Annotated in this window: 49 protein-coding genes and 1 tRNA gene (1 of these 50 cut by a window edge); 4 read left to right on the top strand and 46 right to left on the bottom strand. The window is 40.1% G+C overall.

Going from position 1 to position 55686, the window contains the following annotated elements; translation table 11 throughout:
- Positions 1–126: 126 nt before the first annotated feature.
- The 17 genes from WDB87_RS02005 to WDB87_RS01925 form a co-directional block, all read right to left on the bottom strand.
- Positions 127–2061: a polysaccharide biosynthesis protein gene (locus tag WDB87_RS02005; protein WP_337848863.1), complete on the bottom strand. Its 1935-nt coding sequence runs from the start codon at positions 2059–2061 to the stop codon at positions 127–129.
- Positions 2062–2224: 163 nt separating this feature from the next.
- Positions 2225–2773 carry a sugar transferase gene (locus tag WDB87_RS02000; RefSeq protein WP_337848862.1) on the bottom strand — a complete coding sequence of 183 codons (549 nt, stop codon included), beginning with the start codon at positions 2771–2773 and terminating at the stop codon, positions 2225–2227.
- The gene (locus tag WDB87_RS01995) at positions 2773–3660 is read right to left on the bottom strand and encodes an NAD-dependent epimerase/dehydratase family protein (RefSeq protein ID WP_337848861.1); all 888 of its coding nucleotides are present in this window, start codon (positions 3658–3660) and stop codon (positions 2773–2775) included. Before WDB87_RS01995 ends, WDB87_RS02000 begins: the two co-directional genes overlap by 1 nt.
- 8 nt (positions 3661–3668) lie before the next feature.
- The gene (locus WDB87_RS01990) at positions 3669–4673 is read right to left on the bottom strand and encodes an acyltransferase family protein (protein ID WP_337848860.1); all 1005 of its coding nucleotides are present in this window, start codon (positions 4671–4673) and stop codon (positions 3669–3671) included.
- A gap of 7 nt (positions 4674–4680) precedes the next feature.
- Positions 4681–5787: a glycosyltransferase gene (locus WDB87_RS01985; RefSeq protein WP_337848859.1), complete on the bottom strand. Its 1107-nt coding sequence runs from the start codon at positions 5785–5787 to the stop codon at positions 4681–4683.
- Positions 5774–7114 (bottom strand): hypothetical protein, encoded by a 1341-nt coding sequence (locus WDB87_RS01980; RefSeq protein ID WP_337848858.1) that lies wholly within the window; start codon positions 7112–7114, stop codon positions 5774–5776. The genes WDB87_RS01985 and WDB87_RS01980 overlap by 14 nt, the downstream gene beginning before the upstream one ends.
- Positions 7107–7694: an acyltransferase gene (locus tag WDB87_RS01975; RefSeq protein WP_337848857.1), complete on the bottom strand. Its 588-nt coding sequence runs from the start codon at positions 7692–7694 to the stop codon at positions 7107–7109. The genes WDB87_RS01980 and WDB87_RS01975 overlap by 8 nt, the downstream gene beginning before the upstream one ends.
- Positions 7691–8929, bottom strand: coding sequence for a hypothetical protein (locus tag WDB87_RS01970; RefSeq protein WP_337848856.1), 1239 nt, complete (start codon positions 8927–8929; stop codon positions 7691–7693). The genes WDB87_RS01975 and WDB87_RS01970 overlap by 4 nt, the downstream gene beginning before the upstream one ends.
- Positions 8923–9900 carry a hypothetical protein gene (locus WDB87_RS01965; protein WP_337848855.1) on the bottom strand — a complete coding sequence of 326 codons (978 nt, stop codon included), beginning with the start codon at positions 9898–9900 and terminating at the stop codon, positions 8923–8925. Before WDB87_RS01965 ends, WDB87_RS01970 begins: the two co-directional genes overlap by 7 nt.
- Positions 9881–10714: an NAD-dependent epimerase/dehydratase family protein gene (locus tag WDB87_RS01960; RefSeq protein WP_337848854.1), complete on the bottom strand. Its 834-nt coding sequence runs from the start codon at positions 10712–10714 to the stop codon at positions 9881–9883. Before WDB87_RS01960 ends, WDB87_RS01965 begins: the two co-directional genes overlap by 20 nt.
- On the bottom strand, positions 10711–11775 hold the full coding sequence (gene rfbB, locus WDB87_RS01955; protein WP_337848853.1) for a dTDP-glucose 4,6-dehydratase: 1065 nt from the start codon (positions 11773–11775) through the stop codon (positions 10711–10713). The genes WDB87_RS01960 and rfbB overlap by 4 nt, the downstream gene beginning before the upstream one ends.
- Before the next feature lie 11 nt (positions 11776–11786).
- Complete coding sequence (rfbC, locus tag WDB87_RS01950) at positions 11787–12332, bottom strand: dTDP-4-dehydrorhamnose 3,5-epimerase (protein ID WP_337848852.1); 546 nt, start codon at positions 12330–12332, stop codon at positions 11787–11789.
- Complete coding sequence (gene rfbA / locus WDB87_RS01945; RefSeq protein ID WP_337848851.1) at positions 12329–13210, bottom strand: glucose-1-phosphate thymidylyltransferase RfbA; 882 nt, start codon at positions 13208–13210, stop codon at positions 12329–12331. The genes rfbC and rfbA overlap by 4 nt, the downstream gene beginning before the upstream one ends.
- 86 nt (positions 13211–13296) lie before the next feature.
- Entirely contained in the window at positions 13297–14259 is a 963-nt protein-coding gene (locus WDB87_RS01940; RefSeq protein ID WP_337848850.1) for a Wzz/FepE/Etk N-terminal domain-containing protein, read from the bottom strand.
- A gap of 58 nt (positions 14260–14317) precedes the next feature.
- Positions 14318–16951 (bottom strand): SLBB domain-containing protein, encoded by a 2634-nt coding sequence (locus WDB87_RS01935; RefSeq protein ID WP_443197900.1) that lies wholly within the window; start codon positions 16949–16951, stop codon positions 14318–14320.
- A gap of 122 nt (positions 16952–17073) precedes the next feature.
- The gene (locus tag WDB87_RS01930; protein WP_337848848.1) at positions 17074–17856 is read right to left on the bottom strand and encodes a DUF481 domain-containing protein; all 783 of its coding nucleotides are present in this window, start codon (positions 17854–17856) and stop codon (positions 17074–17076) included.
- Between the two features lie 27 nt (positions 17857–17883).
- Complete coding sequence (locus WDB87_RS01925) at positions 17884–18702, bottom strand: mechanosensitive ion channel family protein (RefSeq protein ID WP_286246032.1); 819 nt, start codon at positions 18700–18702, stop codon at positions 17884–17886.
- A gap of 262 nt (positions 18703–18964) precedes the next feature.
- Here WDB87_RS01925 and WDB87_RS01920 point away from each other — a divergent pair.
- Positions 18965–19040 (top strand) — tRNA-His (locus tag WDB87_RS01920).
- A 699-nt stretch (positions 19041–19739) separates the two neighbouring features.
- Here the strand turns inward: WDB87_RS01920 and WDB87_RS01915 are convergent.
- The 13 genes from WDB87_RS01915 to WDB87_RS01855 form a co-directional block, all read right to left on the bottom strand.
- A complete protein-coding gene (locus tag WDB87_RS01915; protein WP_337848847.1) occupies positions 19740–21167 on the bottom strand; it encodes an NAD-dependent succinate-semialdehyde dehydrogenase in 1428 nt (475 codons plus the stop codon).
- Positions 21168–21371: 204 nt separating this feature from the next.
- Entirely contained in the window at positions 21372–21710 is a 339-nt protein-coding gene (gene fdx / locus WDB87_RS01910) for an ISC system 2Fe-2S type ferredoxin (RefSeq protein WP_004585776.1), read from the bottom strand.
- Between the two features lie 10 nt (positions 21711–21720).
- The gene (gene hscA, locus WDB87_RS01905) at positions 21721–23583 is read right to left on the bottom strand and encodes a Fe-S protein assembly chaperone HscA (RefSeq protein ID WP_337848846.1); all 1863 of its coding nucleotides are present in this window, start codon (positions 23581–23583) and stop codon (positions 21721–21723) included.
- 41 nt (positions 23584–23624) lie between these two features.
- Positions 23625–24152 carry a co-chaperone HscB gene (gene hscB, locus WDB87_RS01900; protein ID WP_286246024.1) on the bottom strand — a complete coding sequence of 176 codons (528 nt, stop codon included), beginning with the start codon at positions 24150–24152 and terminating at the stop codon, positions 23625–23627.
- Positions 24153–24232: 80 nt separating this feature from the next.
- Positions 24233–24556 (bottom strand): iron-sulfur cluster assembly protein IscA, encoded by a 324-nt coding sequence (gene iscA / locus WDB87_RS01895; protein WP_004585773.1) that lies wholly within the window; start codon positions 24554–24556, stop codon positions 24233–24235.
- Positions 24557–24565: 9 nt separating this feature from the next.
- A complete protein-coding gene (gene iscU / locus WDB87_RS01890) occupies positions 24566–24949 on the bottom strand; it encodes a Fe-S cluster assembly scaffold IscU (RefSeq protein ID WP_055016627.1) in 384 nt (127 codons plus the stop codon).
- Positions 24950–24991: 42 nt separating this feature from the next.
- A complete protein-coding gene (locus tag WDB87_RS01885) occupies positions 24992–26209 on the bottom strand; it encodes an IscS subfamily cysteine desulfurase (protein WP_286246023.1) in 1218 nt (405 codons plus the stop codon).
- 24 nt (positions 26210–26233) lie between these two features.
- On the bottom strand, positions 26234–26725 hold the full coding sequence (gene iscR, locus WDB87_RS01880; RefSeq protein WP_004585770.1) for a Fe-S cluster assembly transcriptional regulator IscR: 492 nt from the start codon (positions 26723–26725) through the stop codon (positions 26234–26236).
- A gap of 220 nt (positions 26726–26945) precedes the next feature.
- Entirely contained in the window at positions 26946–27674 is a 729-nt protein-coding gene (gene trmJ / locus WDB87_RS01875) for a tRNA (cytosine(32)/uridine(32)-2'-O)-methyltransferase TrmJ (RefSeq protein ID WP_138541307.1), read from the bottom strand.
- A gap of 103 nt (positions 27675–27777) precedes the next feature.
- Positions 27778–28533 (bottom strand): class I SAM-dependent methyltransferase, encoded by a 756-nt coding sequence (locus WDB87_RS01870; RefSeq protein ID WP_286245995.1) that lies wholly within the window; start codon positions 28531–28533, stop codon positions 27778–27780.
- A gap of 50 nt (positions 28534–28583) precedes the next feature.
- The gene (locus tag WDB87_RS01865; RefSeq protein ID WP_337848845.1) at positions 28584–29765 is read right to left on the bottom strand and encodes a response regulator; all 1182 of its coding nucleotides are present in this window, start codon (positions 29763–29765) and stop codon (positions 28584–28586) included.
- Positions 29766–29896: 131 nt separating this feature from the next.
- Positions 29897–31936 carry an oligopeptidase A gene (gene prlC / locus WDB87_RS01860; RefSeq protein ID WP_337848844.1) on the bottom strand — a complete coding sequence of 680 codons (2040 nt, stop codon included), beginning with the start codon at positions 31934–31936 and terminating at the stop codon, positions 29897–29899.
- A gap of 87 nt (positions 31937–32023) precedes the next feature.
- Positions 32024–32698: a DUF2461 domain-containing protein gene (locus WDB87_RS01855; RefSeq protein ID WP_286245992.1), complete on the bottom strand. Its 675-nt coding sequence runs from the start codon at positions 32696–32698 to the stop codon at positions 32024–32026.
- Between the two features lie 78 nt (positions 32699–32776).
- Here WDB87_RS01855 and gorA point away from each other — a divergent pair, with 78 nt between their 5' ends.
- The 3 genes from gorA to WDB87_RS01840 all read left to right on the top strand — a co-directional run bounded on the left by gorA (position 32777) and on the right by WDB87_RS01840 (position 35967).
- Positions 32777–34138: a glutathione-disulfide reductase gene (gene gorA / locus WDB87_RS01850; RefSeq protein WP_286245991.1), complete on the top strand. Its 1362-nt coding sequence runs from the start codon at positions 32777–32779 to the stop codon at positions 34136–34138.
- Positions 34139–34406: 268 nt separating this feature from the next.
- The gene (locus tag WDB87_RS01845) at positions 34407–35036 is read left to right on the top strand and encodes a hypothetical protein (protein WP_337848843.1); all 630 of its coding nucleotides are present in this window, start codon (positions 34407–34409) and stop codon (positions 35034–35036) included.
- A 94-nt stretch (positions 35037–35130) separates the two neighbouring features.
- Positions 35131–35967, top strand: coding sequence for a mechanosensitive ion channel family protein (locus tag WDB87_RS01840; RefSeq protein WP_286245989.1), 837 nt, complete (start codon positions 35131–35133; stop codon positions 35965–35967).
- Positions 35968–35999: 32 nt separating this feature from the next.
- Here the strand turns inward: WDB87_RS01840 and tldD are convergent, their stop codons facing one another.
- The 16 genes from tldD to WDB87_RS01760 form a co-directional block, all read right to left on the bottom strand.
- On the bottom strand, positions 36000–37439 hold the full coding sequence (gene tldD, locus WDB87_RS01835) for a metalloprotease TldD (protein ID WP_337848842.1): 1440 nt from the start codon (positions 37437–37439) through the stop codon (positions 36000–36002).
- The gene (locus WDB87_RS01830) at positions 37436–38263 is read right to left on the bottom strand and encodes a carbon-nitrogen hydrolase family protein (protein WP_337848841.1); all 828 of its coding nucleotides are present in this window, start codon (positions 38261–38263) and stop codon (positions 37436–37438) included. Before WDB87_RS01830 ends, tldD begins: the two co-directional genes overlap by 4 nt.
- Positions 38260–42117: a YhdP family protein gene (locus tag WDB87_RS01825; protein WP_337848840.1), complete on the bottom strand. Its 3858-nt coding sequence runs from the start codon at positions 42115–42117 to the stop codon at positions 38260–38262. Before WDB87_RS01825 ends, WDB87_RS01830 begins: the two co-directional genes overlap by 4 nt.
- The gene (rng, locus tag WDB87_RS01820; protein ID WP_286245985.1) at positions 42117–43589 is read right to left on the bottom strand and encodes a ribonuclease G; all 1473 of its coding nucleotides are present in this window, start codon (positions 43587–43589) and stop codon (positions 42117–42119) included. The genes WDB87_RS01825 and rng overlap by 1 nt, the downstream gene beginning before the upstream one ends.
- A 1-nt stretch (position 43590) precedes the next feature.
- Complete coding sequence (locus tag WDB87_RS01815; protein WP_337848839.1) at positions 43591–44160, bottom strand: Maf family protein; 570 nt, start codon at positions 44158–44160, stop codon at positions 43591–43593.
- Complete coding sequence (gene mreD, locus WDB87_RS01810) at positions 44160–44639, bottom strand: rod shape-determining protein MreD (protein ID WP_004585757.1); 480 nt, start codon at positions 44637–44639, stop codon at positions 44160–44162. Before mreD ends, WDB87_RS01815 begins: the two co-directional genes overlap by 1 nt.
- Positions 44632–45474 (bottom strand): rod shape-determining protein MreC, encoded by an 843-nt coding sequence (gene mreC / locus WDB87_RS01805; protein WP_024032490.1) that lies wholly within the window; start codon positions 45472–45474, stop codon positions 44632–44634. The genes mreD and mreC overlap by 8 nt, the downstream gene beginning before the upstream one ends.
- A complete protein-coding gene (locus WDB87_RS01800; protein ID WP_002958401.1) occupies positions 45474–46517 on the bottom strand; it encodes a rod shape-determining protein in 1044 nt (347 codons plus the stop codon). The genes mreC and WDB87_RS01800 overlap by 1 nt, the downstream gene beginning before the upstream one ends.
- Positions 46518–46653: 136 nt before the next feature.
- On the bottom strand, positions 46654–48693 hold the full coding sequence (locus WDB87_RS01795; protein ID WP_286245983.1) for an SUMF1/EgtB/PvdO family nonheme iron enzyme: 2040 nt from the start codon (positions 48691–48693) through the stop codon (positions 46654–46656).
- A 176-nt stretch (positions 48694–48869) separates the two neighbouring features.
- On the bottom strand, positions 48870–52613 hold the full coding sequence (locus WDB87_RS01790; RefSeq protein ID WP_337848838.1) for an H-type lectin domain-containing protein: 3744 nt from the start codon (positions 52611–52613) through the stop codon (positions 48870–48872).
- Complete coding sequence (locus tag WDB87_RS01785) at positions 52610–53095, bottom strand: agglutinin biogenesis protein MshP (RefSeq protein WP_286245981.1); 486 nt, start codon at positions 53093–53095, stop codon at positions 52610–52612. Before WDB87_RS01785 ends, WDB87_RS01790 begins: the two co-directional genes overlap by 4 nt.
- Entirely contained in the window at positions 53085–53924 is an 840-nt protein-coding gene (locus WDB87_RS01780; protein WP_337848837.1) for a type II secretion system protein, read from the bottom strand. The genes WDB87_RS01785 and WDB87_RS01780 overlap by 11 nt, the downstream gene beginning before the upstream one ends.
- Positions 53924–54466, bottom strand: a complete 543-nt coding sequence (locus WDB87_RS01775) for a type II secretion system protein (RefSeq protein ID WP_337848836.1) — start codon at positions 54464–54466, stop codon at positions 53924–53926. The genes WDB87_RS01780 and WDB87_RS01775 overlap by 1 nt, the downstream gene beginning before the upstream one ends.
- Positions 54453–54944, bottom strand: a complete 492-nt coding sequence (locus WDB87_RS01770; RefSeq protein ID WP_337848835.1) for a prepilin-type N-terminal cleavage/methylation domain-containing protein — start codon at positions 54942–54944, stop codon at positions 54453–54455. The genes WDB87_RS01775 and WDB87_RS01770 overlap by 14 nt, the downstream gene beginning before the upstream one ends.
- A gap of 9 nt (positions 54945–54953) precedes the next feature.
- Positions 54954–55514 carry a prepilin-type N-terminal cleavage/methylation domain-containing protein gene (locus WDB87_RS01765; RefSeq protein ID WP_337848834.1) on the bottom strand — a complete coding sequence of 187 codons (561 nt, stop codon included), beginning with the start codon at positions 55512–55514 and terminating at the stop codon, positions 54954–54956.
- A gap of 19 nt (positions 55515–55533) precedes the next feature.
- Positions 55534–55686, bottom strand: partial view of an agglutinin biogenesis protein MshB gene (locus WDB87_RS01760; protein WP_337848833.1) — the 3' end only. It continues 432 nt past the right edge of the window; the window shows 153 of its 585 coding nt (coding positions 433–585); its start codon lies beyond the right edge, outside the window; its stop codon occupies positions 55534–55536.

Genomic DNA, 55686 nt, shown 5'->3' with positions numbered 1-55686 from the left:
TGCTTTTAGTGCGCCAGCAAGCAAGGCGCCTACACCACAATAATCACCGAGTATAAACCCAACGTAGGCGTGAAGCTTGCTCAAACAAATCGGCTGCAAATTATCAAACTTTGCAGCCTAACCATTTTATGTGCCACTTACGTTAGGCAAAGCGGTTACATTGGTTTGGCTATTTTGTTTTTCTTGCCAGCTAAGGTCACATATACCGTCTGTAGGAGAAAATGCAGTAGGGGCTTGAAGTAATAGCTTACGTATTTGAATATGATCTGACTCATCACATGCGTTTTTGAGTTTTCCTAAGAATGGCTCAAGCTCATCCCATGGCATTTTTATTTCTTGCGCACTTAAAATTCTTGGGTGATCAGTGCCAGTAACATTATCACCAATAAGTAGCTCTTCAAAAAGCTTTTCGCCAGGGCGAAGGCCTGTACATTTTATTTCTATATCGCCATTAGGTCGCTTATCGTGCTTAACTTCCAGCCCTGATAAGTGAACCATTTTAGTTGCCAAGTCTTTAATTTTAACAGGCTCACCCATATCAAGCACAAATACATCGCTACCTATACCCATAGCGCCGGCTTGAATAACAAGTTGAGCAGCTTCAGGTATGGTCATAAAGTAGCGTGTAATATCTTGGTGAGTTAACGTTATAGGACCACCTGCTTTAATTTGTTTTCTGAATAAAGGCACAACAGAACCCGATGACCCCAGTACATTACCAAAACGTACCATTGTAAAACGTGTGGTATTTTGAATCTCAGACAACCCTTGAAGCACAAGTTCAGCCATGCGCTTTGTAGTACCCATTACATTTGTTGGTCGTACTGCTTTATCGGTTGATATTAAAACAAACGTGTCTACCTTTGCGTTTATTGCTGCCGTGGCTACATTGTAAGTGCCGTAAATATTATTGCGAACACCTTCAACTACGTTGTGCTCAACTAATGGCACATGCTTATAGGCAGCTGCATGGTAAACAGTTTGCACATTAAAGGTAGAAAACGTTGATTCAACCAGTTTTTTATTTTGTATTGAGCCTAGTATAGGCAGTACTTCTATATTTAAATTATTTGTGTTGCAGTACTCAGTTAGCTCTTTTTCTATCGCGTATAAAGCAAACTCAGAAAGTTCAAACAGCACTATTTTTGTAGGGTTATTTTTAACTATTTGTCTGCACAGTTCAGAGCCGATTGAGCCACCCGCCCCTGTCACCATGACTACTTTGTGTTCTATGTTTGCCGACATTAGCTCTTGGCGAGGCTGTACAGAATCTCTGCCTAATAAGTCGTCTATTTCTACATCTTTAACTTCATCTAGGTTAGTAGTGCCCGAAACAATATCTGCCATGCCAGGTATGGTCATTACTTGTAGTTTGAACTTTTCTATTGCGTTAAGCACCTCTTTGCGACGGCTTCTTGACGTGCTTGGCAGGGCAAGTAAAATTTTATTGGCACACTTTTGCTTGGCTATTTCGGCTATTTGCGAAGGTGCATGCACACATATACCCTGAATTAACGATAAATGCTTTTTAGGGTCATCGTCTATAAATGCAACAGGTGAATACTCTGGGCCATTAGCTAAGGCGGTTGCAAGTTGGCGCCCTGCCGAACCCGCGCCATATATAATAACCCCTTCTTTACGGCGCATTGTTATTTGCCCCACCACTGCGCGAACGGTAAGCCTTGCACCGCCTACAAATAAAATACAAAAGCTTGCATATATAAATGGCACTGTACGAGGAACTGTCGCGCTTAAAAAGAAAGACAAAACGGTTAGGTAAACGGTAGAAAGCACTACACCTGCAATAATGGCCCACATGGCTTGTGTATTCATATAACGCAACACGGCCCTGTACAAACCAAGCTTTACAAAGCTAAACAAGCTCAGTGGAAGTACTGTTGCTAGCAATACCCATGTGTGAGTATTTTTTAAAACAGCGGTGCTGTCGAGCCTAAGTAAAAAGGCTAGCCAAAAAGCAACAATAATAAAAATGCTATCTACAACAAGTGATACAACTCTTTTTTGAGGGCGAGGTAAGTTAACTAATAATTTTAAAAACACAATACATTTCCCTGAAGCTAGCAGTAATACTGCTATTCTATTGGTTACAATTTTACTACAAGATGAATAACTATTGCACTTAATAGTTAAAGACTATATGCAGTATATTATATAATCTTTATGTATTTGGTTACTATTTGTAAATTTGTGTGTGTTAATTTATCTATTTTACTCTATCGCCACTACCGCTTCCAGTGACGGTTTGTAGTATATAAGTAAAGTAGTGTTTTAAACTAAGTGTGGCAATCATTCTTGCATCGGTTTCCGCCAATAGCTCTGGAGTAGACATGTCTATTTCGTTTACTTGCGCTAAACCTGTAATTCCAGGGCGTACATCGTAGATACCTTTAGCATCGCGAGCTTGAGTAAGTTCTTCTTGATTAAATAATCCTGGGCGTGGCCCAACTAAGCTCATCTCACCTTTAAGTACGTTCCAAAGTTGTGGTAGTTCATCTAACTTTGTTTTACGTAAAAAACCGCCAAACCGAGTTATAGATGCACTGCTTGCTAAGTGACTTGCTACTGAGGCTGTATCTACGGTCATTGTTCTGAACTTTACTAAAGTAAACGGTTTTTTATTGCGGCCAACGCGCTCTTGCATAAAAAGTGGCGAGCCGGTATCAAATAGACCAATAATAAAAAGTAAAATCAAAAAAGGAAAAGCAAATACTAATCCAAACAATGCAATAAAAAAATCTAAAATACGTAACATTAATGTCTACCCATATCTATTTCTGTTAAAAGTTTGTCTGCTTTCGAAGAGTCGACAACAAAGTTATCAAGCAAGACTTTTTCGCGTTCTTTTTGGCCTAGAGATCTTAACACCAAACGAAGCAATACTTCAGGAAAGTAAAAGTGTTTAATATTTACTTTTTCTTTACTTGCAAGATAATTCAATACTTGCTGGAGTGATAGAGCTTTATTATCAGCTAATAGGTAGGTTTCACCATTAGCTTTGTCGCTCATTAAGCAAAATTTGATGAAACTAAGTAGTTTCTCTACTGATAAGTATGAACGCTGGTTTTTAATTGCTTTGAAAGGAAAAGCGTGAACTTTAGAGACTAATCTAGCTAAGGTTCTTATATTTCCTGGCGCGTCATGGCTAAGAATAAGTGCGGGGCGAATTATAATATAATCAATACCTGAATCGGAACAAAAAGTTTTTACTAAATTTTCTGCAATGATTCTCGTTTGAAGTTGTGGCTCCCCTTTGATTAACGATGAGTTTTCATTAACATCTAAGTCAGCGCATTTACCATGGACATATGCTGTACTAAAGTAAATAAACTTTTTTATATTATTGTTTTTACACGCTACTAATAACTCTTTTAGAGCTTTAATATTTGTTTGCTCAAGCTCTTGAATAGTTGGTGTATGTTTATGAGCGAACGATGCCAAATGAACAACTTGGGAGCATCTTTTGAGCGCACTATCCCATTCTAAAAACTCAGATAAGTCACCTGTTACTACCGATTCCACTGCGGCTTGAGGGAGCACTTCTCTCGTTCTTTGTGTTATAGATATCGAAAAATTTTTTGTCAGATACTCAACAAGTTTTTTACCAATAAAGCCATTTCCACCCGTAATTAAGACTCCCATATTAACTCCTAAAAGAACCTATTTTTAAGTTTTAAGCTAGGAGCTTCAACTAGTTTCCACGAGACTGTAGAAACAACAAAAATAGTCGTAAATAGCAAAAAGTAAGATGAAACCGTATTAAATTCAAAACCGTTTGCTATAAATAACTGAATGATTGGGAAATGAAAGATATATACGCCATATGAAATATCGCCTAATTTTTTAAATGAAAGTACATTAGGTAATGAAATAAATACCAATGTAATAAAAACCGCAATTACAAATGGTTGTAAGTAATAGAAATTCAACCACATTAATATAACTGATGTAATTAACAAGACTGAAAATTGCCTTTTCAAAACATCAAAGTATTTAAAGCAGAATATACCTGCAATAAAATACATCATTTGGCCTGGCAGCTGAGATGCCAGTGTTTCAGCCATTGGGATTGTATCTTTATGCAATAAGATAAAGTCTTTATAAATGAATGAAAATACATAGATTGCCAACATGTATAAATAACTATATTTGCGTTCTAAGAGCATGTAGAAAATAGGTACCATGCAATAGAACATAACTTCTATTTTTAAAGTCCATAATGAGCCATTAATAAAGGGCTCTGGATTTGTTAAAAATACACCATCAATAGTAGGTGCTAAAAAATTCAAAAAAGCAGCATTTGCTATAAAGTACTTAATTTCAGATGTATAGCTTCCAAAAGAACTCCCGTCTCCGACCATAAGATATAAACAGCTAGAAAACAAAATTAGCAAAATATATGCAGGGTAAAGGCGAAGAAAGCGCCCCCAAAAATAATTAATAATAGTTTTTTTTCTGTCATAGCTCATATAAATCAAAAAGCCACTAACGATGAAGAAGGTAGACACAGCACTACCAGATAGCCAATGTAATGACTCACTCACTGACTCTGTTAGTGGTGTTTTAGCTAGAAAAGCTAAGTGTAAAAACACTACTGCCGTAGCCAGTACCAATCTTAAAAAGTCTAGATTATTGCTCTTATAAACATACTTCATTTATGTGCTACCTCAAAAGCGCCATGTAAGTTTTAAACCATGACTCTGAATCAGGAAATAACTGCGCTCTCGTGTGTGAAGCTAGCCGCGTATCGTTATACGTTTCAAGATCAAATAACTTACTTATTTGGTTTACGCAATCATGCACATCATCTTCTTTATAAATCACACCTGCTTGATCTAAAACTGAGTGAGCATAATCAAGATCTGGGGCAATAACTGGGAGATCGTAAAACATAGCCTCTATTAGTGGGTTACCAAAAGTTTCAGATTTTGATGGAAAAATAGCCGCAAATGCAAAATTTTGATAATACTGCTTTAGCTCAGCCTGAGGTAACTCCCCTAAGTTATTGATCGGTAGATGTTGCTCTTTTATAGCAGCTATAAACTCTGCAGCTTCAGGTATTGATTCATCAACTGTAATATTAATAACAACAGGTAATTCCTTATCTTTTATTTCAGTAGCAAGCTTCAATAAAAATACATGATTTTTATGCGCATAAAAGCGACTAACATAAAGTAGCTCTTTTACTTTAGGCAACTCTTGCTTAGCTTGAAAGCTTGTAATGCTCTCTTGTTTGAAGTTATCGCTAATTGGGTTAAAAATAATTTCAGAATCAATTGTTACTTTTTCATTGAGCAACTTTTGCATGTAGCTACTTTGAACAACAACTGTGTCTACAGCTTTAACTGTTTTACCAAAAAGGTGACGCTTTATTTTCTCAGCTATTTTTGCAACTCCACTCAAACTACCATATAAACGATCATCGACGATGTATGGGTGATGAAGTAAGACCACTTTTTTATGATTACTTTTAATACCGAACAAAAAATTACCGAAAGCAAGAATTGCTTTAGGCTCATATTTTTTTGCTAATGAATTCATCAGCGAAAAGTTGACTTTAAATACATTCAATAAGGCTTTAATACTTCCTGGTACTACATCAACAACTACAAACTTGCAATTTTCTGTCTCTGAATATGCCAGAAACTCAGGCAAATTTGGCACAATAAATACGAACTTCTCACCGCTATGCAGTGCATTTCGGATAAAATTATTAGCAATATTTTTGGGGCCTGCAGCAATCTGATTTGAAAAGTTAACGAGATACATTCTTCTTGCCCTCAAATAAGTAAATAAATAAAGTAAATAACATTAATAAAACGAATATGGTTAACGTATTAAAAATAAAAGCGTTTGAAATACCAAACCCTGTCAACATCATGAAGGCATAAAAAGAAACCCATAAAGGTGCAAATTTTGAGCTAATCATGACTTGGTAGAAATATTTTAAAATCATACCAGTCAAAATTGCATACAAAACAACCCCAACAGGCCCGAAGTGCACGTAACCTGCAGTTACACGACTAAGAGGCCAACCTACAGGGATCATGTACTTAAATGGTGAGTTAATTGCAACATTATTTCCCTGCGCGAAATTATAGATATAAACACCTTCATCTAGTGGTGGTTTAGCCTCATAAAATGAGCTTGGGATAAACCCTGTAAAGAAGTCCATAAACGTACTACCAAACCAAAGCTTATTGATAGAGTCAAAATATGGAAATATAAATAGCGAAATATCAATATCACTGAATCGCTTAAATAACTCGCCCATATATGGAAGGGCGTCAGGTATCAGTGAACTGGGATCTGACATATAGTAATCAAGTGCTCCATCAACCCTTAAAACAGGTGCAAGAGAAGCAAAGAAAACCAAAAAGAACAATAAGAGTAAGTTTTTAAGGGAAAAAACATTTACATTTTTTATTTTATAGTTCCACATTAGAACTAAGAAAACTAAAAGTAGTAGTGGATTTTTCCTTTCACCGTAAGATGCCAGCATGGCAAAGAAAAACACTGATATAAAAAATAGAAAGACATAATCTTTAATCTTTATTTTTTTCAATGACAAGTAAGTTATGTAGTAACCTATAGAGAGCATTGCAGATATAAAAAAGATATTTCTATACATTGCAGTACCTTGAACTACCAAGGTTTTATTATCCATATTACTTATCAGAAAGAAGAAACCACCGACTTTATAAAGAAACAAAGCAAACATTATTATCGTGAGGGCAATAAAAAAATAGCTCGCATACTTAAATTTTACAACCTTCATACCTACGCCAATACTAGCTACGCCAAAAAGTTTACCTCTAGGCTCAAAGAAAGCCATGGTAAAAATGCATACTATTGCAAATATTAGCTTGTACATAACATGCTGAAAAAAAGCAAAGCTAAAGTCATCTAAATGATAGGTAACTTTCGGATGAAGTTCTTGTGGATTATGAGCGATAAAATATAGATACGGCACCTCAGCCATAGAAAACAAAATAAAAAAAGGAATAACATGAAAAAAATCTTTCTTCCCTTTTTTCAAATAAAGAAGTAACAATAATAGAATAATAAAATAAAAGGTTATAAATGAATCAATCATTGTACTGTTTTATTCTTTTTGCAGGTACACCACCGAAGATACATTGCTCTTCTGTAATAGACTTAGATACAACCGCAGCACTTGCAACGATCGTCTTTGCAGCGATACTTTCAGCAGTTTCTAATAAAATTGCACGCGTACCTAACCAGCAATTTGCTGCAATTTCCTTTTTAATGCTAACAGGCTTACTTTTAGGGTCGTAGCCATGGCTATGGCTGTAAATTACAACACCTTCTGATAACAGGGTATTATTTCCAATAGTTAATCCACCGGTGTGATCTATATGGCAATTTCGGCATATATGTACTTTATCTTCGATAATACATTCACCTGTGCTGTTCTCTGATACAAGCAATGTTTCTTTTCCAATGAAAACTCCATCACCTATGGTTACAAGCTTAGGTGACTCAATTCTAGCACCGAACTCGATACGAACATTTTTACCTACCTTTTTACATACAGCCTTATAAAATAGAGTATTTAAAATATCGAAAAAAACTTTTAGAAAGCGCAAAGGAATTCGTACACAGAAAAGCAGTAAGCCACTGTCTTGATAAAGTTTAGTAATGCGATTAATCATTTGATAAGCCTATATTTAAAAATATATAAATAAACAACACATGAGGTTAGATAATAAACACTGAATGATATTGCTAAATTCTCTGCATTTGCAGTTACTGTTAAAATATATGCGCCCATGACTATCGCAGAAGTTAAGGCAACATAAAAAAGTTGATATGTTTTATTCATAACAACCATTACTCTATTGAATGCTAAAGCAACAGAGTAAAATAAACAGATTAAAGTTACCTCTAAAAATAAATCCGCAGTGTATTTATCACCATATAAAAGTAAAAAGTAATCGTAAAGGAAATAGCTAATACCAACGAATAGTAGGCATGATAACGACATACACTTCATAGCGTAGCTGAGAAGTTGCTTTACATTGCTTCCTGACTCATGGAGCTTTGTTAAATTTCGTAAAACAATATTACAGATGATATTTAAAAGGATTGAACAAATCATAAACATCTGAAATGAAACATCGAACTCAGCGAGTGCTACAAAGCCATTATCACTATTAGCTGTTATATACCTTACAAACCAAAAGACAAAAGCATTAATTGCAGAGCCGATAATTACTGGCTTTATAGTATTGAATACTCCTTTAGCTTTCTGAAAAAGAACATCGTACTCAATATTTTTTAAAATATTTTTGCTATTAGCCAATATATTAAATACTTTCACGGTTAAATCAGTAAGCTGATAAATAAGCATATAAAATAAAGCTATTACTACAGTAATATCTTCATATGTATTGAAAATAACAACGGCTGATAAAACAATACTAATTACTGTTGAGAAAAAAATTACTTTATAAATGCCTTTCCCTATGTACACAGAGATCAAATACCCATTTAACAGAGTCAGTGAGATTAATAATACTACTGTGAAAACTATTTGGAACGTCAAAAAATCAAAGGAAGATATACTTCCTATAAGTGAACTGCTTGCCCATAATAGCAAGCATAAAGTTGAAATGATCAATGCAGTAAATGCAAAAAATACCCCATATGCAAGCACTGAAACTTTACTAAAGTTCTTTTTAGAGCTTTCTTTAACAGCGAAAGGGTTAACTGCTGAGCTAAATGTAGTCTCAAATAAGTTAATTGTACTTCGCAAAAACACAAAAGATCCATAAGTATCTTTCGATGTGTAACGAGCAATTAAAATATTAAGAGCTAATATAAAGCCTTTAGCTATTAAAGTACTAAGCATTAATAAAAATGCACTAGAAAAGAGTTTTTTTAGCATTGAATTAAACGCTCAACCCAGTTTTCTATAGCGTAACTTTGATAAACTTCATTACTAACTGGAACATATGGAGAGGTTAGAAACTCTGCTAGTTCTTGCTCATCCTGCTGGCCAATTACAAAAATATTTTCAGTTTCATAAAAAGGTTCTTCCATAACGAGTTTATTGTTAGTAATTAGCTTTTTGTTTATTCCTAAGGTCTCAATGGTTCTCATTGTTAAACCTGTTTGATCAGGGTGCCCATAATCAATAATTACCTCAGAATCGCACATTACATCAGAAACGGCTTGAACACTGAGTTTTTCAAACGAAACTTCTTCGATTGGTATCTTTCGAAATGTTTTGTTAATAACTTTAAGTACTTTAAAAACAGGTTTACTAGGATAGTAAAAAAATGTGAAAGCAGGTTTATTTAGATTTTTTTCAACTAAAGAAGCCATCCCTAATACATCGCGAAAGCGATTAGAGTGCAATGTCCCAACAAAAGCAGCCGAATACTTATTATTTGCATCTCCACTTACCTTTCTGCTGTATTCTCTGCTATAGAAAAGAGGTAAGTACTCAAGGTTTTCTACATTCTGGCAATCAATCCTATCGAATGACTTTATAGCATCGAAATACTTAAACTTTCCTTTAGCACCCTTTACATTAGACAGTGAGTCCCATGAGTAATACACAAACTTAGCTTTGCTAAAGCTTTGCTTCATTTTTTCAAGTAAACACTCAGAAAGGCCTTCACCTTTAATGACAATAATTAATTCATAGTCACCTTGCCAGTTGATTTCATTTATGAAATATTTTTCTGTTAACTTGCTTGTTAGGCTTGGCATTAACCTTGATTTTACTCGATCAAAGTTACTCTTGACATAAATGTGGTTAATCCAGTCAACTGAATGACCTTTTAACTCCATTACATTTATAATTTTTTTATAATAGCCAAACGTATCTGGACTAAAGAGTAAAACTTTCATGCTTGCTGTAAAATTCCGTAAATGAATTAATCATTGATTCTAGATCGTCTTCGATTGTGGCAGGATTAAAATCAACCACACTTTGCAGTTTGCTAATATCAACTTTAGAAAAGGCTTCATTTACGTTACTTTCAAACCAATTTACTTTACAGCCTGTTTTATCAGCTATTACCTTTGCAATTGTATCCGCTCGAGTATTTCTTCCCGAAGCAATATTGAATATCTCATTACTTTGTATATCAGCTTTAGCTAACTTGTAAATAGCATTAGCCACATCAATCACTGAAACATAATCTTTTTGATAATCCTCGCGAATATACATGTTAATTTCTTTTTTAGCGATCGAGTCTCTAACAATTGAAGGTAAAAATAGAGGGCTATTTACTGCTAAACCGTATACATTACTAGGCCGAACAATAATTGCTTTATCTACTAAGTTTAAAACTAGATTTTCAGCCGTAAGCTTTGTTAAGTTAAATAACGCTCGGTTATCTTTTGCGCAAACTGTCAGGTCAGCACTTTCATAACTAGCTTGCTGATTCATGTAGACACGCGTAGATGAAATATAAATAAATCTATCGAACTGGCTACTTTCTAGCATTTTTACTAGATAACTGACGTTTGAATCGAATACTTTCGTTGGATTATTAGCGCAGTCCCCATGTCCTGCAGCATAAATTACTGTGCCTAATGGTTTACTGAAAACACCTTTATCTAGCTTTTCAGGTACATATACTTGCTCACCAGCATCGCTAAACTGTTTTACAATTTCACTGCCAATGAACCCTTTACCACCAATAACTGTATACATCATGCGCTGCCAAGCCTCTCACGTTGATAATTACCTGACTGAACATTTTCACACCATTGTGAGTTTTCTAAATACCATTTTATGGTTTTTAAAATACCTGATTCAAATGTTTCAAGTGGTTGCCAACCTAGCTCTTTGTTTATTTTTGAGGCATCGATTGCATACCTTAAGTCATGACCGGGCCTATCTTGTACAAACGTAATTAACTCTTTAAAGTCATCTAAGCCATCAGGCTTTTCTGTAATTAAGCCATTCAGATGGTTACAAATTGTTGTAACTACTTCGATATTTTGTTTTTCATTGAAGCCACCGATATTGTATGTTTCGCCTAACTTGCCTTCAGATACAACTTTATAAAGTGCTCGTGCATGGTCTTCAACAAATAACCAATCCCTTACTTGCTTACCGTCGCCATATATTGGCAGTTTCTTACCCTCTAAAGCATTCAGAATAATTAACGGGATCAATTTTTCAGGAAAATGATATGGTCCGTAATTATTTGAGCAGTTTGTTAGCACTACTGGCAGTTGAAAAGTTCTATTCCATGCCCGAACAAGATGATCCGATGCAGCTTTAGATGCAGAATAAGGTGAACTAGGCTCATAAGGCGTTTCTTCAGTGAAAAGACCAGTTTCTCCTAAATCGCCATATACTTCGTCTGTTGAAATGTGGTGGAAGCGGAATAAAGCCTTTTTTTCATCATTTTGAGAAGCATAATACGTTCTAGCAGCCTCTAGTAGTTCGTAGGTACCAACAACATTTGTCTGAATAAATTCACCTGGTCCATCAATAGAACGATCCACATGGCTTTCCGCAGCTAAATGCATGATAAAGTCTGGTTGAAATTTGGCAAGCGTATCGCTAACTCTCTTACGATCACAAATATCACCTTTAACAAAATGGTATCTTTCATTTTGCTCTACACATGCTAATGACTCTAAATTACCCGCATACGTAAGCTTGTCGAAGTTAACCACTGTATGTTCGGTTTCATTTATTAAAAAGCGAACTAATGCAGAACCGATAAAACCAGCTCCGCCGCTTACAAAAATTGTTTTACTCATAAATTACTCGATTAGAAGGTAGGGGCATCTGCTAACATTACGCCAGCTTCATCTTTAGGTGATAATAATGGCTGCATATTATTTACAAGAGGCCATTGAATCGAAAGGCTAGGATCATTCCAAAGAATACTTTGTTCGAATTCAGGTGCATAGTAATTTGTGCACTTATAAACAAATTCCGCAGATTCAGTTGTTACATAAAAACCATGGGCAAACCCTTCTGGCACCCAGAGCTGCCTTTTATTATCACTATTTAATAAAACACCGACATGCTTTCCAAAGGTTGGGCTATCTTTACGCACATCAACGGCTACATCATAAACTTCACCAGCTACAACACGTACCAATTTACCTTGTGTTTGTTGCGTTTGATAATGCAGACCTCTTAAAATTCCTTGCCCAGATTTGCTGTGATTATCTTGCACAAAAGTTACATCTGCAACATGCTCTCGAAACCAGTCTTCACGAAAAGTTTCTAAGAAAAAGCCTCGCTCGTCACCAAATACTTTAGGCTCTAAGATTTTTACATCAGGGATAGCTGTATCAATTATATTCATGAAAATACCCTTTTTGAAAGTAAGCTCAACAAATATTCACCGTAACCGCTTTTGACTAGTGGAGTAGCTAATTGCTGTAACTGTTGCTCATCGATATACCCCATTCGAAAAGCGACTTCTTCTGGACAATTTACTTTCAATCCTTGTCTTTTTTCTATGGTTTCAATAAATTGTGCTGCTTGCAACAGACTGTCATGTGTGCCGGTGTCTAACCAAGCAGTTCCGCGCCCCATTATTTCAACATTTAAAGAGTTAGTATTTAAATACTGTTCAATAACATCGGTTATTTCTAGCTCGCCTCTAGGTGAAGCTTCAACATTTTTTGCGTACTCAACAACTTTATTATCAAAAAAATATAAACCTGGAACAGCATAGTTTGATTTCGGTGACTCTGGCTTCTCTTCTATAGAAATTGCTTTACCACTCTCATCAAACTCAACAACACCATATGAACATGGGTTTGCTACATGGTAACCAAAAACCGTTGCTCCAGACTTTCTAGAAGCAGCTAGTTGCAGTGACTTAACAAGATCGTGACCATAGAAAAGGTTATCACCTAAGATCAATGCAACATTGCTAGTACCAATAAACTCTTCACCCAACAAAAAAGCTTGAGCTAAACCATCTGGCGATGGTTGAACTTTGTACTCAATATTTATACCCCAATCTTTGCCATCACCTAGTAATTCTTTAAAGCGGTCTAATTCTGCTGGTGTTGTTATGACTAAAATATCTTTGATGCCTGCATTCATTAAAGTAGCAATAGGATAATAAACCATAGGTTTGTCATAGACAGGCATAAGTTGTTTACTGACGACTTTCGTTAATGGGTAAAGGCGAGTACCGCTACCACCCGCTAAAATAATACCTTTGGTCATAAAGCTTCCATTATAGTAATACCTGAACTTCAGGCTTAACTTAAAAAATAATGATATTGAGTGAACTACAAAAAAGAATCAAGTTATCAAACACTTTCTTGTTCTCTAAAGTAATTTTTACCCAAGATAATAAGAATTCCTATTAAAATGCCAAACAATGCTCCTATAATGCATATAAGCGCTCTTTTTGGACTGACCCTCTCTTCAGGAACTAATGCAGGATCAATTGTTTTGAAGACATACTCATCTCGAACTTCAGCAAACATAATTGTTTTAGCTTGCTCCTCGATAAGCTTAAATAATACTGTTTGAATATCTGCAACTTTCGTGGTTTCGATTTGTTGCTTTAAAAATTCAGTACTTTTAATTGCCTCGGCAACATCTCGTTCTTTCATTTCTTTATTAATATCTTCAATGAGCCAAACAACCCATTGTTGAGCAATGTAAGGCGAGATATGTTCAACAGAAATTGTAATCATGCCAGTATCTTTTGAAGAGTTTATATAAACGATCTCTTTAAATTCTTTGTAAGCCTCCTGTAGTGATGGCTTTGGCTTAAATGGAGAATCAACATCTCTAACCCAAGAGTTTGTTTTGGTATCATAGATATCGTCATCATAGGCTATAGTATTCTCTTCATATGACCAGCTTTCGGCAGCCATTAGATCTAGCAAAATGTTATGGCGTTCAATGAACTCACTTGTAAATTTTCTAGATTTTAATACTTCAATTGCTAATGCTGACTTATCAGAAGAACCTGCACCTAAGTCAATTCCAGCTATACTGGCTAGACCACCAAATTGACCTGCCAATGCAGCTAAACCACCTTCCCCTTGTCCACTTTCCGCAGGGAAAAGGAGTGCTTCTGCTTTATAAATGTTAGGAAGACTAAGAGCTAAAGCAACAGAGAACCCCGTAAAGATAACGGTTACCATTGCAATGATTAACTTGCCCTTCCAAATAGTTAAGAAAAAACTTTTAAGGTCTACGCCTTCATCTTCAGCATACATGCTTTGTTGAGTATTCTGTGAGTCCACACTTCTTTCCATTAGTAAGTTATCTCATTTATTTAGAGTTACTGAAATTTAATACTAGGTAACTATTAAATTACAAACTACCAATCGCAGCAACGGCTACACCCAGTTGATAAAGAATCTGCGTTGCAGTACTCCACAATGTAAGCTTATCCATATGGCTTGCATCCATCGGTATTACTATTGTATCACCAGGTTCTAACTGCTCTGAGTTATTAACAGCAAACCAACCACCTTTACTTGGAATTTTTACTGAACCATTAGCTTTTATAATATAAATGCTATCTTCATTGGCACGCTCTTTAAGCCCACCACTTAGGGCAATATAATCGTCAACACTTACGCCTGCTTTATATAAGTGTGATGTAGAGTAATTAACCTCACCAATAACGCTAATAGAGTCACGTTTACTTGGTACGTATAAAACATCACCGTCTTGAAGGACTAAGTTTTGCTTATTTTCAACAATCAGTGGTAAGTCGATAACTAAGCGCCCTACCGCTTCAACGCTTGCTAAATCATTTAATAGCTTATTCATTTCATCATACGAAAGTGAATTACTACTTACTGAGTTTTGAAAGCTTTTTGATGCAATATCGCGTCGTAACTCAGTCGATAAGCGGGCTAGCTGCTGCTGCTCTTGTTCTTTAATTGAGGCACGGGTGAATATAGCTGCTTTTTGTTCAGCAAACTCAGAGAAGCCGCCTGCGCGTTCTAATAGCTCTGTTAATGTTTCGCCGCGGCGTATTGTGTAAGTACCAGGGAACCTGAGTTCGCCTTTAAGCTCTACTTTTACGTTTTCTTGCCAATTGGGGATGGCGAATACGTTAATACTGTCTTTACTCTGCAGTGTAATATTGCTTTGCAAATCTCCACGCATCGCACTTTCAAGGTCTAAACGTAAGTGTTCTATTTTTGACGAATCACTTGCAACAATACGGGTAATTTCGGCTTGTTTTACGTAGGCAGATTCTAGCAAGCCACCTGCAGCGGTTACTAAATCACGAACTTCACCGCCTACAACTAACGGGTATACACCAGGAAACGTAACATTGCCACTAATTTCAACAACCTGAACAGCTTGGTCAATTGTAGCTTGTTGCTTAAGCTTAGCCAAAAAGGGCGCTAAAAGGTTATGCCGACTAAATAAGGCGTATGTTTCAGTTTCAGTTTCAGTTTCAGTTTCAGTTTCAGTTTCAAGTTTGGTATTGTTTTTCATTAAACCAATATATTTTTCAAACTCTTTTTGCTGATATGTATGCCATTGCTCAGCCTTAAGCTGTTGCTCTTGCTGCTCTTGGCTTAGGGCCATATTAGCAAGTGCTGATTTTTCAGTTTCTTTTTCTTCAAAGCGACTAAATACTATGATTTTATCATTTGCTTTTAGTGCTAAGTTGTTTTCAGGGTTTTTAACAATGGCTTGTGCTACATCAAACTGGTGCACTTCTATGTCACCATTTATATTAATTTCGCGAATCACTAAGCCGTAGCTTAAATCTGCTTGTGGCAGTAAATCGCCACGTACTGATTTTAAAACATCAGAAATACGCTTACCTTGATTCCATTGATAATTACCTGGGCGCGCTACAGCACCTATTAGGCTAATAGAGTTTTGGTATTGAGAGCTTACAGAATTAAAGCGTACGCGGTCGCCATCTTGCGGAATGTAGTTAATTTGTGGCTTACTAAAGTCAACTGATAGCACTTCTTTGCGATCATAATTGAAACGCTCTACCACAGCATTTTTAACATAAGCGCCTGGCCTTAGCCCACCGGCCATTGTGAGTAACTGCTTAGCTGTTTCGCCTTTTTTGAGTTCAAATATTGCTGGGCGTTTAACTAAGCCATCTACAGTAACTTGTGCCCCTACTGGCGGCACAAAAACAACATCACCAGGCTTTAAAACTATGTCGTTACTGCTATCGCCATTGATTAGTAAATCGTAAAGGTCGAAATTAGCTACCGTTTTACCAGCGCGCTTTACTTGTATGTGGCGCAGTGATGCAATTTCAGACACACCACCACTTACAAACAAAGCATGTGATACGGTTGTTAAAGACGATACGCTGTAACTGCCTGGTTTGTAGGCCTCACCTAATACTAGTATGCGCATACTACGCAGTTGGCCCAGTGATACAAAGGCTTTTACACCGATCACTTCTTGCTCAACTTTTACTTTTATTAGTTCTTTTATTTCGGAAAAAGTTAAACCGGCTACTTCTACAGGGGTTAAATCAGGAATGCTAATTCGTCCTTCACGGTCAACAGTTACATCAAAACTATCGCTTTCTTTTCCGTAAAAATTAATTTTTAGTTGGTCCCCTGGCCCTACTATATATGTGTCGGGTACGGCTGCATTTTCACTTGGCATAAATGTGGTGGGTTCACCAGCAAAAAGTTCGTAGCCGTAAGGCTTTAATTCTTCTGTTTTTGGTTTAAAGCGCTCTTCGTCAGTTAAATTTTCTTGTTCCTCTTTTTCTGGGCGTTCGCCGATAGTTGACTGCTGCTCATTTGAATTTTTGTCATTTGACTGATTAGCGCCGGTGATCGAAGAAATATCTACGCCGTACTGTTTTGCTAGGGCTTCTTGCTGGGCTTTAGGCAACTTTTTAAATTGCTCAATTTGCGAGGCTGATGGCGTAAAAGCCATGGTACTAAAACTACAAAGTAGAATAAAAGCACTAAAAAATTGTGTAAAAACTTTCACGAGTAGGTATATCCCTAGGTCTACAACCAAAATAGGAGGCTATAATACATTAAATCGAAACAAATAAAAAAGGGACTTTCGTCCCTTATGTCACTTAAATGTCATTAAATACGGTTTTTAGGTTAAAAACTGTAAACTAACGTTAATGACGTTTCTGTATCTGTACTTTCTTCGTCATCAGCGACATCTGAGTTATTGGTTACGTTAAAACCGACTTTCATTTGCAGCGAACCATTGATTTTTGTTAGCAGTGCAGTTTCTGAGCGCGTTTTGGTGTTTGAGTCACCGTACTCAACCGATACAAGCTGAGTAAAACGTGCGTTGTCTGAAATTTGCCAGTTGTAATCAAGCTTACCTAAAGCAATTACTTCACTGTCGCTTTCGCCTGCAAGTAAGTTACCATCTTCATCAACCTGCGTGCTGTCGTCTGAGTATTCAAAAAACTTGTAACCCGGACCAAACTCTGCATTTAACCACATATCTGGCTGGTCAATTAAACGTAAGCCGTAACCAGCAGAAATTACAGATTCAGTTCTATACGCGCCAAAGTAGTCTGAAACGTGTGAACCATAAATGAATAAATGAGAATTTTTTTCATTTAATTTGTAATTACCTTGCGCAGATGCTGAGTACTTTTCGTTAGTACGCTGCTTATCCTTGTCGCCGTTGTTATCTTCAACTTCATCTTCTTTGTAGATGCCGTCGATTTTGTACTCGTTATCCCAGTTCTCTAGGTGATGTAATACCTTTAAACCGCCTTTTAGCGTGGTTGTTTCAGTGTTACCACTAGTAACAATAGCACCTAGTTCGCTTGTTACTTCCCACGTTTTTTTCTCTGCGTCTGCTGCGAATGCGTTAGTTGCAGCAGAGGCTGCAACTAAAAGTGTTAAAAGCTTTAATTTCATTAAAAATAACCTATTTAGTACTTAGAATTAGTCTTGCTTGTGCAAGTGAACATCCATTTGTGGAAATGGGATTGTAATATCTGCATCATCCAGTGCAATTTTAATGTTCTCTAGCAATGCCCAATACGTTGGCCAGTAGTCACCAGAGTTAACCCAAGGACGCACAATAAAGTTTACGCTTGAGTCTGCAAGTTCAGAAACTGCAACAGTATAAGCTGGATCTTTAAGTAAACGAGTCTCTGCGTCAAGTACTGACTGCAATACTTCTTTTGTTTTACGTAAGTCAGCATCGTAGCCTACACCAATAACTAAATCGATACGGCGAGTAGACTCACGCGAGAAATTAGTAATAGCACCCGACATAATTTGTGAGTTTGGTACGATAATTACTTTGTTATCTGGAGTGCGAAGTTCTGTAGAGAATATTTCGATTTTTTTAACTGTGCCCATTTTACCGCCGGCTTCAACAAACTCACCTGATTTAAATGGACGAAGTAGTATAATGAGCACACCTGATGCAAAGTTAGACAACGAACCTTGCAGCGCTAAACCGACCGCTAAGCCAGCCGCACCTAAAATAGCAATGAATGATGTGGTTTCAATGCCTATTTGTGAAAGCGCCATTAATATAGTGGCAGCAAATACAATAGCGTAAACTATACTTGATACAAATGAGCCTACCGCTTTATCCACTTTCTTTTTATCGAACGCTTTTTCTGTTAAGCCAGCACAAAACTTTGCAATGCGACTACCAAGTAAAAAGATTACAAGCGCAATAACAGCTTGAATACCGTAGTGTAAAATTAGGCCTGAGTTTTCATTAAGCCAAGTAAGTATTGAATCCATAGTAACTCCAAATAGTTTTTATTAAGCAATTTCCCGCAAATGATTATACATTAATTTACATTTTATTCTCATTAAATAATAAATTATCACTACAAAATATTTTTAATAACGGCGTTATTAAACTACACACTCTTTATGAACCTTTACTGATAGTAAGCAATTTTATGAAATATTTATTTTTTTTGATTTTTTTCAATTTTAGGCTTCACAACATTTATAATATTATGTATTATGCGCGCCACACCAAACGAGGTGTGTTGTGGCGGTTGTAGCTCAGTTGGTAGAGCCCCGGATTGTGATTCCGGTTGTCGCGGGTTCAAGCCCCGTCAATCGCCCCATTTTCTCTCTTCTTATTTTTTCTTATAAACTTCCTAGCAATATTTAAAATAAATTATTAATTTATTACTCCCAATGCAAAAAAATTTCACACTCATTTTTATATTATTTTTTTGTTTCTAAAAGAACCATTTTAAGTGCGTTTAAATTTTTATTAAAAATGTATCGAAGTAATACTATAAAGATAGGCGAGTTTGAATCAGGGGGTATAAGTGAAAATGCTTATCGAGGACTTAGAGTTTAGCCTACAAGCTATAAAAAATGCCACCTTGCGGTGGCATTTACACACGGGTTATTTCTACAAGTAGAAATTCTTTTTATTTTTGATTACTTTTAAACAAAAATTATGCCGTAAATGTAGCACTAAGGCCTATATCTAGCAATAAAAAGGTAACCTGTAGTTATAAACCTATACCCATGCAATGATATTTATACCAATCCGCAATAATACTTAATCATTTTGTGGGGCTAAACGTGTCGCTATCTGCATTAAAAATTTTCATTTACGACTGCATGGATGCAGAAGGTAGAGCAATGCAGGAGCAATTGCCGAGTACAACTAAATAGCGAATTTTTTGCCTTGCTATCAACACGTTTTTCTCCCCTTATAATAGCAATTCACTTAATTAAGCGAATTGCTATTAGTGACCTAGACCGTGCTGAATAAACCAATTTTCCATGGTTTGAGGTGTCATCGTTTTTTAAACTTTGATACACACATATTTTTCCTCAAGGTATTCATTAAGCCCTTGATGCCCGCCCTCTCGGCCAAGTCCTGATTGCTTTACGCCACCAAACGGAGCCACAGGGTTAGATATAACCCCTTCATTAACACCAACCATACCAAATTCAAGTCCTTCGCTAATACGATAGATTTGCTTGATATTTTGACTGTAGAAATAAGCCGCTAAGCCATATGGAACATCGTTAGCAAGGGCGAGTACTTCGCTTTCTTCATCAAAAGGAATAACCGTTAAAACCGGGCCAAATACTTCTTCGTGGTATATATCCATTTCGGTCGTTACGTTGCTAACAATGAGCGGGTTTTGAAAGCTGCCGCCTAAGTCGCTGTTATCCCCTATTAGCTCTGCGCCTTTATCAAGTGCATCTTGCACAAGCTGCTGCACTTTCTCTTTGGCTTTAGGGTAAATTAGCGGGCCAATGTCTACGTCCTCTTCAAACCCATTTGCCACTTTTAATGCGGCTACTTTAGGGGTAATTTTACCAAGCACTTCATCTAAAATACTGCGCTGGATAAAAATGCGGTTTGCAGCTACACATGCTTGGCCACTGTTTCTAAACTTAGCCGCCATAAGGCCTTCAATTGCTTCGTCTATATCGGCATTATCAAAAATAATAAACGGTGCATTACCACCAAGCTCCATAGATGTACGTTTAATTGTATCAGCACATTGCGAAAGCAGCTGTTTACCCACCCCAGTAGAGCCGGTAAAGGTAAACTTACGCACCACCTCTGAGTCTGTTAGCATTTTGCCTACTGTTTTTGCATCTTGCGAAACCAGCACGTTAAAAGCCCCTTTAACAAAGCCTGCTTGATCAGCAAGGTATGCCAATGCCAAAGCACATAAAGGTGTATATTCAGAAGGTTTTAGCACAAAGCTACAGCCAGCTGCGTACGCTGGTGCCACTTTACGCGTCACCATCGCAACCGGAAAGTTCCAAGGAGTTATGCCAGCCACAACGCCTACAGGTTGTTTAAAGCTCGTTAATCTATGAGTGTCGTCGGTTGGGGGGATCACATCGCCGTAGCTGCGTTTAGCTTCTTCTGCAAACCATTTTATAAACCCAGCGCCATAGTCTATTTCACCTAATGATTCTTTAAGTGGTTTACCTTCCTCTTTGGTCATTAGCTCTGCAAGGGTTTGCTTGTGTTTTATTACTAAATCATACCAGCGCATTAGTGTGTCGCTTCGCTCAGTAGCGTTGGTTGATTTTAATTTAACAAACGCACCTTGTGCTGCCTTTATTGCGCTATTAACGCCTTGCTCGTCTATATCACTTACTTCTACAATACTTTTTTCGGTAGCAGGATCGTCAACGCTAAAACGTTTATTGGTTTTGTAAAATGCACCATTAATAAACGAATCACTGAAAATAAGATTACTCAAAATGGACCTCCGAAATAGTTAGATGAGTTAGGTAAAACACGTAGCAGCGGGTTCACCCCGCGACCGTGATATCAAGCTAAAAAACGTAAACATTCAATTTTAAAAACGCGACGTAAAGTCGCTGCTACGTGCTCACGCGGTTTCTCAAACAAAAAAGCCGCTGTAAAAAACAGCGGCTTTTAAAAAATTCTCGTTAATTAAAAACTAATGCTCTTCATTAACGATATTGAGATTGTACTTTGGTATTTCAACCACTAAGTCTTCATCTCTAATAACTGCTTGGCATCCTAAGCGTGACTCTGACTCTAAGCCCCATGCTTTATCTAGCATGTCGTCTTCTAGCTCATCGCTTTCATCTAGTGAGTCAAAGCCTTCGCGGATCACTAAATGGCATGTAGTACATGCACACGATTTTTCACATGCATGTGGAATGCTAATGCCATTTTTAAGGGCCACATCAAGGACGGTTTCGCCCGCTGGCGCTTCAAGTGCTGCACCGTCAGGACATAATTCCGGATGGGGAAGAAAAATAATTTGTGGCATTCTAACCTCTTTAAACGTTGTCTACTGACTGCCCTGTTAGGGCTTTTTTAATTGATGCATCCATTCTGCGTGAGGCAAAATCGCTGCTAGCGTTATCTACTTTTTCAATTGCGGCTTTAATATCACTTGGCTGAGTGGCTGTTTCGCGCACTTTAGCAAGTTCGCTTATTTCAGCTTTTAAATTAGCAAGTTGAATATCATCGAGCAAATCACCATCGCTGGCAAGTGATGCTTCAAGTGCTTCTATAACACGCAGCGCTTCTACTTGTTGCTCTTTAAGCATACGCGCTTGCATGTCGTCTTTCGCGTTGCTCATTGACTCTTTTAGCATGTTAGCGACTTGGTCATCAGATAAGCCAAACGAAGGTTTAACTTGGATCTCAGCTTGCACGCCTGTTGATTTTTCCATTGCTGATACACTTAGCAAGCCATCGGCATCCACTTTAAAAGTAACACGAATATGTGCAGCACCTGCTGCCATTGCCGGTATGCCTTTTAAACTAAATTTAGCCAATGAGCGGCAGTCGTCAACCAGTTCACGCTCACCTTGTAACACGTGTAAAGACATGGCCGTTTGACCATCTTTAAACGTAGTAAACTCTTGAGCACGAGCAACAGGAATAGTGGTATTACGCGGAATTATTTTTTCAACTAATCCACCCATGGTTTCAAGTCCAAGCGACAGTGGCAATACATCAAGTAATAACATGTCTGAATCTGGCTTGTTACCCACTAATACATCGGCTTGTAATGCAGCACCTAATGCAACAACACGATCGGGGTCAATCGAGGTAAGTGGCTCTTTTTCAAAAAAGCTTTCAACTTGGCTGCGAACCAGTGGCATGCGTGTAGAACCACCCACCATTACAACTTGCAGCACTTCTTCGTTTTCGATGCCTGCATCTTTTACAGCACGACGACATGAGCGAAGCGTTTTTTTAACCAGTGGCATAGCCAGCTCGTCAAAGATTTCGCGCGTTACTTCTACGGTGTGTTTTTGCTCGTCAAATTCAAGCACTACATTGACTGTTGCATACTGACTTAGCGCTTCTTTACAGGCTTTTGCTTTATTGATAAATAAGCGCAGCACTGAAGGAGACAAGCTCGTTACTTGAGTCTGTTTTTTAAAGTAATCAACGAGTAATGAATCAAAGTCATCGCCGCCTAGGCTTGAATCGCCACCCGTTGCCATAACCTCAAATACACCTTGATGTAAGCGCAGTATTGAAATATCAAAGGTGCCGCCGCCTAAATCATAAACAGCAATAATGCCTTCTTGGCCTGAATCTAACCCATAAGCGACTGCTGCAGCGGTTGGCTCATTTAATAAGCGCAATACGTTAATACCTGCAAGCTCTGCTGCATCTTTAGTGCTTTGGCGCTGTGCGTCATCAAAGTAAGCCGGTACGGTAATGACAGCACCTAAAATTTCTTGATTACCAAAGCTTTGCTCAGCACGTGCTTTGAGCGCTGCTAAAATATGGCTAGACGCTTTAACCGGGCTGATTTTACCCGCTTGGGTTTGAATAGCTAGCGAGCCGTTGTCTTCACAAAATTGGTAAGGCAACTGGCCATAGCTTTGTTCGATTTCTGCTTGGGTTTTACCTAAAAAACGCTTAACCGAAATTAGGGTATTTGCAGGGTCTTGTGTAGCCGCTTGCGCAGCTTCGCTGCCTACTGTTATACCGCCGGCCTGATAACGCACCACCGATGGTAACATGGCTGCACCAAGCTCATCTGTTAGTGTACGGGCTTCGCCACTTTGTACCGTTGCAACCAATGAATTTGTGGTGCCTAGGTCAATCCCTATAGCTAATTTGTGTTCATGTGGTGCCGCGCTCTGCCCCGGCTCAGCAATTTGCAATAATGCCATAATGCTCTTTTAACTCGTGTTGCTCGCTTTACAGCAAGTAGTTAATCGTCAAATAAACTGTCTTCAATGCGCTCAAGTTCGTCTTTTAGTTTATATACAAACTTTAATTTGCGAATGTTATCAGCAGCTTGTTGATATTGCGCCTCATCGTTACTTGCTAGTTGCTCGGCAAGTTCATTACTGTACTGGGCTTTTAATTGTTTTATCTGTGATTCGAAGTTAGCAATAGCCGTCTCTGGATCACTTGCTGATGCGAGTTCTTCAAGTTCCTCGCGAAGCTCCATTTGCTGCATTAAAAACATTGGATCTTGCAGTGTTTGTTGCTCTGCGCGTATATCAACACCTAACTCACTTAGCATATATTCAGCCCGTTTAACTGGGTGCTTAAGTGTTTGTAAGGCATCGTTAATTTCAGCAGTGCTTTGTACAGCCATTAACTTATCGCGGCTACTCGCATTGGCGTGGCGATCTGGATGTACGGCACGTTGTAACTCAAGATAGTGCTTATTAATTGTGGCCATGTCGATATTGTAATCAACCGGTATCGCAAATAACTCAAAATAACGCATAACTTAACCAATATAATTCACAAATAATAAAGCCCTACAATTACTGGCAGGGCTTATAAATACTACAAAGGTAGTTGAGCTTAAACGGTAAAGCTTTCGCCACAACCACACTCGTCGGCTTGATTTGGGTTATTAAATTTAAACCCTTCATTTAAACCTTCTTTTGTGTAGTCAAGCTCTGTGCCGTCAATGTAAACCAAACTTTTAGCGTCAACAATTAAGGTAACGCCTTTAGCTTTAAAGGTTTCATCATCTTCGTTTAGCTCATCAACAAACTCAAGTACATAAGCAAGACCTGAACAGCCCGTCGTTTTAATGCCAACGCGCAGGCCTAAACCTTTACCGCGGTTTGCTAAAAATGATTGTACGCGGTTTGCTGCCGCATCTGTCAATGTCACTGCCATGAGTTTCTCTTACTTCGCTTGTTTGCTTTTGTAATCAGCAATTGCTGCTTGAATTGCGTCTTCGGCTAAAATTGAACAGTGAATTTTCACTGGTGGCAATTCAAGCTCGGCACTGATATCAGTGTTTTTAATCGTTGCTGCTTCGTCTAGCGTTTTGCCTTTAACCCACTCTGTTACAAGTGACGATGAAGCAATTGCACTACCACAACCGTATGTTTTAAATTTTGCATCTTCAATAACGCCTTCAGACGATACTTTAATTTGCAATTTCATTACGTCACCACATGCTGGTGCGCCAACCATACCCGTTGCCACTGACGGATCATTTTTGTCTAAAACACCCACGTTACGTGGATTTTCTACGTGGTCGATTACTTTATCACTATAAGCCATAATTCTATCCTCATTACCTGCTACGGTAGATGCTCACACGTATTAGTGGTGAGCCCATTCAACTGAATCTAAATCAATACCTTCTTGATGCATTTCCCATAAAGGAGACATCTCGCGTAGGCGACCGATAGAGTTTTTAATTAATTCAACGGTATAATCAATTTCTTCTTCGGTAGTAAAACGGCCAATGCTAAAACGAATCGAGCTATGTGCTAGTTCATCGTTACGGCCAAGTGCACGCAATACATATGAAGGCTCTAAGCTTGCTGATGTACATGCAGAGCCAGACGATACAGCTATGTCTTTTACTGCCATAAGCAGCGACTCACCCTCAACAAAGTTAAAGCTGATATTTACAATACCTGGTACTGATTGGTCTTGTGCGCCGTTAAAGTATACTTCGTCCATATCAGCCATAATGCCGTCAATTAGGCGTTTACGTAATGCGCTGATGTGTGCGTGATCTTTTTCAAAATCTTGCTTAGCAATTCTAAATGCTGCACCCATACCTACTAGTTGATGCGTTGCAAGTGTACCTGAACGCATACCACGTTCATGGCCACCACCGTGCATTTGCGCTTCTAGGCGAGCACGTGGTTTACGACGCACGTAAAGTGCACCAACGCCTTTAGGGCCGTATACTTTGTGGCCAGAGAACGACATAAAATCAACTTTAAGCTGTTGTACGTCAATTAATACTTTACCTGCACTTTGTGCTGCATCTACGTGGAACATAATTTTACGTTCACGACACATTTCACCAATTGTGTTGATATCTTGAATTACACCTAGCTCGTTATTAACGTGCATAATGCTTACAAGCACAGTGTCTTCACGCATAGTTTCTTCAAGCTTTTTAAGATCTAGTAGGCCGTTTTCTTCAACGTCCATATAGGTTACTTCAAAACCTTGGCGCTCTAATTCACGACATGTATCGATTACTGCTTTATGCTCAGTTTTAGCGGTAATAACGTGCTTACCTTTCTTTTTGTAAAACTGTGCTGCACCTTTAATTGCAAGGTTATTTGATTCTGTTGCACCCGATGTGAAAACAATTTCACGCGGGTCAGCATTGATTAAATCGGCAATGTCTGTACGCGCTTGGTCAACTACTTCTTCAGCTTGCCAACCAAAACGGTGCGAACGTGACGCAGGATTACCAAAATTACCGTCCATTGTCAGGCATTGCATCATTTCTTTTGCAACACGCTCATCAACAGGCGTGGTCGCTGCGTAATCTAAATAAATCGGTAACTTCATTTCTCTCTCCGCTGTAGGTCAACTTTATAGTTGACAGCTTACTTGAATGTTTTCCAACTGCTTAATTGCATTATTGATGCTGTTATCTTGGCGAGATGCGATTTCTTTCACATCTGATTTTTCCACCAATTCAGCTAAGGTAATATTATTTAAAAACTCTTCGATGCGTGCGCTTAAATCAGACCATAAATTGTGAGTTAAACAACGCATACCACTTTGACACCCGGTATCGGCTCCTTGGCAACGTGTTGCATCTACCGATTCGTCTACGGCGCTAATTACATCGCCAACAGAGATAACTGCGGCTTCTCGACCTAGTAAATAACCACCACCAGGACCACGAACCGAGCTTACTAAGCCATTTTTACGTAAACGGGCAAACAATTGCTCAAGGTAAGACAAAGAAATTTCTTGTCTTTGTGAAATATCAGCAAGGGCTACAGGACCTACACTCGCATGTAGTGCAACATCCAGCATAGCTGTTACGGCATATCTGCCTTTTGATGTTAACTTCATAACGCCCCCCGCACAAAAGAGTGCAAATTTTAATTACCAGAGTAAAATAGTCAAGTATTATCACTTGATAAAAATTTGATTAAAGAACGCTGTTCTATTAACAAATTTTTAATACTTGACCTTTTTGGTCAAGTATTAGGTGTATTGTAATTACCTGAGTGTTTTAGTCAAGTATTAGCTCGTTATTTACCCGCAGGTTTTTATAACCAATCGCTATACCTTACTTAGGAATAGATTTATTAATTGAGGTAAGAATACCGCGCAGTATGTTTAGCTCTGCCTCTTCTGGGCGCGCTCGGTTAAACAAACGACGTAACTTAGTCATCACTAAACCTGGATGCTGCTTAATAATAAAACCAGTGTTATCAAGCGTCTGCTCTAAATGCTCGTAAAATAACTCTGTTTGTTTTGAGCTTGGGTAAGCAGTTTCATCGTCTGCTTGCTCTGCCTTTGGTTGTTGATTTAAAAACGCCATACGCGTTTCGTAGCTTAACGTTTGCACGGCCATCGCTAAATTAAGCGAGCTATATTCAGGATTTGCAGGAATGCAAACATGGTAGTTACACAGTTGTAGCTCTTCGTTAGTCAATCCGCTATTTTCACGACCAAATACGAGTGCTACTGGGCCATTTACAGCCTCAGCAACAAGCTTTTCACCACATTCACGTGGCTCAACCATAGGCCAAGAAAGGGTGCGCGAGCGCGCACTAGTACCAATTGTTAATGCACAATCGGCAATGGCATCTGCCACAGTGTCAACAATAACCGCATTCCCTAACACGTCAGTTGCACCAGCTGCTAAGGCACTTGCATGGCTGTCTACTTCACAAGCTGGGTCCACTAAATACAGTTTTGATAAACCCATGGTTTTCATGGCGCGAGCCGCCGAACCAATGTTGCCAGAGTGTGAGGTATTTACTAAAACGATGCGAATATCATCTAAGATCATTGCTATGCTACTTAACTATGCCAAAAAATTGCGCGAATTCTAACATAAAAGCGCGCTAAGATCCTAGATCCTTAAAGCCGATCAGCTAACGTAATAGCAGCCTTTAAACCATGGCCGCTTTTACATAAACGTCAAAACGGTTCTTTTTGGTTTTAATTTGCATGCTTGGCGTTTGATTGTTTAAAAATGGTGCGTAATCGGGGCGCTTAACGACAACGCGCTTACTGGCAAGTGGATAGGCAAACTCAAGCAAGTCATCGGCGTCGTTGTCTGCGCCAACAAGCTCTTGAAATACTCGCATTTCTTTTTTTACTAACGCTGACTTTTCACGGTGTGGGAACATAGGATCTAAATACACGACATCGGGCATGCTCTCGCACTGCTCTAACAATGTGTGGCTTGAGCCAAATATAAGGCTCATATTTTGCTGCATCCAAGAGCCAATCTCTGCATCCTCATACGCGCGTTTTAAGCCATCAAACAATAAAGCAGCTACCACAGGATGGCGCTCGTGCAATATGACCTTACAGCCAAGTGACGCTAATACAAAGCCGTCTCGGCCAAGGCCTGCCGTTGCGTCTAATACTATTGGTGTTGCACCTTTGTTTAACCCTACCGCTTTTGCGATTGACTGGCCTTTGCCGCCACCAAATTTACGCCTATGAGCAACAGCACCTGTAACAAAGTCAACGTTTATTGCGCCAAGTTTAGGTTCATCGCTTTTTAAAAGGCTCAGCCCTTTATCGTCGTAATGCAGAGTAAAACCGCTGCAACTTTGCGCCCATTGGGCTAAGTTAAAACGCGTTTCTAGCTCATTTAAATATGGGCGACACTCTTTAAAAGCACACTGAATAACCACTACACACTCCGACGAAAAATTTCAGCTGCAGTATAACAAGCGTTAAAGCACTAAAATAGCTCTATATCGCTTTGGTGTGCAAGACTATGTGAGCTGGCCTCTTCTACTTTTGAGCGTAAACTGCACAATAATTCGTTGCGGCTTTCGGTAACTTGTTTAAGTTGATACTTTATAAACGCTAAATCACTATTTGCGGTCACTAATAGCTGCATAGTTTCGTCTAGTTGAGACATGTATAAGGTTAAATCAGCAGGGTTTGCCTGTGCTTGTGTTTGTTTAATTGCGCAGTTTAGTTCATGCAACTGCTCTATAAACTGCCGTGTGTAGTCGTTTTGTACAACATTTTGGCTGGTAAGCTGCTTTACTATATCTTGCAAAGCAGTACTAATTTGGGTGGCTTGCTCAAAGCTATTTTCGTTTCTTTCCATAGCAACGACCTTTTCGTTTGTCACCTCAAGAATATGCGGGAATAAATCTTTATAACGGCCGTATAAAGCGCGATTATCTGCAGGCATATTTTTAATTAATAAAGATATTTTGGGGTAGTTAATAATGGTGCTGCTACTAATATCAACAAATCGATTGGCATTACGGTGTTGTTCTAAAAGCTCTTGCTCGAGCGGGCATACACCGCTTTCTAAACTATAAAAAAAGCTTCCCCCTTGATACCAAAATACGATAACAACATCTAAATTAAACGGGCTAAAAAAAGCAAGTAAGTGCTCGCTTAATGACTGAAAGTTATGAGAGTGATAGCTTTGCCCCACAAACCTAACAATACGCCCCATATCACCAGACTCCGCCATGGCCATTGCGGCGGTATTTTGCGCTTTAGCTACGTCAAACTTTAGCTTTTCACATTGTTGGCGATACTCGTAAAGCACTTTAATGCGTGCCATTAGCTCTTCGGTGTTGAAGGGTTTTATAATGTAGTCAGATGCCCCTACGCTGTAGCCTTTTACTCTATCGCTAAGTTCCACCTTAGAAGACAAAAACATAACGGGTATATCGTGTGTCGACTCATCTTCTTTTAACGCTTGGCATACTTGGTAGCCAGATTTACCAGGCATTTCTATATCAAGTAAAATAATATCTGGGTTGTACTTTTTGGTCAGCCTAAGTCCTTCTTCACCATCTTTAGCGTGAATAATTTTACAAAAGCCCGCTAAAGCCTCTTCAATAATTCGATGCACATACTTATCGTCATCGATTGCCAGTACCAACTTTGCCATGCCTTAGTCCATTTTGCTGCGTATACACAAAGCATAGTACGGGAGGTTAAAATTACTAAAAACAATTGGCCAATATATTAAAAAACATAAAAAAAGCGCCATATAGGCGCTTTATAAGGTTAAGTAGTTGTTTATGCAGCTATACCACTGTGACGCAGTAAAGCATCTACGTTTGGCTCGCGCCCGCGAAACTTTTTAAATAACGCCATAGGTTCTTCACTGCCGCCTTTTTCTAAAATATTTTCTAAGAAGGCTTTACCTGTTTCGGCGTTAAAAATACCCTCTTCTTCAAATTTAGAAAACGCATCTGCAGAGAGTACCTCTGCCCACTTGTACGAGTAGTAACCTGCGCTGTAACCGCCTGCAAAAATATGACTAAAGCCATGTTGAAAACGGTTAAACTCAGGCGGATTAACCACCGATGTGCGGCTACGCACGTCGTTTAAAATCGCTTGAATTTGACACGCTTGATTTGCCTGGTAGTCGTGGTGGATTCTAAAATCGAACAACGAAAACTCAATCTGACGCAGCATTTGCATGCCAGAATTATAGTTTTTAGCAGCTAGTAGCTTATCAAGTAGCTCTTTTGGTAATGGCTCACCACTTTCAAAGTGGCCTGAAATAAAGCTCAGCGCTTCTTCGTCGTAACACCAGTTTTCTAAAAATTGGCTTGGTAGCTCTACGGCATCCCATGCAACGCCGTTAATACCAGCAACAGGTGCAGCATCTACTTGGGTAAGCATGTGATGTATACCATGGCCAAATTCGTGGAAAAGCGTAGTTACTTCGTCATGTGTAAATAGCGCCGGTTTGTCGCCTACCGCTTTGTTAAAGTTACACACTAAGTACGCCACGGGTGTTTGTAATTCGCCGCTGGCACGCACTTTACGTCCCATACAGTCATCCATCCAGGCTCCGCCACGTTTGCGCTCGCGTGCATATAAATCAAGATAAAAACGACCGCGCAACGTGTTGCTGCTATCAAAAATTTCAAAAAAGCGAACGTCGCTGTGGTAGCTATCAAAGTCGCTTACTTCTTTTACTTTAATACCAAAAAGGCGGTTAACGGTTTCAAATAAACCACTAAGCACTTTATCTGCAGGGAAGTAAGGGCGCAGTACTTCATCTGAAATTGCGTATTTTTCTTGCTTGAGTTTTTCGCTGTAGTAACCAAAATCCCATGCTTGAAGCTCAGATATACCATGTTTTTGCTCTGCATAGGCTTTTAGCTCTGCCACTTCTTGCTCTGCTTGTGGCTTAGACTTAGCGGCTAAGTCTTCTAAAAAGGAGAAAACTTGCGCTGGCGATTCGGCCATTTTAGTTGCTAATGATTTTTCAGCGTAGTTATTAAATCCTAACAACTGCGATAGCTCATGGCGAAGCGCAAGCTCTTCTTCCATTATGGCTGAGTTATCAAATTCCCCCGCATTAGGGCCTTGATCTGAAGCGCGGGTACAAAATGCCGTGTAGGTTTCTTTGCGCAGTTCGCGGTCATCTGCATAGGTCATTACCGGTAAGTAAGACGGAAAATCAAGCGTGAATACCCAGCCATCTAAATCTTTGCTTTTAGCTGTTTCGCTGGCAAGCGCTAACGTCGACTCTGGCAAGCCTGCTAATTGACTTTCATCGGTAATGTGCTTATGCCATGCAAGCGTTGCATCCATTACGTTGTTGCCAAATTTAGAGGCAAGTTCAGATAAACGCGTACTAATTTCGCCGTAGCGCTTTTGATCGTCTGCTGATAATGCAATGCCTGAAAGTTTAAAATCACGTAGGGCGTTGGTTATGGTTTTTTGCTGCGCAGTGCTCAATGTTTTAAATTCGTCGCTGTTATAGAGCGTGTTATACGCCTCGTACAAGCCTTGATGCTGCCCTACAAATGTTGAGTACTCAGATATTAGCGGTAAACATTGCTCGTAGGCTTCACGCAGCGCGTCGTTATTCATGACTGAATTGAGGTGCGACACCGGTGAAAACATACGCGAGAGTTTGTCGTCGGCTTCTTCAAGGGGTAATACTAAATCGTTCCATGTAAACGAGCCTTTCGCTAGCACGTCATCTATGGCTTTACGACATTGCTCTATACCGTGCTTTAGTGCCGGTACTACGTACTCAGGCTTTATTTTTGAAAACGGGGGTAAGCCTTCTAGGCCAATTAGTGGGTTGCTCATAAATACTCTCTTTGCGTTAATGCATTACGTTTTAGATTGGGTCTATAAGGTAAAAAAACAACTCAACTGCTTTTAAGTTGTGAAATTTTAATATGGTTGCTCCAAAGCAAAACACAAATAACCCATTAATGAATCAGCCACTTTATAACGCTCGAGCACGGTATCAACTAAATTATTGCTACATACTTGTTTTTGAGTGAGCGGGCTAATGGCTATAAAGTCTTTTCGCTTGAGCTCATCTATCAAGGGGTGCTCTTTATCAAAACCTCTTGGTGGGCGTTTTAGCGACTCTCCTGACATTTCAAAGATAGATTTAAATTGATCTTTATAAATTGCTTTTTTATAGCTGTTTGGGTTTTCATCTATGCAGGTTCTGATTGCGTTAAGCGCCTTTGATTCTGGTCGCCAAATACCAGCCCCTATAAAACATTCGTCATTTGCTAAATGAAAGTAAAAACCAGGAGCGTGCACATCTTTTCCCATAAAATGACGAAATTGAATCCCTACATTAATTTTATATGGGGTTTTATCTTTACTAAAACGCACATCTTTATGGATTCTCATTAAGCTGCCGCCCACTTTTTTATCTGATGCGACAAAATGGCTAGAAACCTCAGCAAGCGGTGTTTGCATTTGCCTAATAAAATCTAATGCGGGCTCTCTTACGTATTCTTCATATTGTGATTTATGGTCATTAAACCAGTCTCTATTATTATTTTGATCAAGCTGAGTTAGAAATTCGAATGTTTTTTTACTAAACATAGGTCACCTAAACACTCTTTATTTTTAAAACTTAATGTTATGCTAATGCGCATAAAACTCAACGCCTAAGGACATAAAATGACACAACACTTTGATTATATTGCAATCGGTGGCGGTAGTGGCGGTATTGCCTCTGCTAACCGTGCGGCAATGCGTGGCGCTAAAGTAGCACTTATCGAAGCAAAACACATGGGTGGTACCTGTGTAAATGTAGGTTGTGTGCCTAAAAAAGTAATGTGGCATGGCGCACAAGTTGCTGAAGCAATTAATTTATATGCACCTGATTACGGCTTTAACGTAGAAGTAAAAGACTTTAACTGGAGCAAACTCGTTGAAAGCCGCGAAGCCTACATTGGCCGTATTCATAAAGGATACGATAACGGTTTAGCTAACAATGGCGTAACCGTAATTAATGGTTTTGCTAAATTTGTTGATAGCAAAACCGTAGAAGTAAACGGTGAGCATTACACGGCTGATCATATTTTGATTGCAGTAGGTGGACGTCCACATACACCTAATATCCCAGGTGCAGAATACGGCATTGACTCAAATGGCTTTTTTGAATTAACAGAGCAGCCAAAGCGAGTGGCAGTAATTGGCGCAGGCTACATTGCTGTAGAGCTTGCTGGTGTACTGCATGGCTTAGGCACTGAAACTCACTTATTTGTGCGCAAACATGCCCCGCTTCGTAATTTTGATACGCTACTGGTTGAAACCCTAGTAGAGATCATGAAAAAAGAAGGCCCAACACTACATACTGAATGCTCACCTAAAGAAGTGGTTAAAGAAAGTGATGGCAGCTTAACCATACATTTTGAAAATGGTTACAGCCAAAATGTTGACCAAGTAATTTGGGCTATTGGCCGCGAGCCAAGCACCGATGTAATTAACATTGCAGCAGCAGGGGTTGAACTAAATAGCTCTGGTTATGTAAAAGTAGATGAATATCAAAACACCAATGTACCTGGTATTTATGCTGTAGGCGATATTATTGAGCACGGTATTGAGCTTACGCCTGTTGCTGTTAAAGCTGGCCGTACCCTATCAGAGCGCTTATTTAATAAAGATCTCCCTGATGATTTAAAAATGGACTACAGCCTTGTACCTACTGTGGTATTTAGCCACCCACCTATTGGTACTATTGGCGAAACCGAGCAAGAAGCTATTGCTCGCCACGGCGAAGAAAATGTAAAAGTGTACAAGTCGGGCTTTGCCGCTATGTACACAGCCGTTACGCAGCATCGCCAACCTTGTGCAATGAAGCTGGTATGCGTAGGCCCTGAAGAAAAAGTAGTTGGCTTACATGGTATTGGTTTTGCTGTTGATGAGATGATTCAAGGCTTTGCGGTCGCGATGAAAATGGGCGCAACAAAAGCTGATTTTGATGCGGTTGTTGCACTGCATCCAACAGGCTCTGAAGAGTTTGTTACCATGCGTTAAGCGTGCCCTGCTTATAACTTTAAAAGCCCTTACTCTGTATGAGTAAGGGCTTTTTTATGCTTTACGTATTTATACCTAAGCTGCACAACTAATTAACCAATACCGTTACAAGTAACACATCAAAAAAAACACAAATAAAACATCTAACCCATTAATTTAACAGTAAAATTTTAGACCGGCGAATTTTAAAAAAGTTTCTATAATGTTTTGGCTTTTAGCCATTTTTATAATTAAACTGCCGCACATTGTTCTCAAATTGGACTTTTATATGTTCTTACTGCGATCGTTTATTTACTTATTATGCTTAGCAGGCGTGGCTTTTTTAATTCAACTCGAAGGTTTTGATTTACAGCAAAACGCACTCTACAGTGAAGAGACACTTACCGAACACATGCAAGATATTTTAACGTTTTTAAGTTGTATACTGTTTTTCTACGCATCACGTATTTACTCTGAAACTAAAATAGCTGCACTTTTATTGGCTGCACTGTCGGCTGCTATGTTTGTACGAGAGTTTGATACATACCTAGATATGTATGTGTTTGATGGCGCATGGCAAACTATTGTGTACACTCTTTTAGCCTTGGTAATACTTTACCTAATCGTTCAAAAAGGGCATATATACAGTTCCTTAAAAGCCTATGCACAAACGCCAAGCTATGGTATTTGCCTGTCTGGTTTAGTCACTTTATTGGCGTTTTCGAGAATGATGGGCAAAGGTGAGTTTTGGCACTCAGTGATGGGAGAACACTACGTTCGGGTAGTTAAAAACATTATTGAGGAAGGCATAGAAACCCTAGGTTATACACTTATTTTTATCGCTGCTATTGAGCTTGTATTATTTTGCCAAAAACAGGCCAAACACGCGCAGGTCTCTTTTACAGAGCGAACAGCCTAGCTGTAAATAAATGATTTTATGCAGGTTAAATTTGCTAATTGGTTTGATTACTCAATATACTTAGTGTGCTTATCCCTTCTCGTAATTGGACGTTATGATTAAAGACATACTCATGCACCCTTTTTTAGTGTCGCTATTCGTGCTTGCCATTGCCTTCGTACTTAAGGTACTGGTTGATAAACTGGCAAGAAACCGCGCTGAAAAAAAAGAAAAAGATATTCGTTACATCACCCATAACATTAAGCACTTTATTAATTTTGTTATGGTGTTGTCGTTGCTATTTGTGTGGTCGACCGAAATACAAAATTTTGCGCTGTCTATTGCTGCGTTTGCGGTGGCTATAGTGCTTGCAACTCGCGAGTTTATACAGTGTGTTATCGGCTTTTTTTACCTTGTTACGACGCGCCCATTTAGAGTAGGTGACTGGATACAAGTAGGTGATTACTTTGGCGAAGTGGCCGAGACTGATTGGATAAAAACCACCTTGCATGAAATTGATATTCACACTTATCAATTTTCACGTAAAACTATATACATCCCCAACAACAAGCTTATTACTAGCTCTATAAAAAATTTAAATTTTGTAAAACGTTTTGCCACCCATCACTTTACAATTGTAAGAAGAGAAAGTTTTAACCCTTACCCTATTCACGCACCACTAACCGAAAAAGCGAAGCAATATTGTGAAGAGTTTGAAGAAGTAGCAAGCCGTTACAACTCAATGATAGAGCGTAAGTTAGATGCTAAAATTTCAGGCCCTGAGCCTGTAATACATTTTAGCACTACAGAGCTTGGAGAATTTAAAGCAAACTTTACGCTATTTTGCCCGACTCATAAGGCCCTTGAGATTGAGCATAAGTTAACTGAGAGCTTTATGGATTTGTGGTACGAAGAAGCGAAGAAAAACAAAGAAGATCAAAGCGAGGCGTAAGCCTCGCATTGGTTACTAGGCCGTGTAGTTTATTAAGCGGTACCACCTACTGTAAGTTGGTCTATTTTAAGGCTTGGCTGACCTACGCCTACCGGCACGCTTTGCCCATCTTTACCACAAACACCTACGCCTTTATCAAGCGCAAGGTCGTTACCTACCATAGAAATGTGCTGCATAACCTCTGGGCCGTTGCCAATTAACGTTGCGCCTTTAATTGGCTGGGTAATTTTACCGTTTTCAATTAAATACGCCTCTGATGCGCTAAATACAAACTTACCTGAAGTAATATCGACTTGGCCGCCGCCAAAGTTTGGTGCAAATATCCCTTTTTTAACTGAGCTGATAATATCGGCTTGGCTGTGCTCGCCACCTAACATATAGGTGTTAGTCATACGTGGCATAGGTAAATGCGCATACGACTCACGACGTGAATTACCGGTTGGGTTTACGCCCATTAAACGCGCATTGAGCTTATCTTGCATGTAGCCTTTTAATATACCGTTTTCGATAAGTACGTTATAAGCTGCAGGTGTGCCTTCATCGTCAACGTTCAGTGAGCCACGGCGATCAGCCATAGTGCCATCATCAACTACAGTACACAGCTCAGATGCTACTTTTTGCCCTACTTTACCACTAAATGCCGACGCTCCTTTACGGTTAAAGTCGCCCTCAAGGCCATGCCCTACCGCTTCGTGTAACAACACACCTGGCCAGCCATTACCAAGTACAACTTCCATTGTGCCAGCCGGCGCATCAATTGCCTCTAGGTTTACTTTAGCTTGGCGTACTGCTTCTTCGGCAAAGCCCATCCAGCGCGGCTTGCCTTCAACTAGCTCTTTGAAATAACCATAATCTAAACGTGCGCCGCCCCCTGCGCCACCGCGTTCACGGCGGCCATTTTTTTCAAGTAAAACGGAGCAGTTTAAACGAATAAGTGGGCGTATATCGGTAGCAAACGTGCCATCGCTGGCAGCAATTAATACTTCTTCGTATACCGCCGACATTGAACTAATCACTTGCTGCGCATCAGGTGCGAGTTCGCGAATGTAGTTTTCAAGCTCACGCAATAAACTCACTTTATCGCTGTCGCTCATGCTTGATATTGGCTGATGCGGGGCAAATTGCTCTTTTGCTTTCACATCGCTAAATACTTTAATGGTTTTATCTTCGCCTGCATCGGCAATGCTACGAGCGGCCGTTGCGGCTTTGTTTAACGCTTCAAGGTTAATGGCATCAGAGTAAGAAAAACCTGTTTTTTCACCACTCACTGCACGTACACCGACTCCGCGCTCAACATTGTAAGAGCCTTCTTTTACTAAGCCATCTTCAAGCACCCATGACTCATGATGGCTTGATTGAAAGTATAAATCGGCGTAATCCACTTTGTGCTGATGAATATACCCAAGCGTTTTTTCGAGTTCTTCTCGATTTAGCTGGCTGTCGTGTAATAAATGCTGTTCAACCGAATTCATAATAAATGCTCTCTAAATCGTTGATGAGATTGCACGGGCATATCTCTTCTAATTTTATTTAACTGGTTTAGCTCGGCGTAACCGCTTATAAACCCTACCCCACTTTCAAGCGTTGCTATTTGCTCGCCCCACGGTGAAATAATAATACTGTGGCCGTATGTTTGGCGGCCATTTTGATGCGTTCCATACTGAGCCGCTGCAATAACGTAACATTGCGTTTCTATTGCACGTGCTCTTAATAAGGGTTGCCAATGTGCTTGCCCGGTAGGGACTGTAAATGCACTGGGTACTAAAATTATTTCAGTCCCTTGGCGCGCAAGTGCGCTAAATAATCCACTAAAGCGCAAATCATAACATACTGTTAAGCCAATTTTACCAAACGGTGTAGCAACCACCACTACATCTTCGCCTGCTTGAGTAAAGTCTGATTCTCGATAGCTGGCGGTTTTATCCGCCACTTCAACATCAAATAAATGCATTTTATTATACGTGGCTACGCATTCACCTTGATTATTAAATAAGTGCGAGGCCGCAAAGTATTTATTATTTTTGTGTGGCTCGGGGATAGTGCCCGCATTTAACCAAATATTATGCTTTTTACACAAGGCACTTAATTGCTGCCTGTAGTGTGTAATACGTTTAGCAACCTTTAGCGTATCATGGCCACTTTTACTAAATACTAAAAACGCCTCGGGTAGACACACAAGCAGTGGCCTGGCTGCGGGTAATTTATTTAACGCATTGGCAAGGGTTGCCATGTTTTCGTCGGGGTTGGTCCCTGAGCACATTTGCAAAGCAATAATATTGGCATTTAGCGTACTCATTGTGTTGCAGTTACCGCGGCATCTTTAAGTGTGAGTGTACTAGCTGCTTGCGGCTGATTTTGCGCAGCTTGCGGTAAGGTCACTTCTTTACTTTTACGGTCAAGCTCTTGCACAACAGGGTCATTCATTTTTCCAGTTACTTTAAAGTTAATTTCAGAGATCACCCTTGCTGAGTGAATAACTTTATCAAGCGCGAGTGCAGCAAGCCCCGTAACAGGATTAACCATCCAAGCCACAATAACTGGAATACTAGATGTTACTTGTGGTGCCACAGCTAAATCGTAATCTATTTCAAGGGTGTTTAAATTAGCATAGCCGTTAATCGTTAAATCGGCTGGCACGCCATCCATTTTGGTATTTTTCGTGTAGGCTATGCCTTTATCTAGCTGCATAGAGCCTTTTAAGCTGTTATAAAAAAAACCTTTTGAAAATACATCTCTAAAATCGAGTTTTAATTTACGCACTAACGAGTCAAGGCTAAGTAACGAAAATACACGTGCCCCACCATCACTTATTTCAGCAATGTGGCCTTCACCTAAATCCCACTTAACTTCACCGCCTAAACTCGGTATATCAAAGTCATACGGGGCGCCTTGCCAAGCCAGGTTGTAGTTAATATCAGCTTTTGAATCTTTTATTGCGGTGGTGATATCAAATTCATCAAATAGCGCGCCTATATCGTCACTTTTAAGCTCACCATTAAATTGCGTAAAGCCACCTTGCCATTGCCCTTTGGTACGTAAAATATGATCGCCCTTATCAACTACAAGCTCAGAAATAGTGAGCTTGTCGCCCTCACCAACAAGCGAAGCGCTCACTTTATCAAGCTGATAGCTGGCCACTTTACAATCTGCACATTCAAACTCAATGGCAGGTACTGTGTTAAGCCACGCTAGGTTTTGCTCTGGCAGTACATCGGTGACCTCAAGTTCCTCTTGTGCTTTAGGTGCAAAGTTAAGTCTTAAGTAATCGCTATTTATACGTATCGGCTGGCTTGGCTGAGAGCTGGGAATAAACACCCCTGCACGCAGTTCTTTGGCATTAAGCTTTAAATATAAATCGTTTTGCTGGGGCGCTAAGCGCATTTCAAAATCGCTAAAAATAATGTCGCTGGCATTAACCTTGTCAATATGCGCAACCACTTCATTTAATGGCGGCATAATACCGGGCGATTGCTGCTCAGGTTTAGCTTTAGCGGCTTTAATAATTTGGTCGATTAATTCAAACCATGCTTCGAGTTGTGTTTGTTCAAGGTTGATATTAACGCTTAAATCTTTTTGGTTTAGCCCTAAATCTTGTTCGCCAAGTACAATATGCATATTGCTAAATTGCGGCTGGCCGTTTTCTAAAATCGCATTAAAATAAAGCTGCTGATTAGCATTAGCTGTAATAAGGTTTGAAATATCATCGCCTTGTACAATGCCCGTTAACGGCCAAACCTGTTCACTTGTTTTGCCATAAGGCGCAGGTAATGTGCTGGTTAAGCCACGTAGTTCTGAGCTAACCTGAGCGCGATAATTAAAGCCTTGCTCGGTAAAGTTAAGGGAAAGGCCTATATCAACTTCACTTTGCCCACTCAGGTAGCCTTTCAGCACGCCTTGCGCTTGGGTTGTTAGTGTATCTGCATTTAAAAGCGCTGTTATATCAATATTAGCTGTGTACTGCTGTGCATCGCTTTGACTACGGTAGTCAATACTAAGCGGCATTCCCAACCAAGTAGCACTGGCGTTTTGCATGATAATTGTATCGTTTTCAAAACTGAGCTCGCCGCTTAGTTTTTCAAGCGTAATACCTGGAGCCGCAATATAAACAGGTAAATCGTTTAGTTTTACTTTACCGCTTACACTGGCTCCACCTTTAAATTTAGAGCCAATTAAAAGTGTGACACTTGCATCTGCTTGGCCTTTACCCTGCACCACTTCAAAAATATTAGCCAAGGGGTTTGCAATCGGCGTGGCGGCAAAAAAGTCATGCAGTTTTTCCATTTGCGCGCGTTTGTCTATTTGTACAATGAGTTCATCAGCATGCATTAAATCGGCAATACTGACTTGCACGCTATCACCTACTTCTAAATTAACTAGCTGGCCTTGCTGACTATAAATATCCACTCGCTCGTTAGCAAAATGTAGCTGTACATTAGCGTTAGTTACAGCCGGCCAATTGGGGTCAAACTCGTATGTTGCATTATCTATTTGCGCGAGTACATCAAATTGGCCGCTGCCATCTGTGAAAGGAAAACCTGAAAGTGGGCCTGCAAATAATACTTGCGCTTTAGCCACTTCCCCACCCTGTATTGCGCCGTTTAAGTAGCTTACAAGTTGAGGGCTCATTGCCTTTAAAGGAAAGTAGTGCCCAGCTACTGTGGCATCCTCGGCATAAGCTTCTGCGTATAGATCTAAGCGAGGATCGTCGCTAAGGCTTACATTTAGTTCAGCCGCTAAGGTAACTTCGTTATTATCAAACCAAATATTATTACTGCTTACATTCCAGTAATTATCTGTTTTTGCTAAATCCAGATCGATATTAATTTGGTTGTAATCAATATTTTTACTGAAGCTGTCGCCGGTTATTAAAGTGCCGTTTTCACCAAATAGCTGCACTCGCCCGCGCTGCTGATTTATTAGCCCCGAGACCCGTAGCGCTTGCGCTGCAGGAATACCTGACACTTCTTGCCAGCCAATATTATTAGCAGAAAACCATAACTGCCATTGCTCATCTGGATTAAGTTCTAGGTAGGCTTGATCAATAAAACCACTTGGTTTGCGGTTTAAAAGTGGCTGTAATGCTTCAAAATTAGTTAATGACGCCAAGTTACCCAGTAAAGATAGATCAACCTGCTGCAGCCACACTTTATTATATTTGCCTAAGTTTGCTTCAAATTCTAGGCTGGGCCAGGTTGTGTCGTTATTACTAAATGTTAGGCCTGTGCTTTTTAGATGCCAAGTGTTTGCCTCAGGAAATAAATGAAATCCCCCTTCGCTTAAGCTTACTTGCTTAGCTTGCTGGTTGTGCTGCCAGTGCACAAAGCTAGGTAACCACTGCATTTTTACATCGCTGATAAAACCATTTTCGAGCTTAAGCCAAGACTTTAAATTTATATCTGTGTAAAGCTGTTGTTTTTCAGTATTAATATATTGCGCTAACCAATTAGACACATCTACGCTATTTGCTTGTACGTAAATATCACCCGCAATTTGCTCTATGGTTTTGCCACTAAGCGCGATACGTGCGTCAAAGCTACCCACACTAATACCTGGCAAAGCGAGGCTGCCGCTTCCTAAGTGTTGTTCATCTTGGTTTTGCCATACAATGTTTTCGAGTAATAGCTTACGCTCTTTACCATCTTCTAAAATAAAATTAATACTCGAATTTTCAATAGCAAAGTGGCCTGTATCTCCTAAAAACAGTTCTTCAATTAACTCTTTTTGTTCAAACGATACATCATCGTTATTGGTGTTATTAAATAAATTTTGAATATTTACACTGGTATGAAAACCATTAATAACAAAGTAATTAGACTTTAACTGAAAGGCTTTAATGCTCTCCCATAGGTTAAGTTCTAGGCTTGTTTTGGCAATAGTGAGCGATATGGGCGCAGTTTCGTTATCCTTAAAGGAGAGATCTTCTAATACTAAGGCAGGGCCGGCACCATGCCAACTGGCAGAGATTGCGCCAATAGAAAGACTAATGGCAAATTTATCGTGCAGGTAGGTTTCTATATCGCCTTTGTAGTCGTTTGCATAAGGTAAGGTGTACTTTAAAATAGAAACAATTACGGCCAGTAATACTAAAATTATGGCGCAGGTTTGCCATAACTTTCTAAAACAAAAAAAACAGACCGCTTTCGTTTTCATTACATCATTACCACATCAAACTGCTCTTGGCTATATAGGCTCTCTGTTTGGATATTGACCTGTTTACCAATGAATAGTTCAAGTTCGGCTAGGTTATGGTACTCATCGTTGAGTAAGGCTTCACTTACCGCAGGCGCTGCATAAACCATAAATTTATCAGCATCGTAAGCACGGTTAACACGCACTATTTCGCGCAGTATTTCGTAGCATACGGTTTCAACTGTTTTTTGTGAGCCACGCCCAGAGCAAGCAGGACACACATCACATAAAATATGCTCTAGGCTTTCGCGGGTGCGCTTTCGGGTCATTTCTACTAAGCCTAATGCGCTTAAGCCGTTTATGTTGGCTTTTGCACGGTCTTTAGATAACGCCGATTCTAATGAATGTAATACTCTGCGTTTATGATCTTCGCTGATCATATCGATAAAATCGATAATAATAATACCACCTAAGTTACGCAGACGTAGCTGCCTAGCAATGGCTGATGTGGCTTCCACATTGGTATTAAAAATGGTTTCTTCTAAATTACGATGCCCTACAAACGCGCCGGTATTCACATCAACTGTGGTCATCGCTTCGGTTTGATCTATGATCAAATAACCGCCTGACTTAAGTGTGACTTTACGATGTAGCGCTTTTTGAATTTCGGTTTCAACGTCAAATAAATCAAAAATAGGACGCTCGCCAGGATAGTACTCAAGTGCTTGCGAAAGCAAAGGTACAAACTCTTCAGTAAACAGTTTTAGTTCTTGATAGGTTAGCTTAGAGTCAACCCTAATACGCTCCATATCTTCACCTACGTAGTCACGCAGAGTTCTAAATGCAAGCGTTAAATCTTCATGTAATATACTGGCTTTATTGGTTTTTTTACGACGTGATACAATTTTTTGCCATAGCTTTCGTAAAAATTCAGCATCGTGTCTTAGCTCCGCTTCACTGGCACCTTCTGCCGCTGTACGGACAATAAAACTACCGTTTTCGTCGCCGTATTCTGCCACTATTTTTTTAAGCCGCGCACGCTCTTCTTCGGTTTCTATACGCTGACTAACACCTACATGAGTAGCATCTGGCATAAACACTAAATAGCGCGAAGGAATAGTGATATCGGTGGTAAGCCTGGCACCTTTAGTGCCCAGCGGATCTTTAACCACTTGCACCATAATGTATTGGCCTTGGCGTACTAGTTCACGTATATCTTGTACTTTTTTGATTGGCTCGTCGTCTACGCCCTCAACTATTGAGGCGCTATTGACTATGTCTGAGGCATGTAAAAAAGCGGCTTTTTCTAGGCCTATATCAACAAAAGCAGCTTGCATGCCTGGTAGCACACGGCTTATCTTTCCTAAGTAAATATTACCGACAATACCTAGGTTACCAATTCGCTCTAGTTGAATTTCTTGTAATACACCGTTTTCGATTAGGGCAACACGGCTTTCACTTGGCGTGACATTTATTAGTAATTCTGTACTCATGTTACCTTCTTAAGAATGCTTGTAATAATTGGTCGGTCTCGTATAAAGGTAAGCCTACAACAGCAAAATAGCTACCTGCAATGTGTGTAACAAAGCGACCACCTAAGCCTTGAATGCCATAACCGCCGGCTTTATCTTGTGGCTCACCAGATTCCCAATAGGCTGCTATTTCTTCATCGCTAAGGGTTTTAAAGGTCACATCGGTACTCACTACACAGCTTAGAACATCTGTTTGTGTAGCAAAAGCAACAGCAGTAAGCACTTGATGTGTATTACCCGATAAACGTTTAAGTGTTGTAATGAAATCGTTTTTATCGCGTGGCTTACCCAGCGCTTCGTTATCAATAACAACCACAGTGTCGCTACCAAGCACAGGGCGGTCTGTGTAACCAAGCGCTACACCTGTTTGCGCTTTTAAGCGGGCTAAGCGCTCAACCAACGCATGAGGCTGCTCGTTTGCAAGTGGGGTTTCGTCTGCATCTACACTAAATTGTTCAAACTCAATGCCTAGCTGACTCAACAACTCTTTACGTCGCGGAGAAGCTGATGCCAAATATACTGCGGTTGTCATTACCTGATCCTAAAATGTCTACGGTATTTACGAAGAAGTAAAAATACCCAAAACCAGCTAACCATACCGGTCGCCACTGGCCACAGGTATTGTGGATTAAAATAAACACCTAATAGAAAGTGATTTAACCAAAATTGCATTAAATGATACAAGGTTAAAAATAAGCCTACTAATAAGCTTTGCTGCCAAAGCGAAAAGTTTCGTATTTTTTGAAAGTTACTTGCAGTTACAAATATACAAATAGAATACGTGAGTGAGTTTACTCCTAGTGGCGAGCCTAAGGCTAAGTCCATGAGTAGGCCAACAACCCACGCAGTACCAATATTTAATCTATGTGGCACTGCCAAAGACCAGTACATTAATACCAGTAACACCCAATCAGGTCTGAAGGGCTCAAAGGAAAACGGCAGTGGCATTAATGCCATAATTAAAGCAAAAAAGATGCTTAGGGCAATTAACAATGAATAACGATTAATCATCGCTGATTTGCTCCTGTTGATTGCGCCATAAAATAACCAACAAACGAATACGGTCTAGCTGTGCAATAGGCTCTGCAAATACTTGGGCAAATGGGCGTCCTTCATCGCGGTTTATTTCGGTGACAACGGCCACCGGATAACCTTCAGGAAACGTACCGCCAAGCCCCGAGGTCACAAGTACATCACCAATGCGAACATCAAGGCTATGAGGTACATGCGAAAGCTTAACAACATTAATTTTACCTATGCCTTCAACGACGGTGCGCACGTCGTTTCGTAGTATACGTACCGGCGTGGCATGGGTTGTGTCGGTCATAAGTAATACGCGCGATGTGGTAGAGCCCACTTTTGTTAACTGTCCAACAACCCCCATTTCATCAATTACGGCTTGGCCTTCGCTTAGGCCATCGGTGGTACCACGGTTAATAACCACTTGATGACTATAAGGGTTTGAATGTACAGAAAGCACCTGAGCTATTTTTTTACGATTAGATTGCTTAGCCGATGAGCCAAGTAACGCGCGTAGCTTTTGGTTTTCGCGGGCTAAAAATTGATATTGCTGCAATTGCTCGCTTTGTAGCATTTGCTTTTTTTTCAGTGCTTCGTTTTCGCTCAGCAGCTGATCGCGAGTGTGTAGGCTTTTAGCACCTAAGCTAAAAATTTCGTAAGGTAGATTGGCAACGTAAATTAATGGGCTGACAAGTGTGTTAAGGCTTGTACGCACAACCGTGCCGCCTTGTGTAAACTTATCGCCCGCAATGAGCACTATGCTCAAAAGCACTGCGACAAAAAGTCGCAGTTGCAAAGAGATGGTTTGTCCAAACAGTAATTTCATTAATCGTAACTAAAAACGTCACCACCATGAACATCAATCATTTCAAGTGCTTTACCGCCGCCACGTGCTACACACGTAAGTGGATCGTCGGCAACAACCACAGGAATGCCTGTTTCTTCCATTAATAAACGATCTAAATCTTTTAATAGTGCACCACCGCCAGTTAATACCATACCGTGAGCTGAAATGTCTGATGCAAGCTCAGGTGGTGACTGCTCAAGCGCAACCATTACAGCACTTACAATGCCCATTAGCGGCTCTTGGAGTGCTTCTAAGATTTCGTGCGAGTTTAGAGTAAATGAGCGAGGAACACCTTCAGCTAAATTTCGACCGCGTACTTCAATCTCAATTGGCTCATCTGTTTTAAATGCAGAGCCAATTTGATGCTTAATATTTTCGGCCGTTGCTTCACCTATTAAGCTACCAAAGTTACGGCGCACATAATTAATAATGGCTTCATCAAATTTATCGCCACCAATGCGCACAGATGATGAGTAAACAACACCGTTTAGTGAAATAATAGCCACTTCAGTAGTACCACCACCAATATCAACAACCATAGAACCGGTTGCTTCTGATACTGGTAGCCCAGCACCAATTGCCGCGGCCATTGGCTCTTCAATTAGGTACACTTCACGCGCGCCGGCACCCATTGCTGATTCGCGGATTGCACGCTTTTCCACTTGGGTTGCACCACACGGTACACAAATAAGTACACGCGGGCTTGGGCGCATAAAGTTATTGTTGTGCACTTGTTTTATAAAGTGCTGTAACATTTTTTCGGTTACATAAAAGTCGGCTATTACGCCGTCTTTCATTGGGCGAATCGCTTTAATATTACCTGGTGTACGCCCTAGCATTTGTTTTGCTTCTGTACCCACAGAAGCAACACTTTTAGGTCCACCAGCGCGTTCTTGACGAATAGCTACAACTGAAGGTTCGTTAAGTACAATCCCTTCTTCTTTTACATAGATAAGGGTATTGGCTGTACCCAAGTCGATCGATAGATCGTTTGAAAAAATACCACGGAGTTTTTTAAACATGAGGCTGGATGACCTTTGAAATACGTTCTTATGTTAGCTGCACTCACTTTAACATGCCTAATTAGATGAGCAATATAAAGCGCAACTACCTTTGTTAATTTGTGAAAAAAGGAAGCTAGGCTTCCTTGGTTAAATGCTATCGTTCGCGGACTAAGCGAAAGCCAATGTAGTTAGATCTAAAATCTGGCGCTAAAATTAATCGTGTTGAAGCACGTGCAAGGCTAGGTGCAAAGTTCCACGCCCCACCTCTTACTGCAACATCAGATTCGCCTGACTCTTTAGCAGTCCATTCCCACACATTGCCTACGGTGTCGTATAATCCAAATGCGTTAGGAGAAAAAGAACCCACCGGTGCTGCACGTTTGTTTGACCATTCGCTACCACACCAACCACAGTTAGCTAAATTTTTACCTATTTCGTTACCCCAAGGGTATTCTGTTTCTGTACCTGCACGAGCGGCGTATTCCCATTCAACTTCATTAGGTAAACGGTACTGCTGGCCAGTTTCGCCAGAGAGCCATTCGGCGTACGCTTTCGCGTCGTTAAATGTTAAACACACTGCAGGAAAATCACTACTTTGCTCAAAACCTGGGTTACGCCAGTTTAAATTAGCTTCCCATACGGGTTCGCCATTTAAATAATAAGCACAGCCTTTGCTTTGCTCTGCTTGTGTTTTATATCCAGTGCTTGCTACAAATGCTTCGTAGGCACCTACGGTAACCTCTTTAGTTTGCATAGCAAATGAACTGGCTATCACTTTTTCAATAACTGGACGTTCGTTTGCTAAACCGTTGCCGTTAATATCGCCCATCTTAAATTTACCAGCGGGCACAACTACAACATTATTTTGTACATTGGCAGAGCGATTAGTGCTTACTGCATTACTTACAGGTTTTGGTTGCTCGCGAGTGTAAGCCGGTGCAGCAATCGACTCAGACTTTTTTACTAAATTAGCATGAATAGTCTGTGCTTTAGTTAAATCAACTCTTACTTTGTAAGGCTTATAACCTAATTTACGTATTTCTACGTTGTGCACACCGCGCGGTAAACGCGTTACTAAACGCGTAGAACCAAAGCTCACCCCATCAATAAACACTTCATCATCGTAAACATTTGAACGTAAAGTTAGCTCAACTTGCTGACTTTGTTCTTTATTTATAATTGATGGATAGTTTTTTTTTGTAGGTGTAGTTTTAACCGAATAATCGCGCACTGGCTGTTTATTCATTCGCGATACAGACACAGTGTCGGTATTATCCGCGGCGTTGCTGAATGTTAACTGACTATCTGAGTAGGTTGCGCCGTAACCTGGCTGATATGCTGTTGCCAGTGGTGAGCCATATTCAGAACAATAGCGGTTATCTACGCTTAATAAATTACACAAGCGGCTGCTGTTTACTTCGCCACGCATGGTTACGCTTAAGTTAACGTTGTAATTACCTTGGCCGCTAAATGCGCTGTTTACTACATGGCTACTTAAAATTTGTACTTGCGCGCCTGCCATGTTGCGTTTTGGTTCAACAATTCGCTCTTCTGTTAAATTAGCAAATATTTGATCAACAAAGCGCTTGGTTGCTTTTTGTAAACCCATTTGCTGGCCGCGTTGCTCACAGGCTGCAAGTGTTTCGGTACGCTTACAGTTAATTGTGTGGTTTACTTCAAGTGTACCTTCGCGGGTAAACTCATTACGTAAACGCTCAACTCGGGCTGTAGTTAATTGCTCTTTTAAGCTTTCTAAGGTGTTTAAAAGCGTATGTTTTGCAACACGAATTTGCTCTATATCTTTACGATGAGATGCAATTGCCGCCAACTGCATTGAGATGTCGTCTTTATTTTGCTTATGATCAACCACAGCTTTTTGATAGCGCGATTGAGCAGCGCTAATATCAAGCGTAGGATCGTCAATTAAGCGGCGATACATTTCGTTCATCGCATCAAGTGCTTGGTTTTTCTCTTTATCTAGCTCTGTAGAGCGAGAACGAAGTAGTTCAAGTTGGTTTTGTAACTGACTTTCTTCTTTTAAGTGTTTTTCAAGTATTTGTGTCGAGTTATCGTATTCTGTTTGTTTAATACTGATCTCTGATTCAATTCCGGTTACTGTTGCTGTGTCTTGTGCAAATGCACTACTAGCTAACAAACTAGCGGAAATTAACAGAGATAAAGGAGCAATTCGCATATATTCCAGTCCCAAAAAGCGGCAATTATTTGGTCGTTATTATTGTTTATTAGAGTGTACTCACTTTTGAAAGCTGAACATTTTTCAACCATCAAAAATCAATACACCCAATGCCTTATGCTATGTACTTGAAGCACAAAACACAAGCTTTGTTCAATTATTATCTTAGTTTACAACTATTCTCTTGTCTCACGCCAGTAAATAACCCGATCATTTCCTCTAAAGCGACCAAATTGCAAAATAGCGTGGGGGTTAAGCTGCGAATTATCGCCTAGCCAATCCCACTTTAACCAGTTTTCGGTTTCGTATTCTAATGTAAATGTACCACTACCATTTGGCGTAGCATAAATTGCATTGTTTGCTGGATAGCTGCCAGCCTCTAATGTACCTGCACCTCCTGCGCTATATTCATAGCTTAATATTGGCGTTGATGGCGATATTTGGGATAACTGTGGGTGCTCAAATACGCTGCAGTTATCTTCGGTATTTAATACAAAGCCTGTTCCATTAAAATACTGAGCCTGCATAGGCACACGCAATGGGTCTAAATCTGAACCTGCATTGTTACCTAACACTAGGCGTCCAAACCGAAAGTCTATTGGCACATCATTCAAACGAACGCTATTGCACCCAGTACTGTTGCAGTTTGCTTGCGTGTTCGGTTCATCATTTGCATCGTTTAATGTTGCACCTTCTATATCAGTGACGGTTGTCATAAGGTTAACCATAGTAAATGGACCGTCGGGGTTATTAGTAGCTAAACGCGTTAACATGGCCGTGCTGTCACTCATTTGCCATTGCCCATCGGCAAGCGTGTTCCAACTATTGCTGCTTATATTAGCTAACCTGCTGGTTAGTGTTGTTGCTGGTACATAATTACCAGCTTGATTGTTTTCGGCATTTATTTGTACTTGAGCTTTTTCAAAACCTTGCTTGTAATTAGCCATTAGCTGGTTGTTATGATTGAGCGCCTGTACGGTAAAGCTAAGCTCAAAGGGCTGATCTAAATACGTTAAATTACTGCCTAACTGAGTACATTGCGCAGCAGCTTGAACACCCAACACTTGATAGTGCGATGGAGCAAATCGCCCTACGTTGTTTAGCTGCCCTTTTACATCGCCCACTCCAAAATAATCGCCATCTTGTAAACCCGCAAATACGTTTATAATACCTACTTGGTCATAAGCGTACTGCGATATGGATTCACTCAAGCTTCCTGTATCAGTAAACGCATTAGTATTTAGCGCTTCAATTTGCCCCTCATTACCAGAGCTGGGTAATACTAAACTATGTGTTACTAAGGGAGACTCACTAATGAAGTGTTTTGCAATGGGGTTGCTATGAATAGCGCTGTAGTTATCTGGTATGCCATCGTTGTTATTGTCTTGCCCTGCTTGCCACTGTACTGCATTCATTTTTAAATCGAATGACTCACCCGTTAATCTAAATAAACTATCGTTTGCTGTTTGGGCATAGCCGTCACTTGCAACTTGCATTGCTAGTCCAAAGGGCTTAACGACATATTCGTTAGAGCTACCGGTTAAGCTTACTGATAAATTAGTTATTGGGTCTAATACAATTGTTGCCCGTGCATTTAAACTTAATTTAGCGGCATCGGGGTAGTTAATAGCAATAGGCGCTGTTGAGTCTTGATCGAAGGTAAGCGAAAAGGTTTGATATGCTTGCTGCACGTTATAAATATTCGCATTATTACTCAGTTGTATTGGCTCTGAACACGTAGCGCCAGCACTACAGCTATACGCTAAATCTAGATCGACTTGACCACCGGCAGGGAATGCGGCTTCGCATACGCCTGTTGTAGTATTTGTTTTAACCGCTTGAATGGATAGCTCGGCGGCATTAAAACCCTCGCTAGAGGGTTTACCAGATAACTGAGTGGGGATACTCGTAGTATTGGCTGTGTCGTTATTAAAAATAAACCCTGCATCAGAAAAAACCACTTTACACCCGCCAAGCCCTACGTTATTGCCACCTATATAACAACGCAGCGGTGCTGATGGGTCGGCGGTATTATAGCCAAGTGTTACCGTTCCAGTGGTGCGCTTTGCAAGCGCTACGGAAGTAGAGCCTGTAAAGGTAATATTTTCGCCGCTCACCCAGCTTTGTTGGCCATTGTTATCTGGAGAAAGATCAAGTGCTGAGGGTTCATCATACAGTAAATCACATGCATCGTTTGCACAGGCGGTTAACGTCATTTCTTTTGCTTGGCAGGTTAAGCCTTGATTGTCACTCATTGATATGCGGTAGTGATCAAGCAGCACCGGCGTAAAAATACCGCAAAACCCTGGAATACTCTGAGGCACTGTTAGCGCATCAAACGTAGAGCTGCCCTCTGTTATTACTTGTGTTGCAGCGGTTATTGAGCCTTGGTAAGTAACATTTTGGGCAATTCTTACCTCCCCTGTTGCGACAATATACGCAGCAATATTTGCATCGGCCGCAATGGCAACATCACCATCGACGTATATAGCTAAATACGCCCCTTCCTCAACTACAATATTCGTTTTACCTATGTTCAAAAATGCACTAGAAATTAACGATGAGGTATCTTTTAAAAAGATACGGGTGGGCGCTGTTACCTTGTACTCATCTTCTAATAAGTTCAGTGCTAGTTCGTCATAAAAATAATCGCCAGCTAACGATACAGGTACTTCACCGGTAGAGCTTCCGTCGTTTGTGACCGTAGGTACTTGCGCAGCTTGATTTGGCTCAAGGGAGTTATACCCTGTTGCTACACAGCCTTGGCCATTACACAAAGGCGGGTTAGTAAGTGCGGTTGATATTAAATTAGTGGTGGTGATAAATTGTGCATTGCTATCCGTTATTTCCACACCTTGAACAAGCTGCACTTGTCCATCATTGTAGGTAGAAATGGCGCCTGGAAATAAAGTATCGCAATCTAAAATATCGCCATTAAATACAAACGTACTGGTCATGGCCAATATAGAGGCTTCTTCTTTTACGTGGTTACGTTCTCTATCGCCGTCGCGGTCTTCATCAACGACCAACCCTAAACGGTCCGCTCTTAAATTACAGCTACGCAACCATCCACCGTCTTCTTCAAGTCGGGAGTTTTTACTTGCCACCACCAGCGGCGCTTCGCTAAAGTTATTGTTAAAATTAAAGTAGTTACATCCATCATTCCAACCATCAACTTCAAACCCTGTAAAAAAGGTCTCCCACGACACTTCTACTCCATTGTCATCGGTAAAGGTGCGATTGCTGCCAGGTTCTACGGCCATATAAGCAACCGTTTCGTTCTGTATAACACCTAATGCGGTTTCCGAGGCTTCTAATGCTATGTTTACCCCGCTTGTTGATAAAGAACCACTTTGTACGGCAATAGTTAAAAAGGGCACAAGCGCTTGGGATGGCGGGTTACTATCTAAACTATTAAGCGTTTGTAACGAATGGAAAAAGTTAGGCCTAACAGTAAATGGCTTATCAAAGGTCAGTGTTTTGTAACCTTTAGGCGTGATGGGTGCAAATCCCGATTTATCACCGTATTGTAGCTCAAGGCGTAAGTCGGTATTACCTACTTCCATAATGGTGCCATCAGGAAACTGATGCACGCCATACTCGACCGCTAAATAGTGCGCCCCCATGGTTATATGCTCGCCATCTTCTCCTGATGGTTCTAGGGGCAGCGCTTCAAACCCAGTTGTAGTTACATTGCGTATTCTCACTATAGCAGGGTTACCGCCTTGATTAGTTGACAGCATAAATACCGCAGGAGGCGTTATGTATTGCTGTTGAAAATTTATTTTTGTCCATATGGGCGAGGTGTACGTGTCTTGTAGCTCTATAAATCGCCCTTCAATTTTAGGCGGTACAGCCACGGCATTTGCGCTTAACAGCAAACTTATTGAACATAAAATACAGAGGATATATTTGCTCATGGTAATGTTTTAGCCTCCACACTTAAGGTACGCTGGGTTTGCCAATACTCTTTTTGACATGCCGAACCTGCAGCACAATCATTGGCAGCGCATGTTGCAGCACTTTGTAAATAGTAAATATTAACAGTGCCAGAACGGCTGCTACTGTCGGGTAAGGCTATGTATTCACTACAACTTAGTTCAACCTCGCAATTGGCTAGATAGGTGGTATCAAACACTCTATTAGGCGTCACTGCACTGCATGTTTGCGCTGTGCTATTTAGTGCAAAAATTTCGCTTAACCCGGTTTCTAATCCGCTTTGCGCTGCCATGTATGCCCGCGCGCCGTAATACTCAATGGTATTTTGCTGCGCCGCCCCTGATAACACTTTAGAAAGCGCCAGCCCCAGTGCCAGCAGAGTAACTATGATCACCAATGTAATTATGAGCAAATTACCCTGCTGTTTTTTAGCTAAAGTGATGTTTTTTATATTAAGGAACATTAGGTACATGCACCTCATGGCTAATACTTAATTGCTCAGTGTCGTTAAACCCCATTTGGGCAAACACATTGATAACCGCACTGCGCTGAAGCGAAATCCCACTCAATGTAAAAAAGGCTCTGCTCGTTAAGTTGTTGGAAATATAATTACTCATTAAATCGCGTTTTACTCCCGAGCTTACCTGTAAGCTGGCGGCGTTTAATTGATTTGTAGTAAAGCCGTAGCTACTGTAGCGATACAGTGAATTTCCTTCTACACAAAAACTAACGGGCTGATCTAATAAATAAAGACGCTTACTCGGTGACTCTTGTGCAAATGCTTTGCTAAATTGCCATGTATCAAGCTCACTTGTAACAGCGCTGTAGCCACTGACTTGTAAACGCTTGTTTTGACTTTCATCGTATATATCGCTGCTATTTAATGGATAGACACTCGCCCAGTTGTTAATTTGTGGCTCTGTTAAGTTATTAAGCTCAAAATTCACGGCTGTGACATCAAAAGGTGCACTAGTGGGTAAATAATCAGTATAATGAGTGGCTGATAAAAACGGCGTAAATTCTAAACATTGCTGTGTGCTGCATGCTCCACTGCTGGCGTTATCGCAACTTAAGCGCAGCGAATTAGGTGTTGCGTGGCGGAGCTCTTTACTTAACCGTGTTAAAATAAAACGGCTTTGCGCCACGGCTTCTTGGCGTTTTACGCCTTGGCTGTAAATATTAAACCCGGCGCTAATGAATGAAAATGACGCCACAGCTAAAATGCCAATAATAACCATAACAAGTAACAGCTCAACTAAGGTAAAACCCTGTTTTTGTTTTGCTCTATTCATTAGTAATTACCTTTATATGCACTAAAGCCGTACACTTGCCCCAAGGGTGAGGTTACTTCAATGGTAATTCGTTTAAAGGCTACGCCATCGTTATTGGTTGCCTCGTTTAGGTCGCTATCGTATTGCACCTCCACAGCCAGTGAAAAATCGCTGTATTGCGCTAATGTATTCCCTAAACTATCACTAATAGGCTGCCCGGTGAGCGCAATATAATCATCAACATCATTAAAATTAGTCCGTGCTTCACCGCTATCCGCACCTAGCTCAGAACTAGTACTACAAGGCTGAGCACCTAAGCTTGTCTCGGAGCAGCGCCTAAATGGAGGCGAACGTTCGCTATGTTCATCAAATGATTTTGCTAAAATTTCGTTCATTAAGGCTTGCCCAAGCTCTGACGCTCTCAGTGCGATAATAGGCTCTGCGCTTTGCTTTGCTTGTGGTGCTATAAGTGCAGTAATAATACTTAGCGCAATAGAAAACATGACAATACCAACAATCAGCTCTATTAAAGTAAAGCCTAATTGTTTTTTATTGGCAGGCATAAATAAGCCCTTCACCGCTAATGCACACCGCGGCTAGGCCAAGGTCAATTTTGCATTGTACTGCGCAATTTTGATCTGCTCGCCCAAGTGGATCAAAGTTAATTTGCGTAAACACATTACCAGTGCTATCTATGGCATTAAATCGCACATCGCTACGCTCGGTATTTATGGCGACGACTAAATGCTCGCTATTATTGGTACTTGGGCCGCCAGTGCAGGTTTCTGGCTCTGGCCCCGCAACCAAAGTGGGTGAAATATATAGTTTATGGCAGCTACTTATTGCAGTATTTTGCATCGCGCGTAATTGTACGGTGCGCAGGGCAGTTAACACCCTATCTCTGTATGAGTATGCTTGCTCTGTTGAACTACCCAGAAACTTGGGCACAGCCGTTACCGACAATATGCCCAAAATAACTAAGGTAATAATTAGTTCAACAAGGGTGAAGCCACGCAAACGTCGATTACTACTGCTATTCATTTATATAAATTAACACCCACTCGTGATAAGCGTAACAGTAGGAGGCGTTACAGATACAGGCGGCGTGCCGCTGTTTGCATCTGCAGCTTGTGTATATTCAATACGACAGTTATCACCAGCTACATAACTATTTGGATAAATAACAGCGGTACCCGCTGTGGTGGTTGCATCTATATTAAAGTCTTTTGAGTCAACAGTGTCAGCAGTGCCATCTGCATCAGCGTTCCCATCCGCAAAGTCGACATCTAAAAAAGCCTCAAAGGCTGCTTCTGTCGCCGCAGGGTAGCCATAAACAGTAGCCACTGCATCGCCAGTGTCAACAGTCACCGTTGCAGTCGCTTTTTTATGGTCGCTTGCGATAATAGACTTACCATTAACAATGTTCATACCGCTTCGAATTGAACCTTGCAAGCCTTCAAGAGTGGAAGCATTAGCATCCCCTTGCAGGTTTAAAAAACGAGGGGCGGCGGTCACCGCTAAAATACCTAAAATAACGATTACGATTATTAGCTCAACAAGCGTAAAACCTGCTTGCTTATTCATTGGTTGTTTTAATGACTGCATTTTCATAAGTAAGCCTCTTTATTACTTAGTTTTTAAAAATATGCACTTTGCCCGTAGTTGGAAAGTACGAAAATCCCACGTTTTTTGCTATAACAGCGCCATCGGTAGGTAGGTTGTTAGTGTTTAAATTATGGGTTAAATAATAAATACACTGGTTGTTTTTAGTGTTATAACGCAC

The organism is Pseudoalteromonas sp. C12FD-1 (assembly GCF_037414265.1).
Classification (GTDB): Bacteria; Pseudomonadota; Gammaproteobacteria; order Enterobacterales; family Alteromonadaceae; genus Pseudoalteromonas.
Note: the sequence above shows the minus strand (reverse complement) of the source record. Positions and strands in the feature narration are given on the sequence as shown.

What these genes read in the sequence shown, in the direction of transcription:
- iscU (WP_055016627.1), bottom strand. Translation starts at nt 24,949, where the DNA reads ATGGCTTATAGTGATAAAGTAATCGACCACGTAGAAAATCCACGTAAC.
- WDB87_RS01940 (WP_337848850.1), bottom strand. Translation starts at nt 14,259, where the DNA reads ATGGAAAGAAGTGTGGACTCACAGAATACTCAACAAAGCATGTATGCT.
- prlC (WP_337848844.1), bottom strand. Translation starts at nt 31,936, where the DNA reads ATGAGCAACCCACTAATTGGCCTAGAAGGCTTACCCCCGTTTTCAAAA.
- rfbC (WP_337848852.1), bottom strand. Translation starts at nt 12,332, where the DNA reads ATGAATATAATTGATACAGCTATCCCTGATGTAAAAATCTTAGAGCCT.
- WDB87_RS01995 (WP_337848861.1), bottom strand. Translation starts at nt 3,660, where the DNA reads ATGGGAGTCTTAATTACGGGTGGAAATGGCTTTATTGGTAAAAAACTT.
- WDB87_RS01780 (WP_337848837.1), bottom strand. Translation starts at nt 53,924, where the DNA reads ATGAATAGAGCAAAACAAAAACAGGGTTTTACCTTAGTTGAGCTGTTA.
- hscA (WP_337848846.1), bottom strand. Translation starts at nt 23,583, where the DNA reads ATGGCATTATTGCAAATTGCTGAGCCGGGGCAGAGCGCGGCACCACAT.
- WDB87_RS01770 (WP_337848835.1), bottom strand. Translation starts at nt 54,944, where the DNA reads ATGAATAGCAGTAGTAATCGACGTTTGCGTGGCTTCACCCTTGTTGAA.
- WDB87_RS01990 (WP_337848860.1), bottom strand. Translation starts at nt 4,673, where the DNA reads ATGAAGTATGTTTATAAGAGCAATAATCTAGACTTTTTAAGATTGGTA.
- mreC (WP_024032490.1), bottom strand. Translation starts at nt 45,474, where the DNA reads ATGAAATTACTGTTTGGACAAACCATCTCTTTGCAACTGCGACTTTTT.
- WDB87_RS01855 (WP_286245992.1), bottom strand. Translation starts at nt 32,698, where the DNA reads ATGTTTAGTAAAAAAACATTCGAATTTCTAACTCAGCTTGATCAAAAT.
- rng (WP_286245985.1), bottom strand. Translation starts at nt 43,589, where the DNA reads ATGAGTACAGAATTACTAATAAATGTCACGCCAAGTGAAAGCCGTGTT.
- gorA (WP_286245991.1), top strand. Translation starts at nt 32,777, where the DNA reads ATGACACAACACTTTGATTATATTGCAATCGGTGGCGGTAGTGGCGGT.
- WDB87_RS01885 (WP_286246023.1), bottom strand. Translation starts at nt 26,209, where the DNA reads ATGAAGTTACCGATTTATTTAGATTACGCAGCGACCACGCCTGTTGAT.
- WDB87_RS01775 (WP_337848836.1), bottom strand. Translation starts at nt 54,466, where the DNA reads ATGCCTGCCAATAAAAAACAATTAGGCTTTACTTTAATAGAGCTGATT.
- WDB87_RS01970 (WP_337848856.1), bottom strand. Translation starts at nt 8,929, where the DNA reads ATGCTAAAAAAACTCTTTTCTAGTGCATTTTTATTAATGCTTAGTACT.
- fdx (WP_004585776.1), bottom strand. Translation starts at nt 21,710, where the DNA reads ATGCCACAAATTATTTTTCTTCCCCATCCGGAATTATGTCCTGACGGT.
- iscA (WP_004585773.1), bottom strand. Translation starts at nt 24,556, where the DNA reads ATGGCAGTGACATTGACAGATGCGGCAGCAAACCGCGTACAATCATTT.
- WDB87_RS01980 (WP_337848858.1), bottom strand. Translation starts at nt 7,114, where the DNA reads ATGATTGATTCATTTATAACCTTTTATTTTATTATTCTATTATTGTTA.
- mreD (WP_004585757.1), bottom strand. Translation starts at nt 44,639, where the DNA reads ATGATTAATCGTTATTCATTGTTAATTGCCCTAAGCATCTTTTTTGCT.
- hscB (WP_286246024.1), bottom strand. Translation starts at nt 24,152, where the DNA reads ATGCGTTATTTTGAGTTATTTGCGATACCGGTTGATTACAATATCGAC.
- WDB87_RS01795 (WP_286245983.1), bottom strand. Translation starts at nt 48,693, where the DNA reads ATGCGAATTGCTCCTTTATCTCTGTTAATTTCCGCTAGTTTGTTAGCT.
- WDB87_RS01790 (WP_337848838.1), bottom strand. Translation starts at nt 52,613, where the DNA reads ATGAGCAAATATATCCTCTGTATTTTATGTTCAATAAGTTTGCTGTTA.
- WDB87_RS01825 (WP_337848840.1), bottom strand. Translation starts at nt 42,117, where the DNA reads ATGAAAACGAAAGCGGTCTGTTTTTTTTGTTTTAGAAAGTTATGGCAA.
- WDB87_RS01840 (WP_286245989.1), top strand. Translation starts at nt 35,131, where the DNA reads ATGATTAAAGACATACTCATGCACCCTTTTTTAGTGTCGCTATTCGTG.
- WDB87_RS01865 (WP_337848845.1), bottom strand. Translation starts at nt 29,765, where the DNA reads ATGGCAAAGTTGGTACTGGCAATCGATGACGATAAGTATGTGCATCGA.
- WDB87_RS01960 (WP_337848854.1), bottom strand. Translation starts at nt 10,714, where the DNA reads ATGATGTATACAGTTATTGGTGGTAAAGGGTTCATTGGCAGTGAAATT.
- WDB87_RS01985 (WP_337848859.1), bottom strand. Translation starts at nt 5,787, where the DNA reads ATGTATCTCGTTAACTTTTCAAATCAGATTGCTGCAGGCCCCAAAAAT.
- WDB87_RS02000 (WP_337848862.1), bottom strand. Translation starts at nt 2,773, where the DNA reads ATGTTACGTATTTTAGATTTTTTTATTGCATTGTTTGGATTAGTATTT.
- WDB87_RS01765 (WP_337848834.1), bottom strand. Translation starts at nt 55,514, where the DNA reads ATGAAAATGCAGTCATTAAAACAACCAATGAATAAGCAAGCAGGTTTT.
- trmJ (WP_138541307.1), bottom strand. Translation starts at nt 27,674, where the DNA reads ATGATCTTAGATGATATTCGCATCGTTTTAGTAAATACCTCACACTCT.
- iscR (WP_004585770.1), bottom strand. Translation starts at nt 26,725, where the DNA reads ATGAAGTTAACATCAAAAGGCAGATATGCCGTAACAGCTATGCTGGAT.
- WDB87_RS01815 (WP_337848839.1), bottom strand. Translation starts at nt 44,160, where the DNA reads ATGACAACCGCAGTATATTTGGCATCAGCTTCTCCGCGACGTAAAGAG.
- tldD (WP_337848842.1), bottom strand. Translation starts at nt 37,439, where the DNA reads ATGAATTCGGTTGAACAGCATTTATTACACGACAGCCAGCTAAATCGA.
- WDB87_RS01845 (WP_337848843.1), top strand. Translation starts at nt 34,407, where the DNA reads ATGTTCTTACTGCGATCGTTTATTTACTTATTATGCTTAGCAGGCGTG.
- WDB87_RS01965 (WP_337848855.1), bottom strand. Translation starts at nt 9,900, where the DNA reads ATGAAAGTTTTACTCTTTAGTCCAGATACGTTTGGCTATTATAAAAAA.
- WDB87_RS01800 (WP_002958401.1), bottom strand. Translation starts at nt 46,517, where the DNA reads ATGTTTAAAAAACTCCGTGGTATTTTTTCAAACGATCTATCGATCGAC.
- WDB87_RS01785 (WP_286245981.1), bottom strand. Translation starts at nt 53,095, where the DNA reads ATGTTCCTTAATATAAAAAACATCACTTTAGCTAAAAAACAGCAGGGT.
- WDB87_RS01925 (WP_286246032.1), bottom strand. Translation starts at nt 18,702, where the DNA reads ATGGATTCAATACTTACTTGGCTTAATGAAAACTCAGGCCTAATTTTA.
- WDB87_RS01930 (WP_337848848.1), bottom strand. Translation starts at nt 17,856, where the DNA reads ATGAAATTAAAGCTTTTAACACTTTTAGTTGCAGCCTCTGCTGCAACT.
- rfbA (WP_337848851.1), bottom strand. Translation starts at nt 13,210, where the DNA reads ATGACCAAAGGTATTATTTTAGCGGGTGGTAGCGGTACTCGCCTTTAC.
- WDB87_RS01830 (WP_337848841.1), bottom strand. Translation starts at nt 38,263, where the DNA reads ATGAGTACGCTAAATGCCAATATTATTGCTTTGCAAATGTGCTCAGGG.
- WDB87_RS01975 (WP_337848857.1), bottom strand. Translation starts at nt 7,694, where the DNA reads ATGATTAATCGCATTACTAAACTTTATCAAGACAGTGGCTTACTGCTT.
- rfbB (WP_337848853.1), bottom strand. Translation starts at nt 11,775, where the DNA reads ATGAGTAAAACAATTTTTGTAAGCGGCGGAGCTGGTTTTATCGGTTCT.